This window comes from Criblamydia sequanensis CRIB-18, from assembly GCF_000750955.1.
Taxonomy (GTDB): Bacteria; Chlamydiota; Chlamydiia; order Chlamydiales; family Criblamydiaceae; genus Criblamydia; species Criblamydia sequanensis.
Genome location: NZ_CCEJ010000010.1, coordinates 1 through 57,671 on the forward strand (window position 1 = coordinate 1; position 57,671 = coordinate 57,671).

A 57,671-nucleotide genomic window follows, 5' to 3' on the forward strand; every position below is an offset into this window, starting at 1 on the left:
GCTAATATTTAATTAAGCCTGTCGTACGCTAATTGTGGTTTTCTTAAAGTTCTTTCAAAACTTGCTTAGGCTCTTGTAGCCTTGGAGTTTTCTACTTGTTACGGAAGGTAGACAACATTCAACCTAAAGAAAAAAAAGAAGTGATAGAGGTGCCTTAAGGTGTAGTAGCTACGTCCGCATTTTTTTAAGAAGTCATCTATCTTGGCTAATATTTAATTAAGCCTGTCGTACGCTAATTGTGGTTTTCTTAAAGTTCTTTCAAAACTTGCTTAGGCTCTTGTAGCCTTGGAGTTTTCTACTTGTTACGGAAGTTAGACATCATTCTCTTGGGTGTGTGTGCAAGTTCCGGCCAACATTCCACGGTTTGATTAAATCATTTATTTTAGTTGAGTTTGATATCATTAATAGTATGAACAAGTTCGAAAAATTAATAAAAATAATTCTTGAAGGTAGAGAAACTTCTAAGAGTACTACATCATTAAAGAAATGAATTACCAGTTGTCTGTACTGATGCAGAAAGCTTAGATGAGGACAAAGAAAGCTTTATTCCCGCCTTGAGTTGTGCACTACTGGTGCAGTGAAAGGCATATTCTGCAGTAAATTCCAGTAGCAATTTATACGGAAAGTCTTTAATATCATACCTATAGCAGTTTGAAAGAGCTGGTTAAGTCTGTTTTTCCCCTCACTCATAACCATTTTGGTTCCTGGTTCGAGTTCGGATTACCCCACTTCTTTAAGCTCGTGTAATCACAAGCAATTATTTGACTTAAGATCTACACCATTTTTTTCATTAATATTTTTTTTGAAATCAAAATATGTGCCCGGAAATTAAACCAAAATCTCCCTTTTGATACTTTTTCTTGAGCCTATTCATTATACTATGATCAATAAAGTGTCCCCTCCCATTTTAGTAGAAAATAGCCAAAAACGAGTTCTAGATAATACAATATACTATTTAGAACACTATCTTAAACCGGATAGAAAATGGGGCAAAAACACCACTCCAAAACAGAGAATTGATCTTATAAGGAATGCCGATGTCAATTGGCAAACCGTTTGCTGTCATATCAGATCCATGCCCTACTACGACTTCTTAAATACGCCTTATTGGAAAGCGATAGCGGATCATACTAAATATAAAGCCGGCTATAGATGCCAACTTTGCAACAGCAATCATAAGTTGGCTACCCATCACAGGAATTACAGAATCCACGGATTTGAGCATGCTAACATGCAGGAATTAATAGTAATTTGCGAGCGTTGCCATAACAAATTTCATGACCGATTGCCAAAAGCGAAACCCGATTTGGAACTGCATCGCAGAAATTCCAAAATCCACCATTACGAATTGACTCCTGCCCCAAAATCAACGGCTATTAGGAAAATTAGCCAAAGCAAATTTCATTTTCGACTGCTCAAAAAAAAAATTTTTAAGATTATTATTATTTTAATGATTTCATTTGTCATTTTCGCGAGTTTACTTTCTTCGAATAACTCTGCTTTGGAGAAAATTACACCTGCAAAACCTATAGATTATAAAGAATTTGTTTTTTCAAAATTAAATGAAACCGGAAAAAGCTCATCATTAAATCAAGAGAATAAGGAAAGTAAAGCTGTCGACAATCTTCTGGCAGCACAACAATTCGCTATCAGTATTCGGTCCAAAAAAGACGGCTTTCCTTATCTTGCAGAAGCTTTAAGAAAATTTGGAATCACAAGAAACATTTGGAATCTCCCTTCATGTAAAAATATTTATTTAACCAAATATGGTTCTGTTGTATGTCAGGGAACCCCTATTGATATAACAACGGTTAATATTCCCCCTTTTAATAGAGAGGCTCTTATAAAAGTCATAGGAAATGACCAAGCCATTCAAAGGACTTTTCCGGAATTCTTAAAAGCTTTGTGGGAGGCAGGGGTTGTAAGGTACGAGGTAGATTTTGAAAAGCGCAAAGTCACTTATTATGGACTTTCCGATCAAATCTATTCAGTTACCTATCCGGCTGTAGAGATAAACTCAGACTGAAACTGAACCTTGGTTTACTTTAGAGTTCTCTATTTGATAGATTATTAACTATTTCAGCCACCTAATTTGAACCGAACACGATTCTTCGATACAGCGAGAGCTGTCAGAACCTGATTGAATTGCGGCGCAACCTTCTTGTTAACTCTCCAATTTTTCAATTTTGTTTTAACCCTACATGCCGGGGGCTAATTTTTTTAAAAGAAAGTCCTCCAAGCTTTGGAGGCATTCATTTTTATCGGTTTGCTTTAAGAGAGAAACGTGAATATCAGGCAGTGAAGGAAGAAAATCTTCCTGGATGACTTCTAAGGTGTCCGGAATCATTGTTCTTGGCAAGACTGTGATTCCCATACCCGCATTAACGGCGGCAATAACTCCTGCATAACTTGGGCTTATAAATACTATTTTCCACCTAATTCCATTCTGTTCGAGCGATTGAAGAGCGCTTGCTCTATAAACGCAAGGCTCCGGTGAAAGTACAAGCGGTACCGGATTATTTTTATCTGAAGACAGCCGATAATCGTTTTTGCCTATCCACTCCAAAGGTTCAGACCAAACCTCAACCCCGTTTGGAAAATCTTCAGGACGACTCATTTTAACCAAAACCATATCAAAAGCGCCTTTCTTAAAGCGGTCAAATAGATTTAAAGTTAAGTCGCATTCCACATTAAGTAATATTCGAGGATGGAGTCTTGAAAAATCTGTGAGAACATCGGAGAGGAACATGGCGGCAAAATCTTCAGGAAGCCCAAATCGTATCTCTCCTTCAAGCTCAGGATGCTTAAAGCGATCCAACACTTCCAAATGCAAAGCAAATATCTTATTTGCATACGGTAGAAATATTTCTCCGTCTTTGGTCAGCCTTATTTGCTTTCCTCTATCAAAAAGTCTCTTTCCAAGACTTTTCTCTAAACTGCTCATCTGCTGGGTAATAGCGGACTGCGTTCGGTTTACCATTTGCGCGGCCCTTGTAAAGCTGCCTGTTTCTGCAACGGCTAAAAAACATCTAAGAGTAAACTCATTCATTAGAAAACCTTATCGAATCTAAAAGAATTATGAATTTCTCTTATTTTAACAAAATTGTTATGATCCTTCAATAGAAAAAATCACCTAGGGTGGCCCCATGGTCGTAGCCGAAAATACAACTTACTACTTTCTGATGATCATTTTGACTCCCCTGCTGGGGTTGCTCATCAACCTGTTGTTCTTTAAAAAAAATCCCTCCTTGGGATCACGCATTGCATCTCTTGGGATTTGGATAGGATTTATTAATACCTTGGGCGCCTGGTTTATAGGTTTGCCCTTTTATGAAAAGAATGAATCCGCAGGATTCATAGCGAATGAAATTTCTTGGCTGATGGCTACACTTATTTTATTCATCAGCGGGGTGGTGCATCATTTTTCGCTCCGCTATATGGCAGGTGATAGAAATTATCGCAGATATTTTCTTTTTCTTGGCTTGATCACTATCAGCACACTGCTGCTTGCTGCCTCCGATAATATTGTCATTTTGATCCTGTTTTGGTCACTAAGCAACCTGTTACTTGTCCTTCTTATGATGCATAAATTTGAATGGGAAGCGGCTAAAAATTCCGGTGTTTTAGCAATTAAAACATTTGCACTAGGTCTAGTTTTTTTAAGTATCGGCACAGGTTTATTAGCCTACGAGTCAGGGACCCTGTCTTTACATCTTATTATGGAAAAGAGTGAAAGTCTAACGGCTTCAATAAGAATGACAACTCTTTTTTTTATCATCCTGGCAGCTTTTTCTCAATCCGGCGGCTGGCCCTTTCATAGTTGGCTAATTAGCTCTCTTAATTCACCCACACCGGTTTCAGCCTTTATGCATGCCGGATTAGTTAACGGCGGCGGTCTTTTAATCGCACGTTTTGCCCCTATCTTTTTTCAAGAGAGCCTTCTTGCAAATGTTTTGTTTATATTAGCTTTAATCACCCTTATTTTGGGGGGGATTTGGAAGCTTATCCAAAGCGATATCAAGAGAATGCTTGCTTGTTCTACTATGACTCAAATGGGATTTATGATGATGCAATGCGGCCTTGGACTTTTTCCAGCTGCTTTAGCCCATCTATTTTGGCACGGCCTATTCAAAGCTTTTCTCTTCCTTAGATCCGGATCAACGATTGCAGAAGATCGATTCCAAAATGAAGAAAAAGAGAGCACCGTCCCTGCATTTATCTTATCCTCTCTTTGTGGGCTTTTAGGGGCTTTCGGATTTATTATTGGAAGCGGCCTTTCGTTTACTCTTATCGATACAACAGCAGTTCTTATTTTCTTTTGCTGGATGGCATCCACTCAGTTAGCTCACACCCTCCTTCAAAAGAAACAGTCTCTCTTTTTTGTTTTGATTACAAGTGTCTTCAGCTTATCTACAGGCCTCATTTATGGACTTACCGTTTATCTAATCGAATCTGCTGTAGCGCCGCTCCAAATCTCGCAACCACAGATGCTAAGTTCCATCCACATCACTGCCGTTGCCTTGATATTTTTTATTTGGATAGGGCTCAACTTAAAGCCCTTGACAAATCACGAAGGATCTCTTTGGTGGAGACGTTTTTATGTGAAAATGCTTAATGCCAGCCAACCTGATCCAAAAGCCATTACATCAATTAGAAGCGGATACAAATTTTAGGACTTAAGATCATGAAAGCAATTGATGTGAACATCAAAACCTTTATTGCAAACGCGGCAGAAATCATTGCCCCTCTTTGGCCCATGCAAACCATCATTGCCAGAAATCCGCTTCAATGCTTTGAATCGTTGAACTTTGAAGATGCGATTGCAATGGAGGAAATTTTTTTAGCCGGAAGCTCTGATAAGATGGACAACGCATCTTGTGAAGTCAATCGAGAATTGGTCAAGTGGTGCCAGGTTTTTTTAGATGAAGGACAAGCCGCAATCACAATGCCCGAAAGAGAAAAAGGGTTTTACCGTGCTTTTTCATTGCTTGCCCCTTTTGATAATAAATTAGGATCTTATAAAAAAAATAAGTGGCTTGGGTCTCTTCCTTCCGAAGCTCTGGAGGCTATTTCTTTATGTCTTAATAAGTTAGAAATTCCAACTGACCAAATAGAAGATTATTTTAAAAGGTTACTAAGAGAGCTTCCCGGATGGGCAGGGTACATTAAATGGCGGTGTGAGTGGCAAAATAAAGAGGCTTCTCTAAAAAATCCTATCTCGCTAACCGATTTTTTAGCTGTCAGACTTGTCATCACCTCTGCGATTGGCGGAGATTGTCAAAAAAAGGACTTTAAAAAAGAGGTTTTTCCTTCAAAGGTCTTAAAAAAAGAGTTTTTAAATGAATTAAAGAAAAAAGAAGAAAAATATCTGAAAGATCTTTTGAAATTAATAGTCCCGGAGGTTGTGAAGCTAAATAAGACAAAAGAACCTGTTTCTAAACCGGATGCTCAAATTGTGTTTTGCATTGATGTCCGCTCTGAGCCGTTCCGCATGAGAATCGAGCGAGAAGGCAATTATGAAACCTTTGGCTTTGCCGGTTTTTTTGGATTGCCGGTCTCTGTTCATAACTACAACGGAGATCATTTCAAAGATTGTTGTCCTGTTCTTATAAAACCCCAATATAAAGTTGTTGAAGAGCCGATCCTAGATGAGATAGGGAGAATTTCCCATCACCAAAAAGGACGAAGTTTGATCAATATATTCCGCAGGTTTTATCAAGATTTAAAATATAATTTTGCAACACCTTTTGCTCTTGTGGAAACCCTTGGCCTTTGGTGTGGTTTTTGGATGGCAATGCGTACCCTTATGCCTGCAAGCAGCGTTAAATTTAAAAAAGCCATTCAAGAGATGTTGAAGCCAACCCTTGCCACCCTACCAAAAATTGATATACCGCTGACAAATCAAATTACCTTTGGAGAATCAGCTCTAAGAATGATGGGGTTGACGAATAACTTTAGCCCAATCGTTGTATTATGCGGACATGGAAGTCAAACAGAAAACAACCCTTATGCTTCAGCTCTTGATTGCGGCGCATGCGGCGGCAATCATGGCGGACCAAACGGAAAAATTCTAGCGGCGATTCTTAATTCTAATGAGGTGAGGGCGGCTCTTCAGGAAAAAGGGATTGCAATTCCTGATGATACCTTATTCATCGGAGCCCAGCATAATACCACAACTGACGAGGTTGTTCTCGAGGATCATGTTGCTCTAAACAATACCCATAAAGAAATAGCTCAGAGGCTAAAAGAAGATTTTAGAAAAGCCGGAATCGCAAATAGTCAATACCGGTGCAGAACATTCGGTTTGGACCCATCCCCTATTAATGCCAAAAAGCATGTTTTGAAGCGCAGCTCCGACTGGTCTGAGCTCCGCCCCGAGTGGGGTCTTGCACGTAATGCAGCTTTCATTATTGGGCCGAGAAGTCTTACAAAGAATTTGGATTTAGAGGCGAGATGTTTTTTGCATTCCTATGAATGGGGAGAAGATGAAGATGGAAAGTCATTAGAGACCATACTAACAGCGCCTTTGATCGTCGCAGAATGGATTAATACGCAATACTTCTTTTCTACTTTGAATAATACTGCCTACGGCAGCGGCAGTAAGATTACCCATAACGTCACAGGCAAGTTTGGCATTATGCAAGGAAATAGCAGTGACTTGATGCAAGGGCTTCCCATACAATCTGTCAACATCAACGATGACCAATCTTATCATGAGCCTATGCGTTTGCAAGTCGTTGTTTATGCGCCGCGTTCAAGGTTAGAATCGATTATTGAAAAACATGCAATTTTGCAAACTTTACTATTTAATCATTGGATTATTTTGGCAGCAATAGACCCCAAAGACAGCAAAGCTTATCAATTAATCGGGAAGGCAGAATGGCTAGAGATTAAATCCTGTAATGATAAAAATTCGTCATTTAAAAAAAATCCCCTCAACTTTAGGACTTTAGAAAAAAAAGCAAAAACGCATTTATATAACGATAAAACCTGTGTTATTGCGACGATGCATGAAAAAGAAAAAGTGATTGCACCGGCTTTTTTGGATTTAACAGGTCTAAAAATGATCAAAACAAAAATTGATACCGATCAGCTAGGGACATTCACCGGAGAAGTAGAAAGGAAAGGCACTCCCTTGATGTGTGTTAGTCAAAAGTGTGAACTTGCGATGAAAGAAAGTAAAGTTAATATCGGCATTGCGAGCGAGGGAAGCTTTGGGCCGCATCCTTTCATACCATTTTTGAGCTGTGACCAGGAGATTTTATATTTCATGGATCAAGAAAGAGGTTTTTCACTTCACCAGTCGTTGCTCAGTACAAAAACAAATTATCGCGCCGAAGCATTTTCTGATCCTAAGCAATTAAAGACATTTTGCGATCAAGCGCTTTTTCCATCTCACGGTTTAATCGTCAGACCCAATAAATCTCATAAACAAAATTTCATTATCAAGGGTATACAGGCATATGATGAGCTTGAAGACGCGTTTTTAAAGAGCTGCCGCCTTTCAGACGATGGTAAAGCCTTAATAGAAACAGACATGAGGGCCCACATGAACCCGACCCGGATGGATGTGATTAAAGAATTGGCTAATTCTTTTGCCAAGAGACTTGCCACCCCTTGTCCAATATGCTATAACCCGGGCTTCGGATTAGTGGATACCCATTTGGGTTTAGAGTGCGAGATGTGTGGATCAGAAACTGAAATGGTCAAATCTGAAGTTTTTGGATGTCCAAAATGCCACCACAAAGAAATCCGAGCCAGGGAAGATGGATTAACCGTTGCCGGCCCTGAGTTTTGCGGTTTTTGCAACCCATAAAGTTGCAACACCTATTTTGAACTTAAATAAAGGTATTCACTCGTGAAACTATTAATAGTCCTATTGGTTGGAATTATAATTTTAGCAACACTTCCTGGGAGCATTATGAGTCATGTTGAAGAGCCGGATTACAAGCTTGTGGCAAAACATGGAAATATCGAAATTCGAGACTATGCGCCCATGATCTTAGCTGAAGTTGAAGCATCAGGTGAAAGAAAACAAGCTATTAGCAACGGCTTCAAAATCCTTGCGGATTATATCTTTGGGAATAATACCTCCAAAACAAAAATGGATATGACAAAACCGGTTTCGAATGAACTAAGCGAAAAAATGGCGATGACCGCACCAGTGATTCAGGAAAAGCATTTAGATAAGTGGAAAGTCAGATTTGTGATGCCAAAAAAATATAGCTTTGAAACGCTTCCAAAACCCAATTCTAAAGACGTGGTTTTGATACCATTGCCTGCAAGGCGTTTTGCCGTTATTCGATTTTCAGGTCTTGCGGACAATGAAGCTATTAAACTCAATAAAGACAAACTTGAAGCCTATATTGCAGATCAAAAACTAAAGCCCATTGGAGGGACTGTCTTAGCCTTTTACAATCCGCCTTGGACAATACCTTTTTTACGTCGAAATGAGGTAATGATAGAACTTGACTCGACAGTTGATTCTAACTCATTAGAAACTCATCCATAAGGACATCTTTTTTAACCATCCTCGATGATCTCGATTCGATTCCTCGGATTTTCTTTCACAGCCGACGGAAGTTTTACTTTTAGAATCGCCTCAAATACCAAAAATTTTGCTACTTTTGCAGGTATATGGCAAATTTCAATTCCTTCCCCCCTGCATTAAAAAAAATAATAATAATCATTAAAAAATATATTTAAAGGAAACAAATAGTTTGGAAAAGGGAACTGTTATCGATTATAAGAAATAAAAAAGGATCTTATAGATGACTGCATTAATATCGATTGGGATTGGAGCGACTCTTGGCGCATGGCTTCGTTGGGCTTTCGGAATAACGCTGAATCATATCTTCCCCACAATTCCACTCGGAACATTGACTGCTAACATTGTGGGAGGATTTCTCATAGGCCTATTCATGGCAATCACGAGAAATCATGCTTTTATCCCTGAATCTGCAAGACTTGCCATTACTACCGGCTTTCTTGGCGGACTTACAACGTTTTCGACGTTTTCAGCAGAAACTGTGACCTTGATTACCCACCAAGAATATGCATGGACAGCCGCCATCATGATCGCTCATGTAGGAGGAAGCATCCTTGCAACCCTATTTGGTATTTATGTCTTTAAACTATTAACAGTCTAGGAGAAGGTGTGGAAGGAGTTTGCCTACGATTTTATACCTACGAGCAAAAAAAACATCATTGCGGAATGCTTTTATACGAATGGCTTCTTGAGTTTGCCAAAAAAAATAAAATTCATGGAGGATCCGCCTTCCGAGGAATAGCAGGGTTTGGAAGGCATGGGATTTTGCACGAAGAGCATTTTTTTGAGCTAGCCTCTAACGTACCTATAGAGATTGTCTTTATCATGAGTGCAAAAGAAGCTGAGGAATTTCTCATTCGTTTAAAAGAAACTGAAAAACTCGATCTTTTTTATGTGAAAACACACATCGAGTATGGAACCTTGGATAATAACAACCACTCTTGAACTAAAGTTTTTTATTTACATGGATAACAATGTAAACCGCAGGAAGTATCATGAAAAAAAAAGATCGTTCAAAATCTTTCATCTTGTGGTTTGATGAAATTGGCATTGAAGATATTCCTCTAGTGGGCGGAAAAAATGCTTCTCTTGGTGAGATGAGAAAAAAAACAAAGATCAAGATTCCTCAAGGATTTGCAATTACAGCTTTTGCCTATAGATACATTCTCGAAAAAGCCGGCATTCTTAATAAGCTTAAAGATGTTTTACAGACTTTGGACATCCACGATTCCAAAGCTTTAAATAAAGCGAGTGATAAAGCCCGAAAACTAATCATGGGCTGTGAATTTCCCCTCGAATTCCAGGAGGCCATTTCTCACGCCTATCACAAATTATCCTCAATGTACAAAACCCAAAATTTAGATGTTGCCGTGCGTTCTTCTGCGACGGCCGAAGACTTGCCTAATGCTAGTTTTGCCGGACAGCAGCAGTCCTTTCTCAATGTCTCCGGCTTGCCGCAATTGCTAGCTGCATGTAAAAAATGCTTTGCATCCCTATTCACAAGCCGCGCCATTGTCTACAGACACGAGAACAATTTTGATCATTTCAAAGTTTATCTATCCATTGGAATTCAGAAAATGATCCGCTCAGATTTAGCATCCGCAGGGGTTATTTTTACCCTGGATACGGAAAGCGGCTTTAGAAATGTCGTATTCGTTACGGGAAGTTATGGACTTGGGGAAAGTGTTGTGCAAGGCGCTGTTAATCCCGATGAGTTTTATGTGTTTAAACCTACCTTAAAGCAAGGTTATAAACCTTTGATCGATAAGCGGCTTGGCGATAAAGCAACGAAGATGGTCTATACAAAAAACCCCCGATATCCAATTAAAAAAGTCAGCACATCAAAAGCAGATAGGCAAAAGTTTTGTTTAACAGATAAGGAGGTCTTGAAGCTTTCGAATTGGGCGATCGCAGTTGAAGACCATTATAGTTCTAAATACGGAAAATCGACCCCTATGGATATAGAATGGGCAAAAGATGGTCTAACGCAAGAGCTCTATGTAGTGCAAGCACGCCCCGAAACAGTCCAATCGCAACGATCAAGAAATATCATCGAAGAATACAAGTTACTTCAAAAAGGAAAAATTCTCGTAGAAGGCAAGAGTGTCGGAAATAAGATTGCTCAAGGTGTGACGCATGTTATTAAAGATGTTAAAGACATAGGGAAATTTAAGCCTGGCGAAATATTGGTAACCGAAATTACAGATCCCGACTGGGTACCTATCATGCGTATGGCCAAAGCTATTGTAACAGATCGAGGAGGTCGGACATCGCATGCAGCCATTGTAAGCCGTGAGCTTGGACTGCCATGCATTGTCGGAACCAATCATGCAACAAAAGTCATTAAGACAGGAAAAAACATCACGGTTAACTGTGCTGAAGGGGAAAAAGGATTAGTTTATGAAGGCTTTCTCAAGTATAAAATCGAAAAGATTGATGTTCGAAAAGTTCCAAAACCAAAAACAAAAGTGATGATGAATGTCGGTTATCCGGATGTTGCCTACGAACTCAGCTTTTTACCAAGCGATGGGGTGGGTCTTGCCCGTGAGGAATTTATTGTTACAGAATATATTCGCATCCACCCGATGGCACTCATACGGTTTAAAGAACTTAAAGATAAAAAAACAATACGTAAAATAAATGAACTTACTATCGGATATAAAGATAAGAAACAATATTTTGTCGATAAGCTTTCCATGGGTATTGCAACTATTGCCGCAGCTTTTTACCCCCATGATGTAATTTTACGTTTCAGTGATTTCAAAACAAATGAATATGTAAATCTGATTGGCGGAGAATATTTCGAACCGAAAGAAGAAAATCCTATGATCGGTTGGCGTGGCGCTTCCAGGTACTACAGTCCAGGCTACAAGGAAGGATTTGCGTTGGAGTGTAAAGCCATCAAAAAAGTTAGAGAAGAATTTGGCCTTCTCAATTTAAAAGTCATGATCCCCGTATGCCGCACCATAGAAGAAGGCAAAAAAGTTTTGAAGGTCATGAAAGAAAATGGTCTTACTCAAGGTAAAAATGGGTTGGAAGTTTATGTTATGTGCGAGATCCCGAGCAATGTCGTTTTAATCGACAAATTTTGTGATATTTTTGATGGATTTAGTATCGGAAGCAACGATTTGACCCAAATGACTTTGGGAGTTGATCGCGATAGCCAATTAGTTGCAGATATTTTCGATGAGCGAAATGATGCTGTAACACGAATGATCAAACATGTCATCAGTGTTGCAAAAAAGCGCAAGCGGAAGATTGGCATTTGCGGAGATGCTCCATCGACTTATCCGGAATTTGCTAAATTTTTAGTTGATTGTGGAATTGATAGCATCAGTCTAAGCCCGGATGCGCTTTTAAAGACGCTTGTTATTATTGCCAAACACGAAAAAAAACAAGGAAAATAGGCTGATTCATGTTTTTCGAGAATCGCGAAGATGCTGGAAGTCAGCTCTCACAACTATTGAAGAAATATAAGAATATGCCAGTTGTTGTCTATGCTCTCCCTCGAGGGGGTGTTCCTGTAGCCGCGGAAATCGCCAGATTTTTAGAAGCTCCTATAGACCTCATATTTGCCCATAAAATTGGACACCCATACCAACCGGAATATGCGATTGCGGCTATTTCGGAAAGCGGTCATATGATCGGACCTTCTTTAGAAATATCGGAATCAATCGGAAATGATTGGCTGGAGATGCAAAAAACAGATCAACTCAATGAGATAAAAAGAAAAAGAGAAAAGTATTTGAATGGACGAAAAAATATTTCCGTAGAGAATAAAATTGCCATCCTTGTTGATGATGGAATAGCTACAGGGCTTACAATGATAGTCGGAATTAATGAGTTAAAAGATCGCCATCCTAAAAAAATTGTAGTCGCAGTTCCTGTTGCCCCTAGAAGAACATCAAATCTGATAAAAACAATGGTTGACGATTTTGTGGGAATTGAAGTTGATGATTATGATTTTTTGGGAGCTGTGGGTGCTTACTATAAAGAGTTTAATCAAGTGGAAGACGATGAGGTAATCGAGATTTTAAACTCAGAGTATAAGCGCAACCTAGACAAATAAGATGAATAAAAAAATTATAGAAAAATTAATTCGGATAAAACATCAAGATGTCTTATTAGAAGGAATGCTTAAAATACCACATTCTTCTCAAGGAATTGTGCTTTTTGCTCACGGAAGCGGGAGCAGTAGATTATCCCCTCGCAATAATTACGTTGCCGATGTTTTAAATAACGCAGGACTTGCCACGCTACTGATTGACTTGCTCTCAGAAAAAGAAGATGAAACTTATCAAAAAAGATTTGATATTGATCTTCTCACAGATCGGCTACTTGTTGTGATTCAGTGGCTGGAAAAACAACCCCACACTCAAAATCTTATTTTAGGAATTTTTGGCTCCAGTACGGGAGCTGCAGCCGCACTTCAAGCAGCTTCAGAGAAAGGTAACGAAATTCAGGCTGTTGTTTCGCGAGGAGGCCGCCCTGATCTCGCCATGAATACACTAGACAGAGTGACCTCTCCAACTCTATTTATTGTTGGAGAAAATGATTTTGGGGTCATCGAATTAAATCAAGAAGCTTTTGCACGATTAACTTGCCAAAAAAAATTCGAAATCATTTCTAATGCGACACACCTTTTTGAAGAGCCTGGCTGTTTAGAAGAAGTCGCAAGGCTTGCTACAGAATGGTTCTCTAGATATCTTAATCTGAATGACAGAAAATAATAGATGCTGGCGCCGATCTTATTTTAGGTACTTCACTTATTTTTTTAGAGTACCGAAGTTTATAAGAACCACACCAGCATTAGCTACTTCATTGAATAATCCAGGACACAGCAGGTAAAAGATTAAGCAATAGATGCTCTAAACTATTCTGTCGTCTCTCCATCAAAATGTTCCTCATCTTTTTCAGCCTCAGCTTTTGTTTTATGAATTGTGCCATCAAGATGGTTTGGCGGCGCATACAAAGTGTAGATTTTGAGAGGTTCATGAGAAGAGGTGTTAATGAGGTTGTGCCTTGTACCAGCCGGTACGATAATGCTAAACCCATCCCCTATCTTATGAGAAGTTCCATTCAATATAGCTTTGCCTTCGCCGGATTCGATACGGAAAAATTGATCCAATTGATGTATTTCTTCTCCTATGTCTTCTCCCGGTTTTAAACTCATTAAAACAAGCTGTATGTTTTCTGCTGTATAGAGAACTTTTCTAAAATAATTGTTTTCGATCGTAGCTTTTTCTATATTTACGACATGACCTTTCTTAGACTTTTTTTCTTTAGATAACATTTGAACACCTAGAGTTGTAAGTTAAAAATAGGCTCTAACTATTGAAACGTGTTGCTTCTTCAGAGCCTCTTGTTGTATCTCCTGCTATATACGAATGCGCACCAATACCCGCCAATTTACCTCCATCGACAATTAGGTACTCATCACGAATCGGTCTTCTTTCAAACCAACATTCAAGTATTTCACGAACACCTGCGGCATAACGAGTTTGGGCCGGCAAGCTTGTGCCTGCAATATGCGGGGTCATCCCATGATGCGGCATCGTTCTCCAAGGGTGGTCTTTTGGAGGAGGCTGCGGAAACCAAACATCACCCGCATAACCCGCAAGCTGCCCGCTCTCAAGCGCACGGACAATAGCCTCTCGATCGCATATTTTTCCTCGCGCTGTATTGATGATGTATGAACCGCGCTTCATTTTACTTATGAGGGCATCATTGAACATATGTTCGGTTTCTGCATGAAGCGGACAGTTGATTGTAATCACATCGCATACACGAACCATGGATTCAACATCAGGATGGTAAGTTAGGTTTAGGTCTTTTTCAATATTTTCCGGAAGACGATGACGTTCTGTATAGTGTAACTTGACATCAAAAGGCTTCAGTCTCCTAAGAACTGCCAATCCAATGTGTCCGGCTGCGACGGTTCCGACATGCATCCCCTCAAGATCATAGGATCTTTCAGCACAATCGGCGATGTTCCATCCCTGATCAATAACCCACTGATAAGAGGGGATATAATTTCGGATAAGCGCTAATATCATCATCACAATATGCTCAGCTACGCCTATGCTGTTGCAATAGGTAATTTCAGTGACCGTAATACCCCGATCTATCGCAGCTTGAAGATCGACATGGTCCGAGCCTATGCCAGCTGTTATCGCTAACTTAAGCTTGCGTGCTTTAGCGATTCTTTCTTTTGTGAGATAGGCAGGCCAAAATGGCTGAGAAATAACGATATCAGCATCAGGCAGCTCTCTTTCAAACACTGAATTTGCTCCATCTTTGTCAGAGGTGACAATGAGCGTATGGCCAAGGTCTTCAAGAAATTTACGCAAACCCAATTCACCCGATACACAACCTAATAGCTGTCCCGGCTTAAAATCTATTTTTTTTGGAGTCGGTACAGTTTGCCCATCGGGATATCGTTCAATCTTCGGAATGCCATCCCGTGCATAGGTTTTTGGATACCCGTTCACCGGATCATCGTAAAGAACTGCAATAATTTTCATAACTGCACACCCCTAGTACAAATTTTCGAGGTGATAATGTGAAAACTAGCCTCTCAAATTACTTGCCTCTACTATTCATGAAGTAACAAAAATTTCATTTATGATGAATAATTTTTTTGCCTCAGAAACTTGTAAATAAATTTCGTATCTTTTAATAAGGAGAAATAAAGGGGCTTAAATGTTCTCACTAAAAAATGTCTTGATTTTTTTGGCAGGTGCCTCATTTTTTCACACTCTGTCTCATATTTTTTTGCCTTATTTTGTAGCATTGCCTCTTGAAACCAAGGTAATTTATCTCACTCCCGCTCTCAACTTTTGGGCAATCATCATCAATGCAATTATTACAGTATTTTTATTGTGGTGGGCTAAAAAGCTGAAACCTTAAAAATTAACTTCAAATATAGCGTGTTTCTTATTTCCAAATTCGAAATTATAGCGTGCCAAAATAACGATCACCAAAATCGCCAAGACCCGGGACGATCCATTTTTGGTCATTTAGTCCTTCATCGACTTGCGCAACGACAAGTCCAAGGTCCGGGCATTCCTTTTGCAAGCGGGCAATACCCTCTCTGGAACCGATAAATGAAATCAAAGTGATTTGTTTTTCTATTGCGCCGGCTGATTTCAAAATTTTAATAGCCAATGCCGCACTTCCGCCTGTTGCAATCATAGGGTCTAACAAGAGGATGGGATTATCATGATTAAAGGGTGGCAATTTTGAATAATATAGTTCAGGGATTGCAGTTTTTTCATCCCGCCGAGTGCCGATGAAGCCGATGGCCGCCGCTGGATGGAATCGCATAAAGGGCGGTAAAAGAACAAGACCTGACCTTAAAATAGGCACTAAGACGGGCTTTTGTTTATAACCTACCCCTTGAGTACGTGTTATCGGGGTATCAACATCAAATGTAGTTTTTTGAAAAAGAGCGTCGCACTCGATAGCCAATACTGTGGCAAGCTGATCTGCCGCTATCCTATATTGCTCAACAGATGTGTTTCGATTACGCAAGACCGTGATAAGCGTTTTTTTCATATCTCTCCCGAAAAAAGGAGCCTAATGGCTACTTGACTTTTCTATACCTTACTTTAGACAGTCAATTCTACTTTTTTTGATTCATCGTTTGCTTTTTTGAAAGCCCGATTAATCAAATTACATATAAACCACACTATCATTGTTATAGCCAAGATTATTCCCCATTCCCTTGAGTTTAATGGCACAGTTTTAAACACGCTCTGCAGAAAAGGAGTATAAACAATGAATAACTGCAAGAGAAAGGATAATGCCATTGCCGAAATGATGAAAGGATTTGAAAAAATGCCTAGGTTGTAGGGCGATCTTATGATTTGCACTGCTACAAGCTCTAATACAACAAGGGTTGTAAACGCCATCGTTTGAGCAAGTTCTCCGCTTTCCTGCATGCCTAAATAACAAGCTAATAAAGTCCCGAAGGCTATGACTAGGCTGATCAAAAACAAATGACATCCTTGTTTGAAAGAAATGATAGGGTCTGAAGGTTTTCGAGGAGTGCGTTTCATGGCGATTGGATCGATAGGATCAGCCACAAGCGCCATGGCAGGTAATCCATCCGAAGCTAAATTTATCCATAGAATTTGCAAAGCTGAAAGAGGAACAAATGGATTGCCGGCAAAATCTGTAAAACCGATTAGCATCCCTAGAAAAACTACAATGATCTCTGCAATATTTGATGAAGCCAGGTAGCAGACAAATTTAGTAATATTATCATAAATTCCACGTCCTTCTTCGACAGCATTCACAATAGAGGCAAAATTATCGTCGGTAATGACCATATCTGCTGCTTCTTTTGTTACGTCGGTTCCTGTCATGCCCATGGCAATACCAATATCAGCTTCTTTAAGGGCCGGAGCGTCATTGACACCATCACCTGTCATCGCTACAATCTCTCCAAGAGACTTCCAAGCTCGAACAATTCTTAACTTATGCAACGCTGATATTCTTGCATAAATAGCCACCTTTTTTAAGGATTTTTTCAGGTGATGATCATCCATTTGATCCAACTCAGCCCCTGTCAAAATAATGGAATCTCTATCCAATAAGTTAAGCTCTTTTCCTACTGCAGTAGCGGTTGCTTTATGATCCCCTGTAATCATTACTGCCGTAATGCCTGCATTTTCACAAGTTTCGATGGATTTCTTAACCTCAGGTCTTGGCGGATCCATCATCGCTATAAGTCCTACCAAAATCAGTTTATCCTCTAGTAAATGATTAATTTTAGCCTCTTTTGGAATAGGACGATACCCAAGAGCTAGCACTCTAAGGGCCTGACTTGAAAGATAAGTATTTGCATCGACAATATTTTTTTTACGTTCTTTATTAAGAGATTCGATTTTACCATTAATGAGGATAGCGTCTGCATGTTCTAATATAGTTTCGACCGCGCCTTTAATAAAGAGAACTAATCCCTCACTTGTTTGCCGAACCATGCTCATTCTTTTTCTTTCAGAGTCAAAAGGAACTTCTGATATGAGAGGGTTTTCAGATTCCAAATCCTTTTTAAATAAATTTGCCTTTCCTGCCACTACAAGAAGTGCCCCTTCCGTGGGGTCCCCTGTAATATTCCAACTTTTTATAGGATCCTGCGTTTCATGCAAGCCGGCACTATTGCATAAAGCTCCAATTTTAAGTGCTAAAAGGAGCTCAGGACTATTTTTAGGATCGGCTATGATATGATTAATTTCAAAATGCCCATCAGGATTGTAACCAATTCCGGTTACATCAATAAAAGTATTATTTACCCAAATCGAGCGGACAGTCATCTCATTTTGGGTAAGTGTTCCTGTTTTATCCGTGCAAATAACTGTCGCACATCCCAAAGTTTCGACAGAAGGGAGATGACGCACTAGCGCACCGCGCTTTGCCATATTATGAACACCGATGGATAAAGCAATCGTTACTATAGCCGGAAGACCTTCAGGAATAGCAGCAACAGCGAGGCTTATAGAAATAAGAAAATTTTCTATTAAGGGAGTTCCTCTCAAATATCCGAGAGCGAAAACAAGAGAAACAATACCAAGGCAAAGCCAAACAAGGCGAAGCCCTAATTCATGCAAGCGCTTTTGAAGAGGGGTCTTGTCATCATTGCCCTGTTGCAAAAGAGAGGCTATTTTGCCAAGTTCTGTCTGAATACCGGTTTCTGTGACGATCATATAACCCTTTCCGCTCAAAGCAACCGTACCTAAGAACCCCATGTTCTTCTTATCGCCTAAAGATAAACTCTGTCCTTTCAAAGCCTCTGCTGTTTTATGTATGGGTATGGATTCACCTGTTAGAGCAGCTTCCTGAGTTGACAGTCCAAAAGTTTGGATGAATCTTCCATCAGCCGGGATATGATCGCCAGCTTCTACTAAAATGAGATCACCGGGAACTATTTCTCTTGCCGAAATTTTTCTTAATTTTCCATCCCGAATAACCTTAGAAGAAGAAACTATCATTTTGCGTAAAGCTGTCAGGGACTTCTCAGCCCTATACTCCTGATAGAATCCAAGCAGGCCATTAAGAACAACAATTGTAAAAATCGCAAAAGCATCTATCCACTCTTTTAAAGCTCCGGCAATAAGGGCTGCAACTATCAAAATCCATACGATAAGACTGGAAAACTGAAGAAAAAATAAATGCAATAACGACTTTTTTTGTGTTGCAAGCAGTTGATTATGACCAAATTCTTGCAATCGTTTTTTAGCTTCACTTTGAGTTAATCCATGATTTAAATCGGTTGCAAGATCGAGACTTACCTCCTGCTGAGGTTTAAGCCACCAATTTTTGAGTATGCGCTTTTTTTTGTATGTCATTAATTGTGAAGCCCTAACCGTTACCACCTACCCGTATGCGGAGAGAAAATAATTTTAAGTAAGCCACTTTTTTCGCATTTAGAGGCTACTTTTTTTTAGCACAATCAAATGGATTTGAAAATAAATTTAGCAAGGTTTGTTCCCCTTGCGAAATGCTTATTTTTTTTAAAAGGATGCTTAAAACACCCTCTCCTCCTATTGCTTTTAAATGAATATTTTCTTAACAAGGAAGTTAAAAGCTAGGTGCGCATGAAAAATTGCAAATTTACCATTATGTTATTTATAATTAGCAGCTTACTGTTTATTAGCGCTGCTCAGGCTCCCCAACTTGCCGAGCCTGAAATTTCTCAATTTGTGGATTTGTTTGTAAAAAAATGGAATCAGCATGATCCAAGAGAATTGATAGAATTATGGGCCGAAAATGGTGATCTAATGAATCCGGCGGGAGAATGGGAAAAAGGAAGAGCTAATGTTTTAAAAAATCTTATTAAAGAACATCGTGGCCTACTCTACGAAAGTCAGATGAAGCAAGAAATAACAAATATTCTTGTTCTTAGTCCGACCATGGCTTGGGTGGATGCAAAAGTAAGCTTGAATGTTCCCGGCATTGCGTCCGGTTTAGACCATCATATCGTGTATTTATTAGTTAAACAAAATAATCAGTGGAAAATCTTAGCGGTGCGCCCCTATCAATTTCTTGATCTTAATCTAGGCCGCTTTGAATGACTCCATTCTTTAACCGCTGATTTGCTTCCAAATCTTGCTTCCTCACTTATTTGAAGGGCGAAAGCTAAGATTTACAAATTCAACGATATCCAAGTGGTTTAAATTTCTAAAACAGCAGACCCTTCAAGTGTACCCGTTTTGATAGCTATAAGCGCTTGATTAGCATTCTCCAGGGCAAAAGGAGTGACTGTTATTTTTAATTCAAGTCTGTCAATTAGATGCATAAAATCGGTTCCATCCAGACGAGTCAAATTAGCCACAGAAGACATAGAACGTTCTCCCCAAAGAAGAGCATATGGAAATGATGGAATATCGCTCATGTGAATGCCGGCACTAATGACTTTCCCTCCTTTTTTTATTGCCTTAAGCGCCTCTGGATAGAGGGCTCCAACAGGCGCAAAAATTAAAGCGGCATCAAGGGCAATTGGCGGCAGTTGATCTGAACCCCCGGTCCATTTGGCCCCGAGTGATCGAGCAAAGGCTTGTGTTTTTTCATCCCCGGGACGTGTAAAAACATACACGTCACGATTTAAGGCATTTGCAACTTGAATCAAAAGGTGAGCCGCCGACCCAAATCCGTAAAACCCGATTGTTTTAACCGGCCCGGCTAACCGAAAAGCTCGATAGCCGATAAGGCCTGCGCAAAGAAGGGGAGCTGTATGAAGATCATCATAAACATGAGGCAATGCTAAAACAAAATCTTCATGTGCAGTACAATAATCTGCAAATCCTCCATCTTGCAAGTATCCGGTATATATCGCTTTATCGCAAAGATTCTCTCTATCTGAAAGACAGAATTCGCAAAGGTGGCAAGATCCCCCTAACCAAGGAATTCCGACTCTCTCGCCAATTTTATGCTTTGAGACATTTTCTCCAAGCTTATCGATAATTCCAACGACTTGATGGCCCGGGATGAGAGGCAATTTAGGATGGGGAAGTTCACCATCAACAATATGCAGATCCGTGCGGCAAACCCCGCAAGCTTTTACTTTAATTAAAACTTCATAAGGCTTTGGAATTGGGCAAGGAAGGTCTTTTAATAGTAACGGTTGACCAACTTCCTCTAATACCATGGCTCTCATGCATTACCTATCGTTTATTTATTTCTCGGGTGAATGGGGTGAAGCCCATAAAAAGTTAGATAGTCCCATGAGTTCCTTCCCACATACCTTGTTAATGAAGCATTAATACAATTAATGTAAATATTAAGACAATTGTTCTAGAAATAAGAACCTTATTTATCATGAACCTAGGCGTATTTACCGAACAACTTTTCCAATTTATGTTTGCGATACTCAAAAATTGCTTCAATCTCCTTTCTCACCTTAAAGGCAATCAAAATTCTTCCCAAGAGACTCAACAATAGACTTCTTTTAAAACTCGCTTTGCTTCAAAGAATAGGCTGGTTTTGTGTAAATTTTTTTATAAATTTTGAAAGTATAGGATAACTTAGGAATGAAAAATTCAGGAAAAAGGTTGCCAAAAACAGCTATTTTAACAATCGAAAGGAGTTTCGAAAGAAGTTTAATAGTTGATAGTGAACAGTATTAAGAATTACTACCTCATTTGTTATTCTATAACCGATGCAATTCGTATTTCTAATCTGACTCTATCGTTATAAAATATTTACTTTCATGTGCCTTTATGCTTATATCACTTATTCAGCTTATAAGGATATGCGGAGTCATTCATGACCTTTTTGAAACTTTACTGCGTCTCTCTCATAGTTTTTTTTATAATCGACCTTGTTTGGTTAGGCATTATTGCCAAAAATCTTTATAGGGATCAGATAGGTTTCCTGATGTCAGACAAAGTCAAGTGGCTTCCGGCTTTGATATTCTATTTCCTATATATCGCAGGTCTTGTCTTTTTTGCCATACTACCGGCGGTAAAGGAAGAGAACTGGGTTGCAGCATTAACATACGGTGGATTTTTTGGTCTTGTGTGCTATGCGACGTATGATTTAACCAATCTTGCGACACTAAAAGGTTGGCCTATAAAAATTGCCATCTATGATCTTCTATGGGGAGCTTTCATTTCGGGAGTTACAAGCCTCATTACTTTTTGGATAGGCTCTCATTGGAAAAATTACTTCAGTTAAACCTAAAATTTAGCCTAGAGTATTATCCTGCGATCGTGAAAGAAGCCTTTAAAGAACCGAATAAAATTTCGAAAGAAGTCTAATGAAGAAAATTATCTGACCGTATTTGCTTCCAATTATTTAGATCCGCCTTTAGATCCAACCTATTCAGGCTCCAATGTAGGCATATATCTATTATTGAGAAGAATTACAGGCAATTCCGGGTTAAAATACGAGGACCATAGGCTCAAGTTCGAGCTTGTCCTGATGAGCAGATCGCATCTGGAAAGTAAGCAAGCGTCTATTAAAGCTTCTTCTCCAACCGTATAATTATTTTTATTTGCAAAATGAACGCCAGCGCTGCCGCTATGTGATCGGACGGCATCGAGGGCAACGACATTAGAATATCTGCTCTTTGCATGTTCTAAAAATTCGATCTCATCGGTTGCAATAAAAAGAAGGCATGGTTTTTCTAAGGGTATGTGCTTCTCAACTTCTTTAAAAACTTTCTCATAGGCTATTCTTGGCGCTTCTTTTACTTTATCGGTTCCCCTGTAGTGAATGCCGATTGTGTAGTAATCAAGAAAATAGCGGCAAATAAACGTATCAATTTTTTCTTGGATCTCGGGCTTTATATGAATGTATTTATTAATTAATTGAGAGGCGATGTCTCTTGGAATCAATCTTCTTTGCTCCCAGGCTTTGTAATACTGCTCTTGGGTTGGATAAGCTAGGTGTGAATCTCTTTTTTCTCCCGCATAAACAGGCTCAAAATAATAAGTCCACCAATTTAAGCCTCGAGCCGGGTCATAGTAAAGGCCATATTTATCAAAATCGACAGTAAGCCCGGAAACTTTTGGAAGCTGCCCTGTTTCAAACATGTATAGCTGTCCGAGCACTTGATTTGCAGCTGCAAACATTCCTAACCCTGGATTTTTGTCCAATCTAATTACACGAAATTCATTAGCGTATAAACAAGAGCTAAAGAGAAAAATATATAATAGAATTCTACATAGCATCGTAATTATACCTTTTTAAGATATCTGAAAGCTCTATTTTAATCCTGTCTAAGGATCCATCGTCATAACAGCCATTATGCTTTAAAGGCTTTCCTTGAGGGGGATATTTGGCAAGGGCTCGATCTATATCTTCTTGATCAAAAGAGAACCCGGCAATTTGTAAAATATGATTGAGATAGATTTCAGGGTTCGCCAAGAGATCTTCATAGCGTATGATTTGAACCCCCGGCTGGAGCTCCCAGAATTCATAAAATTTTCTCCAGCCGTGGATGAATTCATTCAGACTTTTTTTGTCTATCTTGTCTTCTTTTCCCCCTCTATAAACATAAAAAGAATAAAAGGAATCAATGGGGTGTCTTATTAAGCAAATTGCAGACTTTGGGGTTGGATTAATTTTTGTTTTTGGTTTTAAAAAAGGATAATGTGTTTTTATAAGGACCGGATCATCCAGGGTTGGGTATCTGCAATGGCCTTCGTAGCCATGATCTGTACAGTAAGCCCCCCATGGGAAAACATTTTGAAGATGCGGAAAATTTCTGTCTCGATAAACTGAACTTGTCGCAATATGGGTCGCTTCTTCAACCAAAAATCGCACCCAATGATTACCGGATCTTGGAAAAGATGCCAGATAGACGGTATTCCATTCCTCTGCAAAAATTAGAGATTGAGCTAAGCAAAAAATAAAAATTAATCGATACATGAAGTTCCTTAAGTTTGTGTTGATTCCCAACTGAAACGCGACTATCCAAATTTGGAATAATCTACGCTTTGAAATGTTTGTAAAGAGGGTAATCAGAATTTAAAGTAAATTTTGCATATATTTAACAAAAAAATTTTTACCACAGGACATTAATTTTTCCCCATTAAAACTTCTGTAATTTCCAAAAGCTCTTCTATTTCTTAAATGATCAGCTTTACCAACTGTTTGATTAGACTTCTTTCGAAAGTCGCTTTGATTGGAAGAATGGGCTGGTTTTATGCAAATTTTTTGATAAATTTTGAATGCATAGGATAACCTATGCATGAAAAATTTAGGAAAAAAGATGCCAAAAACAGCTATTTAAACATTGAATGGAGTTTGAAAGAAGTCTATTAATCCCTAAAGTGATTTTAGGGGCTATTCAATTATTTAAAACGCTTATAAAAATCCGTTGCAGCCAAAGGTATAGATAAGACCAAGTCCTATCGAGTTGTTATAGAAATGAGAGCCGCCTTGGTGGTATTTGTATTCCAAAGTAAGCTTCGTATTGCAGAAGAGAGGGTAGACAATCCCTGTCATCACTTGCCAAGAAAATTGGTGCCACTTTTGGTTAAAAATGACAAGAGAATTTGAGGAATGCATTTCTGAAAAATCATAGCCTATCCCTGCTCCAATAAAGGAATGGATATTCCAGCATACAAAGTTCCAGCAAGGCAAATTGCATATAAGATTGGCCATATACGAGGAAGTCTGAAAATGCCCATGATGAGAAGAACCTTGTCCTACAAACTCTATTTTAGATAGGCTATTTCTCCTAAATGCATATTCACCTTCCAAGATCAAGCCGTTGCAGAAACGATAGCCCAAAGAACCCGCAAGAATATGTCCCGCATTATATTTAGCTCTAGTGTCACTGATCTCAGTACTTTGCAGAAAGTTAACACCCCCGAAAAGCTTTGCATATACATTCGTTTTATCAAAACAAAAATTTCCTAGAAAAAAGCAAGAGGGCAACTCGCAACATTCTTGAGCTTGTAACCTAGCCGTCAATACAACTAGGAGCGATATTACAAGTAGCTGAATTTTTTTTATCATATCGATAACTCATTCATATTATTAATGTTTTAAGGCGCGTTTTATAATTTCGCTACTACGTAATCCGATCATCATAGCCGCAGCTGCCGTATTGATATCTGGTATCACAGGACAGATGGAATTATCGGCTACAAAAACGTTCCTTGTGCCATAGACACGAGTCTCTCCATCTACCACCCCACCTTCACTTAGAGGAGCCATTTTACAGTGGGATGTAAAATGGTGGACATCTAATGAAAGGTTAGTGTTATTTCTCACATACTGCTCAACTACAGCGTCATTATAACCCGAAAGGATAACGAGGTTTATCGGGTCTGTTGGAATGGGTTGGTAGTAAGGGGGATCAATAGGCGCTAATTGCGTTAACATATCGCGGATATAGACCTTGACCGCGTTCTTCATATCTTCGAGATCAGGGGGACTTTGATAAAAACCATCGTCGGCTGCAGCTATTTGAAAGGAGTTGTCACTTTGAATATTGACGCTGCCCTCGCTCACCGGATTTAATAACTCAAATCCCATGGCGATGACTGCAGGCGTCTGTCCTGTCGCAGGTATGTATTCAAACAAAATTTGCAGCATGCGCGGGTCGCTTGCGCTTCCTCCTACTACCGGCAAGTAAACATTATGAATGGTAAAAGCATAAGGGGCTCCCGGAGGCACCCCATTGGTATTTGGATTTGCAAGCAACGTAACAAACATGAGAGGATGGTTTTGGAGATGCTTTCCTACGTTTTCGTTAATAAAAACAGGTTTTATCCCTGCATTGTCTAAAACAGCTGCCGGCCCGATTCCGGAAAGCTGCAGCAACTTGCTGCTATTGATGCCGCTTGCCAAGACCACCGCTTTTTTCGCGCGTGCTTCAAAGCACTGTCCATCTTTTACATAAATTACTTTTTTGGCCACTCCATGCCTGTTAAATACTATTTTTACTGCCACAGCGTCGAAGAGAAGAAACAGTTTGTGACCGTTAACTCCTTGACCTCCCGGAGTCATGACCGTGCCATTTAAATAAGCGGTTGCGCTGCTAGCTCGCTCGGTGCCTGAGGGGTCAATAAACCACTGGGCGCGAGGGTCTATGCAATTCTCTACGCTTGGGTCATTATAATCTTGAACAGTTGGAATCCCGGGAAAGGCTGCTTGAGATGCAGGCAAAAGTACATTAGCAGTTATTTGCGACACAGTAGGGGTCTGCAACACACTAAGAGCGCCGTTTGTCCCCCTTGCGTCGGGAGTGGTGGTTAATCCTTGGTAATTCTCAAGAGCTTTAAAAGTTGCCAAAATATTATCAAGGCTCCAGTTGCTGCTGCCTGAAACTGATTCCCATCGCGAATAGACGGCATCCGAGCCGCGGCCATAGTATAAACCGTTAATCGAAGCGCCGCCGCCTAATCCCAATCCTGTCGTCCAGTCACTTGTTCGGCCATTGATTCCAGGCATTGGCAGGGTTTGATTCCAACCGGGCCAGAAATACTGGGGCTTTCCGGTTCCGGCTAACAAGAATGCCGGAAGACCTACAGCTTTAATGGCCGGATCATTTGTTATATTGGGTCCCCCTTCAATTCCCAAAACCGAATACTGGCCGTTTTTTGATAACTGGTGCATCAAAACACAACCTGACGCTCCCCCGCCAATAACTATGATATCCGCTTCTAGTTTGTCCGCCGACATTTGGCATCTATAAGGAGGATTGTGATTGCCAAAAAGGTTGGCACAAGCTGTTGCTAAAGTGAGGATAAAAAATTTAAGTTTCATAGCTCATTCCTTCGAAGGCATGTTGTCACAAGTCAAAGTAAAATTTAGTCATCACCATATTTGAAAGAGTTAAATATTTGCCAATTAAAAAGTTTTAGAAAATAATGCAGCTTCCAAATTTTGAAAAGATTTAGACAGGAGCTTTAAACTTGATTGCCGAATGGATTTTAAAAAAACGTTAATGATAAAAAATAAATCCTTTTAACATTTTAAAATCTTCTTTAGAACTGCTTATTACAGTAAAGTCATGCGTAAATGGGGATGGATTCATGGCAAAAATTTTAGTTACCGGAGCGAATGGGTTTGTGGCAAAAAGGCTAATCGTTGATCTTTTGAATCAAGGTCATCAGATTTTCGCTATGTGCCGCATTAAAGGCACTCAAGCTTTTGCTGAAGACAGGCCTAATCTTCAATATATTTGGGGGGACTTAAGGAATCCTGAAACTCTAAAAATGATTCCTGAAGATATCGAAGCCGCCTATTACCTTGTCCATTCCATGTCCGATATTGTCAACAATCTAGTCGATACAGAAATGGAGGTTGTGGAGCAGTTTCTAAACGGAGTTAAACGCACTAGAATCAAGCAAATTATTTATTTGGGAGGGATTATTAATGATGAAAAGAAATTATCCCCTCACCTTAAGTCGCGATTATTGGTAGAAAATTCTCTTAAAGAAAGCGGCATTCCTTGCACGGTTTTAAGAGCAAGTATCATTATCGGGGCAGGCAGCGCCTCTTTTGAAATCATAAGGGACTTATGTGAAAAGCTGCCGTTAATGGTCGCCCCGAAGTGGGTAAATTCGCGCTGTCAGCCAATCGCCATCGGGGATGTTTTATTTTACCTTTCTTATGTACTGCTAAATGAAAAATGCTTTAATAAAACTTTTGACATTGGAGGCCCGGAAGTTTTGACTTTTGAAGAGGTATTGCTTAGATACGCAAAATTTAGAAATCTTAAAAGATGGATAATAAAAGTCCCGGTCCTCACTCCCCGCCTGTCCAGTTATTGGCTCGTTTTCATTACCTCTGTTCGCTATTCTCTTTGTTCCTACTTGGTAGAAAGCATGAAAACGAACTCTGTCGTCCAAAGGGATGAAATTAAAAAAATTGCTCCACATGATTGCTTGACTTATAAAGAAGCCCTTGAATTAGCCTTTCAAAAGATTTCACAAAATGAGGTGGTTTCCAGTTGGATGGACTCATGGGATATTCGAGGAACGGATCCAAACATTGAGAATTATATCCAAGTTCCAAGCGAAGGGTGCTTAAAAGATGAGAGAAGAGTCTTAATTCAGGATTCAAAAGCCTCTGCTATAGATAGAATATGGAGGATTGGCGGAAGCTCCGGCTATTATGCTTTGAATTGGGCTTGGCATTTAAGAGGTTTATTTGATCAAATGATTGGAGGAATTGGTTTAAATAGAGGAAGAAGACATGCTTCTGAAATTCAAGTTGGGGATTCTATCGATTTTTGGCGAGTGATTCACTCTGATAAAGACAAAGGAGATCTCATACTTTATGCTGAAATGAAACTTCCGGGAGAAGCTTGGCTTCAGTTTAAAATTGAACCAAAAAATCATGAGTGGTTCCTTGTTCAAACAGCGACTTTTCGGCCTAAAGGAATTCTAGGCAGGCTCTATTGGTATGCCCTAACTCCTTTTCATTTCGTTATTTTTCGGAAAATGGCGGAGGCTTTAGCCGGTAAAAAAATTAAACTTAAACTACTGTGATAAATTTAAGCTTTTTATAATTTTTTTAAGATTAATGCCTTTTCCAAGGACTGGTTTAAAGATATCGCCATTACTTTTAATTCTCTCCATGGCATTTTTTATAGTATATTTCTCCGGTTTTAGTCCTTTTTTAACCTCATCCCAATGCAACGGCATAGATACGGGGGCAAAAGGTCTAGGCCTTATAGAATAGGGGGCCGCCAAAGTGGCTTTCGGTCTATTTTGCAAGAAATCCACATAAATTTTTCCTTGCCTTTTGATACTATATCTCTCAATGCTTGTGATTTTTGGAACTTCTTGATGAACAAGTGCGGCTATCGCCCTCCCAAAACCTTGGCATTCTTCGTAAGTATATTTAGCTCCCATAGGGATATAAATATGAACCCCGGTTGCGCCTGAAGTTTTAAAGTAGCCTTCAATCTTTAAACTATCAAGCACTTGTTTGACCATCAAAGCCACCTCTATAACCTCTTTAAAAGAATTTTTTTCAGAAGGGTCTATGTCAATAATGCACCAAGTGGGGTAATCCGGATGCTTAACAGTGCTATTCCAAGGGTTCATTTCGATAGATCCCAAATTTGCCATCCATAACAAATCCGCCTCATCCTTAACCACTAAAAAGTTTTTGTCTTCCCCTAAGCTTGTGCGATAGGGAAATTGTTGTATCCAAAAAGGAGCTGATTTTGTCACATCTTTTTGATAAAAGCTTAACCCATTGATGCCATTTGGAAAACGATTTAGAGATTGAGGCCGGTCTTTCAAATAAGGTAAAATGGTGGACGCTATTTGATAATAATAATTGAGAAGATCTCGTTTTGTATAACCATTATCCGGCCAAAAGATCTTTTTTAAATGATTAAATTTTAATTCATGACCCTGAATTATTTTCACCTGCGTGTCTTCAAAAGGATTCAATAAAGTTTTTCTTTCTCTATTTTTTTCCGCTTTAATTTTAATCACCGGTTTTTTTGACGCTTTTGGACTAGTTATTGACAGCTCCTCATGGACTTCATGAGCGTTCTTATCGAGTCGAATTCCTTTGAAAGAAGGATGTCTCATAATACCCTCTCGACTTAATCCAATATAGCTTACTTCGCAAACAAGCTTTGGCTTAAGCCAAATAGCTTCAGAGGGTTTGGGATTCGGGTTAAAGCGAGTGGGTTTGCTAATTTCAGGCTCAAATGAAAATGGGCATTTTTTGATTTTCAACTTGTTAAATTTTTCTAAGAGGTCCTTTTGAACTTTCTTGTTAAAGCCGGTTCCTATCTTTCCCATAAATTGGAGAGCGCCATTTTTGTACACGCCAACCAATAAGGCGCTAAAAAGCTTAGGGGTATTTTGATTTTTTGTATAACCTCCAATAACCACTTCGTGTCTTTTTTGCACTTTTAATTTAAGCCATAGCGGACTTCTAACTCCGGAAAGGTAAACGCTGTCCGCATTTTTTGCGATCGCTCCTTCTAATTGCATATTTTTAGCGGCGTCTAAAAAATCTTCCGGATCAGCATCAAAGCTTTGACTTATTCTAAGAGCTGGATTATTGAACTTAAGCTGATTTAATATCTCTTTTCTTTGACTTAAAGGAAGTTCTGCAAGTTCGTTTCCTTTTAACCATAGGACATCAAAAACATAGTAAATAATTTCTCCATCGGCTTCGCTTCGCCAATTTTGCAAACTCTCGAAATCGGCTATTCCATTTTCGTTTACGACAACAATTTCTCCATCTAAAACTGCATCTAAGTTTGAATTCTGCAAGGCTTCAACGATTGGATAAAATTTTTCATTAAAGGATTTATTATTTCGGGAGATAAGGTCTACTTTATTTTTATCGCAAAAAGCTAAAGCCCTATAGCCATCCCATTTTATTTCATAAAGCCATTTTCCTTGAGTTGGCGGGGAATCAGCAAGAGTTGCCAACATGGGACGCAAACTTTTAAAGAATTTGTTTTTTTTAATTTTCAACTCTATTTCCAATTTCAATGTTCTAAAAGTGGCTTGTCATCACGATATATCGATTAAAACATGAATTCCAAGGTAATGTATGCAGAATACCTAATACCTAAAATATTTTTTGAGTAAAATTAAAATAAATTGTACTTTGCAAACAAAAATCAGGAACCTTTTAATGCTATTTGGGCAAAAAAATGAGAAAGAAATTTCTTCGCTTGGCGTTGAAAGCTATATTGCCCTCTTGGCAATTATCTGTATAACTTTGCATTTAGCTTTCCAATATGCTCTTCCAAAATTCCAAGCCTATGCGCTTTATCCCCTGTACATTACTCTTGCCTTAGGAGGAAGTCTTCTCGTTCTGGAGCTAATACGTAATTTGATAAATTTTCAGTTTGGTTCAGATTTACTCGCCGGAATCTCTATCATTGCTTCCATTTTGTTAGGAGAGTATTTAGCCGGATCATTAGTTGTCTTAATGCTATCCGGTGGTCAAACAATAGAAAGCTACGCCATTAGGTCAGCTTCGAAAATGCTTGAGGTTCTTGCAAAAAGATCGCCGACTATCGCCCACCGAAAAAAAAATGAGGCTATAGAAGACATTCCCGTTGAAAAAATTGCTATCGGGGATACCCTTTTAATATTTCCGCATGAGATATGCCCTGTAGATGGAGAAGTGACCTCCGGAAATGGCGTGATGGATGAATCGTATTTAACCGGCGAGCCTTTCCTTATCTCCAAAGCTCCCGGCTCTGAAGTTCTTTCCGGCTCTATCAACGGAGAAGCTTCTTTAACCATTAAATCAACTAAACTTGCGCAAGATTCCCGCTACGCTAAAATCATGCAAGTCATGTCTGAAACAGAACAAAAACGCCCTCAAATGCGTCGGCTCGCCGACCAATTAGGGGCTTGGTATACTCCCCTAGCTATCATCATTGCAATTTTAGCATGGGTGATTAGCGGCGATGCCGTGCGCTTTCTAGCCGTTCTAGTTATTGCGACGCCTTGTCCCTTATTGATTGCCATACCTGTCGCCATTATTGGCTCGATTTCTTTATGCGCCAAACGCGGTATCTTGATTAAAAATCCCATCGTCTTAGAGCAAATAGATCAGTGTAAGACCATGATTTTCGATAAAACAGGGACGCTTACTTACGGAAAACCTTCATTAACAGATCAGACAGTTTATAATAATTTTGACCCTAAAGAAATTCTCAAACTAGTCGCAAGCATTGAAAGATATTCAAAACATCCTTTGGCAAGCGCCATTCTTGATAAAGCCGGGGAAGAAAACATTAAACTGCTTGATGTCCAGCAAATCAGCGAACCAAAAGGCTCAGGGCTTCTAGCAACTGTAGATAAGCATGAAGTTTTAATCACGAGCCGGAAACTTCTTACTAAAATGGGTTTAGAAAGGGATGTTTCACTCTTGCCTCAGGGAGCCGGACTAGAGTGTGTGATTCTTATCGACGGCAAACTTGCAGCTCACTATCGTTTCCGAGATTCTCCAAGATCGGAAAGTAAATCTTTTATTCACCATTTATTTCCTAAGCATGGGATCAAAAAAGTCATGATCATTTCTGGCGACCGTGAAGAAGAAGTTAAATATTTGGCAAATTATGTTGGAATTACCGAAGTTTATGCAGGCAAAAGCCCTGAGGAAAAAGTTGAACTCGTTGTAGAAGAAACTGAAAAAGCAAAAACGGCTTATCTTGGAGATGGCATAAATGATGCTCCAGCCCTACTTGCGGCAACAGTTGGAATTGCTTTTGGCAGAAGCAGCGACATCACAGCTGATGCTGCTGGAGCGGTTGTTATGGATAACAGCTTGAAAACAGTCGATGAGTTTATGCATATCAGCAAGAGAATGAGAGCGATTGCTCTAGAAAGTGCTCTTGGGGGTATGGCGCTTTCCGTATTGGGAATGATTATAGCAGCTTTTGGATTCCTTCCTCCAGTAGCTGGAGCTATTAGCCAAGAAGTAATTGATGTTTTTGCGATTTTGAATTCGTTAAGAACTATCTGGATGCCAACTAAAATTAGTGATATGTAATATTTTAAGTTTTTGGGATAAAATTATGAAGCAATTACCTTCTCTTTCAAGGTTTTTAACATGGTCGGCTAAGATGGCTGGCAATCCTATTACCTTTGTTATTGCCCTTTCTGTGGTAGCTATTTGGCTAATAATAGGATTTTTCTATGGTTTTAACGCAAAATGGATACTGATTCTTAATACCGTTGCAACACTCAATGCAGCCTTAATGGTTTTTATTATTCAAAATACACAAAATCGAGAAAACAAAGCTCTTCACTTAAAAATTGATGAACTCATAAGGGTAACTAAAGAAGCTACTGATGAATTTATTGCCATTGAAGAATTGGAAGAAGCTGAATTGGAGAAAATTAGAAAAAAAATCTTCAAAAATAAATCATAACAAAACAACCTAAAAAGGCATTCTTTTCAATTTTTTGCTTTTAAAATAATTTTTAAGGAATGTTTTTCGGATGAATTTTTAAATATCTCATAAGCTTGAAGTATTTCATCTAAATCAAAGTGATGGGTAATTAATTCATTGGGATTTAGTTTCCCATTTCTGTAAACCTTGAGAAGGTCGGGAATGCTGAAAGTATCGACTAATGCTGTTGTTAAAGTAATATTTTTGTTCCAAAGCTGTTCTAGATGCAGACTCACCTCTTTCCCATGCACACCAATATTTGCAATATGGCCGCCGGCGCCAACGATCGCTTGACAGGTATCAAAAGCCTCCGGTGTTCCGACAGCTTCTATAGCGACATCCACACCTTTGTTTTGGGTCATTTCCAAAATAGTGTTGACAGCGTTCTTAGTTACATCATTTATTATATAAGTTGCGCCTAGCTTTTTTGCGACTTCTAGTCGATAATTATCCCGATCAACAACAAAAATGGTCTCAGGTGTATAAAATTGAGCAGTTAGTAGCGTTGCTAAACCAATCGGCCCAGCGCCAATAATAGCTACCTTATCTCCTAATTTGATTCTTCCTTTGAGAACTCCTGTTTCAAATCCGGTGGGTAGAATGTCGCTAAACATTACAAAAGGCTCTTCATCAACACTATCCGGGATAGGGTAAAGGCTAGTATCGGCAAAAGGTATGCGAACGTATTCTGCTTGAGTACCATCTATCTTATGGCCAAGCAACCAACCTCCTCTCACACATTGCGAGTACATTTTATCTTTACAAAAGCTGCAAGTGCCGCAGGAGGTAATGCAAGATATTAATACCTTGTCGTTGACACGAAAATTCGAAACGGCATCGCCGACAGCCTCAATGATTCCTATTCCCTCATGACCGAGCGTTCGTCCTTTCTCTACCGTAGGGACATCGCCTTTCCAAATATGAAGATCTGTTCCGCAAATAGTGGTTGCCGTGATTTTCACTATGCAATCGGTCGGATTTATTATCTCGGGTTTAGGCTTATTTTCTACCTGAATTTTATTATTTCCTTGATAGACAAGGGCTTTCATTGATCTGCCTTTTGCTCTTAAATGTCTTATTGAGTTATTTGAGTAATATAGGAAATTATAATTATTTCCAAAGAGCCTTCTCTTATAGATTGAGAATAAGTACTTTCAATCGAAATGAAGTAAATCGCCGATAAAAACACACAACCTCTATCACCAATAGCCAGATTCCCTATTCGCTAACCACATACCTTAGAAAGCTTGCTTCATGCCACTCACGATAAGTACAGGAACCATCGGTTTTATTTCCGTATCTTGTGTCGCTTGTTAATGTTGATTTGGAATAGATAGGCGATCCATAGGGCATAAAAAAAACAGCTAGATTTTAACGCTCGATGGCACCTAATGCTTTATGCACACGATGTTCCGTTGCTCGAATGCCATCATCTTTGACAAGTTGACCAAATTCCCCTACTTGAAACATCATGACATCTAAATCATCGGAAACAACTTTTTTAAAAGGGGCTTCTTCGGAGGTTCTAACAAAAAGACCTGCTTCCATCGGTTCTTGAATTTGCTCTCCCTTAGCAAAATAAACCCCAGGAAGATTTGGAAAATCAGCATTAATTTTAATGAAGGCAGAAGGGAATTGTCTTTCCAAATTTTGCAAGCATTCAAGGCCTCGGCCTGTACCGAAAACAGTCTAATCCGACCTAAGGAAGTTTTCTGCTAAGGCAAATCCAATCCCATGGGAAGCTCCCGTCACTAAAGCTGCTTTTCTAGAATTACCTTGATTATTTACCCGCGAACTAAAGGAAAAGTTTTAACTCAATAAACCACTCGTTAGCTCTAAAGCGCATCTTCCAAGCTTCGCTGCCTACGTCAACCGCAGACCCTGTAGCCACTCTTTGAAATCGAGGCCCTTTAAATTTACCTGCATCAAACCAACGATAGCCTGTTGAAATAGCCCAGCAGTCATTGTAATTGTATTCCAAGCCAAAAAGAACGGTATAAGTAAAATTTTTGCGATGGGTGTATTGATTTTCGGCAGAAAAACTTAAAAATGGGAAAGAATCACCTGTAGGGAGAAGTCCTGTCGTTCTATAATTTGTGATAAAAAGATGGCTAACCCCGACGCCTGCCCCAATGACCGGGTAGATCTGACCGCAAGCAAAATCCCAATTTAAGCAAGAAATGTTTCTTCCAAGGAGATTTACCGAAAATAGAATGGGAACAACATCAAGATCAAATTCCCTTGTGTAAGAGTCCCCGCCCCCAACCGGCGTTTGAAATTTTCTATATTTAAAAGTTGATCTAGTAGAAACACTAAGTTCCAAATCAATTTGCTTCATGAGCTCAAGGCCAATGCCAAAATCAGCAATCGCTCGATTTCCAAGTTTTGAATTGTAACCTTGGATGGCCGGATTCCAAGTGGGAGGCTCTGCTACAACATTTGCGGATTCAGAAAATGAAACACCTGAGCCGACTTTAAGATAAAAAGAGGTGTCCATAGGCTGCTTGCAGCACCAATTAGCATTAATATTGTTTGTTGTGATTGCCATTAAGAAAATTGAGGCCAAAATACGTTTCATAAAAGTTCCTTTTAGCTAAGAATTAAGCCAAGATAGCATTCAAATGCAAATTTATCGAATGAAAAAAGTTATCCCTAATTGATTTAAGAAGTAGTTTTTTACAAAAAAAAACCACTTTTAAAAAATCGCTCCCGTCCTCGTAAATTGGAAGTAGATTTTTTGGTCGTCGGATGAAACCACTAAATCAAAGGTTTGCCCATAAAATGGATTAAATCCAACTTTTGTCGTTGCCGTAACAATGCATTCGGTGACCATGGATCTAACGATGCTATCCAATTCTAAATTTATTAAGGTCGTAGGAGTAAACCAAGTGACTATCAAACCGTTATCAACAGAGATATAATTTGAGATATCGGTAAAAATTCCATCCGCATTTTGCATGCATAGAAAAGAAGCGGAGCATACTCCAACTTTTTGATTCGTCTGATCATAAAGGCTCGCCCTTCCGGCAAGATATTTTGAACTTATTGTAGGGCTATCCACTGATACATTGGAGGTTGGAATTTCAATAAAGCTCTCAGCAAAATCCGAAATAAAAAGATAATAGGTTTGATTATCAGAAGGAAGGGTTCCATTAAGCTCGCCCAAATGATGGATAAAACCTAAACATAACAATAGAACAACTCTTGTAAAATATTGCTTAACCCACATAAGAAACCTCTAAATTAAAGGAAATTGTTAACACTCTAAGAATTTTTTTCTCTTAAAACTTGCAAGGCCTCCAAATTAGGGGGAAAGGGCAAATTTTTCCACTCAAATTTTAAAATTTTTTCTACGCTTCCCTTTAGCGGCTTTATTGCTTTTCAAGAAAAAAAAGGTTATAATTACTTTCTTTTAAGGAGATTTTATGAAAAATTATTTTTTAAAATCATTAATACTTCTTTTACTAATTGGGACAACATTTTTTCCCTTTACTGCGAAAGCAGAAATATTAGATGACAAATTTGACCTGAAGTGTTTGCAAGGCTCAAAGTTAGGATACTATATCGGCTCATTTGACCCGATTCATCTCGGCCATCAAAATGTGATTGATCAAGCGTTAAAATCAGGGTCGGTAGATTATGTTCTCATTTATCCTGTGCCAGGCGGCGATGCCTTTAAAAATAGAAGCGATTTTGCCGAGCGCTTAAAAATGATAGCAAGCGTATATCAACAACACCCCAAAGTTTTAATAACTTCTTGGTCGCCGAAAGAACTACAAGATAATTTTTCCTCTACGATCGATTTGGAGATAATAGGGATTATCGGTTCTGATGTCATAACTGACACGTTAATGGGGCCTGACAAAGAATTAAGTGAAAAATACCGCAGTGTTTTTATGAGAGGGATTCCTCTAAAAGAGAAACATTACCAACATACTATAGGCGCTTTAATGGCCTTAAAAGCGGATTCTTTTCTTGTAGCTTTACGTGGGGATGTGGATTTATCTTACTTGGAAAATCGTATTTATGACCGTCCTATTAGAGCTTTTATACCCTCAAAAACCACATCTTCAACAGAGGTGAGAAAGGCAATCGCCAATAGACAACCCTTTGAACCCTTCTTGTCCTATCAAGTTCAGGCCATTATAAAGCAAGAAGGCCTATATGGCTTTCCCTCTCAATTCAATAAAGCGTTGCAGGACGAGCTTTTAGAAATGCAAGAACAGGATCAAAAAGCTAGATTTAGTTTGATGAGCCATAAAGAGCCTTCTAAAGAACTCTATGAAAATATTAAAAAAATTGATGTCCGGAATGGAAAAAGGCTGAAAACTATTATCAATCAATATGGATGGCCGGGAGTCTCTCTTGTCGGTCTTGAGGGCGCTTCTGCCTTTTGGATTTTAGTACAGCATCAAGATCAGGATGTGGATTTTCAAAAAGAATGTCTTGAGCTTTTAAAAGAAGCTGTAAACCAGTATGAAGCTTCTTTACAATCGCAAGCTTATCTTACAGATCGTGTTAAAGTTAATGAGGGAAAACCTCAAATTTATGGCACCCAATGGGTGCAGAAAGAAGGAAACTTTTGCTTGTATCCGGTAGAAGATATTGAACATCTCGACAAACGTCGTTTACAAATGGGTTTAAATACGATTGCTGAATACAAAAAGCAAATGCAAATGATTTATCAACTTAGTGAGGAGCCTTTTAGAATAGATTAAATGAGTGATTCAAAAAAAATTAACATTAGACAAGCAACCTTAAACGATGCCAATACTATTCTTAAGGAAGAACGCGCCATAGCTGAAATTCCGGGCTATTTTTGTTCTTCGCCTTCAGAATTGTCCCTTGATAGTATCATCAATGCAATTTCGGTCTTAAAAGATAAAAGCGGGGTATTTCTTGTTGCTGAATGCAATGAAGTGCTCGTAGGCCACGCTTTTTTAGAGATTCCACATGTTAAGTCATTACAACATGTGGCTGAATTAAATATGGCTGTACATCTAGGTTGGCAAAATCAAGGTATAGGGACAATGCTACTCCATCGCATCATTGATTGGGCCCAAGAGTCAAAATTTATACGAAAGATTCAACTAAATGTTCGTGCAACGAACTTGCCTGCCATCTCATTGTATAAAAAAATGGGTTTTGAAGAAGAAGGACGATTAAAAAATCGAGTCAGAGTCAATGACAGCTACGTTGACGATATCATCATGGGTTTAAGTTTAGTTGCATAGTAGACTTCTTTTGATTTAAGAGAGACTTTGAGGAAAATATGATTCAAATAAGACAAGCCCTTCAATCGGAAATTGATTGGGTCAATGCCTGCTATGAAGAGGTGGATTTTCGACCCTCGTCCTTTGACAAAGAAATCATAGCTATTGCCGAGTACAAAGGTCAAAAGGCAGGTTTAGGGAGGCTAGTCTCTGTTGACTCTAAAACTCTAGAACTTGGTGGAATGTATGTTTTTGAAGCTTTTAGAAAAAAAGGGATAGCCGGAAAAATAGTTGAATTTCTTATGAAGTTGTCCTCTAAGCAAAATATCTATTGCATCCCTTTCGAGCCACTTATCCCTTTTTACTCTAAATTCGGGTTTATCAAAGGGTTTAATCATGAAGAGGTTCCCTACTCAATTTTACAAAAATATTTATGGTGCAAAGAAAAGTATCCGACTGAGGTAAGCCTCTTATTTAAAAAAGCAACCTAAATGATATAACTCTAAATAATACAATATTAAAGAAGTTAGGAGACATAAATGAGTCAAGCTACCCAAAATCTGCAAGAAGCGTTTGCATACGCTATGAGCATTCGTCCGGAAATTGGAGGCTTCCCCACTCTTGCCGAGGCATTAAGAAAAGCTGGAATCACTAAAAATATTTGGAATCTTCCCTCTTGCCAAAGCATTTACATCACTAAATTTGGCCCTGTTGTAACCCAAGGCATTTCTCTTGTTAATGCTACAGTTGACATTCCGCCTTTTAATAAAGAAGCGCTCATAAAAGCTTTAAGGGTAGATCAAGCGGGTCAAAGCTCTTTTCCGGAATTTTTAAAAGCTTCTTGGGAAGCGGGAGTTGTAAGTTACGTGGTAGATTTTGAAAAACGCCAAGTAACCTACTATGGAGTTTTGGATGAATTCTATTCTGAAGAATACCCTGCAGTAGAGATAGCACTTAAATCTCGATGACTTGATTAAGTTCCGGAAGCATAGGCTTTAAGCCGTAATCTTTCACTATTTGAGAGGCCAAAGCTTCCCTTTCTAGATTTTCTCCATGGGTCAATAGAACTTTGGGTTTAGCTGCAGCAAGCGTGCTAAACCATTTCAATAAATCGTTTTGCCCCGCATGAGCGCTAAAGCCATTTAAGGTATGCACCTTGGCTCTAACTTGTATCTTTTCGCCGTGGATTTTAACTTCTCTAGCTCCATCTACAAGCAGCCTTCCAAGCGATCCGTAGCCCTGATACCCGACGATAAGCACCTGAGTTGAGGTGTTAGGCAAGTTGAATTTTAAATGATGTTGAATGCGGCCGCCATTGCACATTCCAGCTCCCGCTAGAATGGCGCAAGGCCCTTTAAGATCGTTAAGTTGCTTTGATTCCTCAACAGAAGTTGTGAATTTAAACCAGGTGCGATCCAAAGGAAAAACCCCTTGCTTTCTCAAGCTAACCGTCTCCTCATCAAAAAGATCAGGGTGGTGGACAAAAACTTTTCCGGCTTCGATGGCCATTGGGCTATCCACAATTACAGGAAAAGGAGGCACCTTATTTTGGAAAAAGAGAATAGCTAATTGATAAAGGATGTGTTGAGTTCGACCGATTGCGAAAGCCGGAATAAGTATTTTCCCTTTTTTTTCAAAAGCTTGATATATGATCTCCTCAAACTCTTTTATTGTCTCGGAATAAGAGCGATGGTTTCTATTGCCGTAAGTAGATTCTAAAAAAACAACGTCTGCATCTTTTAGCAATTCAAAAGGGCGAACAATGGGTTGTTCATAAGGCCCAAGATCACCGGAAAAAACAATAACAGCAGTTCTTCCTTTCTCCTCGACTGTCAATTCAATACTCGCCGATCCTAGCATATGTCCAGCCTCATAAAATTTTGCTGAAATACCCTCTGCTACGTCAAACCGCTCATGGAGATCAACGATTTTACTCTGCGATCGGAAATTCTTAAGATCTTCCGGGACATAAAGCGCTTCAAAATGTTGCTCAGGATGATAGCGGTTTTTACGCTCTGTATCTTGCAACTGAATTCTAGCGGAATCTTGAAGAACAATTTCTGCTAAATCAAGCGTTGCCGATGTGGCATAAATGCTGTTTTTAAAGCCATATTTTAATAAAAGAGGAACTCTTCCTGTATGGTCAAGATGAGCATGAGTTAATAGCAAAGCATCCAAGCTTCTTGGATCAACCCCCTCCGGCAACTTATTTTTTTCCTCGGTACGTTTGCCGCCTTGAAACATGCCGGCATCGATCATTACTTTGGCATTTGCCGTTTCGATTAAGTAAGCTGAGCCTGTGACCTCTCCCCCGGCAGCTCCAAAAACTTTGATTTTCATTTAAACAAAAACCTTCTTCAAGCCATTTTTATAATTTGAATAATGCTAAACGTCTAAAATATATCATGGCTTCTCCATGTTAAAAAGCCCATCAAAATCCTTATCCGATAATACCATGCTTTAGGCTATGGGAAATAGGGTCTAGTTTTAAGCCATAATTTTAAGATCAAGCGGGCGCTTTTTGATTTTCCTTAAAACTTCTTTCCAACATTTTCTTAGCTAACATTTCTAAAGGGTCTATCACCTTCTTGGTACTTGAAGCAAGCTCTCCTGAAAAAAGTGAAAGCTCAGTACAGCCTAAGATAACCGCTTCTGCTTTCCCTCTCTCTATAACCCATAATAAATCTCTTGCTATTGAACGTGATTCACCTTGCAGGATACGATCAATAATCCCATCCACTTTTTCTTGAAGAGAGAGCTCGGGATAACGGCACTCGAAGAACTTCTTATGCAACTTGTTTTCTCTTGAAGTTCTTGTGCAAAGAACTAAGGGTACTTCGTCTAATCGAAGCTCTTCGCCAAGCAAGTTGGGAAGGTGGATCAGATCTTCTTGCTCCTGATCTTCTTCTAAAAAGTTATGCAACGTATTACAAGCAATCGCTAAAACTTCAGCACCTTGCGCACGCAGCTGATTTAAACTTAAAGTAAGTTCAGTTTTCAAAAGCTTTGGGTTTTTCTTATCAGTCAACATGTCTGAAAAAGGAAAGCTATTTAACAAAACTTGCGGGTAATCCCCATCTTTATAGCATCCATATTGTCTGCTTGATAGAAATAATAGGCGCTCAAAAAGCCGTAACCCCGCAAAAGGGCCTGCACCGCCGACGATGCCAATAATTTTTGGTTTCATAAAAATTTTCCATAGTTATTTATATAAAGTAATTCTGAAAAACAAATAGAAACCAAAAACAATTAGGCCAAGCTAATGCTTAAAGACATCTATAAACTTTCAGATCAAAAAAAAGTAAAAATTGAGAAATTATTGAGCGGAATGCTCGTGATGAGGACGATGGGAGGAAAAATTGATTAGACAGTTTGTTGGCATGAGCCTTGATCTTTCAATTAAAGTAAAAAAAAATTTTATATTCATACTAACCTCTTTATTTGCTTAATTTATTAAGCTATCTAATTATAAGGAAAATCAAATTCTAGAACAATAACTTAAATAATCTAAATCTATTGCTTACGAATAATAGTAATCGATTTCCTCATTTTTCTTAGGACCGATAACCCTCCAGCTTAGACGCAGACTATGATTATCAAAGTGAATTTGACCAAAATAAATATCTCCTCCGCAGAGATGAGAATCGACAGACGATAGAGAGTTCCGCCCAATTGGGGCTAGATGAAAAAGAAATACAGGATGGTCAGGCCCCCTTCTTAAATGCTCTAAGGAAATCACGTTGGCTTGGCGATCTAAGGTCCATCTAAACACGTTGCTAAAACTGACTTCTCCTCCGAGCTTCCCTTGCCAAATCCCCTTTTCATTAAAAATGAGTGCATTCGTACCCTCCTTTGAAACCAATACTTCTCCTTCCCCTTTGCCGTTCCATCCTTTTTCTTCCTTTGAGTTTGTCTTTGCATGAAACCTTAGCTGATTAATCTCAATAAGTCTCTGCCAAAAAGCTTGTAAGGTTTGAGCTTTAGTTTTGAAAGAGGTGGTTTCTTTGGGGTCTTCTTTTACGACATAGTAATCTTTTTTTATATGATTAGGAAGCAAGGTATATGCTTTTTTAAGAAGCTGCTCTAATTCATTTAATAAGGGATAAGCAGGATTAAACTGGTACAGCCTCGTTTTTCCTTCATAATAGCTTGTGATAAGGCCTCCTTTTTCCAAGCGATTTAAAGCTTTTTGAAGGGGTGTGAGCGAGGTATCAAGAGATCGATGCAATTGAGTTCCATAGCATTTGCCATTGACAAACAAGAAGATAAGAATTTTCTGCACATTTTTATTTCCGCATAGAGCTTCTAGCATAAAAAAAATCAAACCTCGATCTAAATCTTTTAAACTATTTTTTGGGTTCAAACACACTACGTATTCCCTATTTTTTAAACTTTTTTATATTTTTTATAAACTACTTTTTAGTTTCAAACGACCTTAAATGAAGGATGTTTTCATTGAAATATCAAAAAAATCGTCCTAAAATTCCTTTATCAGTAATAAAAATGGTGATTTTATGTCGATCAGACATGATTGGACACTTGAAGAGCTTCAAGTTTTGTATGATTTACCTTTCATTGAACTTGTTTCAAAAGCCAATCAAATTCATAGCCGATTTCATGAGCTTTCAGAAATTCAGGTCTGCAGTTTGATTTCCATTAAAACAGGAGGTTGCCAAGAAGACTGCAAATACTGCGCCCAATCCTCACGTTATCAAACCTCTATTAAAGCTCAGCCGATGATGACTTTTGAAGCAGTGCTAAGAGATGCCAAAAGTGCCATAAAACAAGGAGCTACGAGGGTTTGTTTGGGGGCCGCTTGGCGAGAAGTGCGTGAGGGCAAGCCTTTTGAAGAAATACTTAAAATAATTGAAGCCATTACAAGCTTAGGTGTAGAAGTTTGCTGTACTTTAGGCATGCTCAACGCATCTCAAGCAAAGAGGCTAAAAGAAGCTGGTCTCTATGCTTACAACCACAATTTAGATACTTCGGAAAAATTCTACAAAACCATCATAACGACAAGAACCTATCAAGACCGTTTGGACACACTTAGTCATTTAGAAAATTCGAAACTAAGTATTTGCTGCGGAGGTATCTTAGGGATGGGAGAAGACTATATGGACCGGCTAGAACTTCTGCTTCTCTTGGGAACAAGAAACCCGCATCCTGAATCAGTCCCCATCAATAGACTAAGCCAAATTCCAGGTACCCCTCTAGAAGGTCAATCAAAAGTTTCAGTATGGGAACTGATACGAATCGTTGCCATAGCTCGGATAGTCCTGCCTAAAAGTATGATCCGGTTAGCTTGCGGAAGAATCGGGATGTCTTATGAAGAACAAGCCTTATGTTTCCTATCGGGAGCAAATTCTATATTTGCCGGCGAGAAACTTTTAACCGTTGCAAATACTCCTATCGACAAAGATGAAGAGATGTTTCAACTTCTTGGTCTTAAGAAAAAAACAGCGTTTAAAAAGGCTTCAAAATCATGATCTCTCACTTAGAAAATAAATTATTGATACGAAGAAAGTTTGGTCATTTAAGACAATTGAAGATTAACGAAAACTTAATTGATTTTTCATCCAATGATTATTTAGGTCTTGCAAGATCTGCAGACCTCGCAAAAGCATTTCTTCAAGAATGGGAAAATCACTTGAACCCTTTTATTGGATCAACAGGGTCCCGCTTACTTACGGGTAATTCAAATTACGCTCAAGATTTAGAGGAGAGAATTTCAAAATTCCATGGCTTTGACGCGGGCCTTCTTTTCAATACCGGCTACATGGCAAATCTAGGCTTACTTTCTGCTATTGGAAACGAGGAAAGTGTGTTTTTTTACGACTTAGGTGTGCACGCTTCCACCCATGATGGCATTCTCTTAAGTAAAGCTAAAGCTGTTCCCTTCAAACATAACGATCTTCAACATCTAGAAGAGAGGCTTAAAAAAAGTTATCTTTCCAAAAATCGCTTTATTTGCATCGAATCCATTTACTCAACAGACGGTTCCATGGCGCCAGTGCTTGAAATTTGCAAGCTTTCTCAAAAATATAATGCTCATATGATTGTTGATGAAGCTCATTCGGCGGGCATCTATGGACCTCAAGGAAGAGGCTTAATTTCAGAATACGGTCTTACCGATAAAGTCTTTGCTATAATAGTCACTTTTGGTAAAGCGCTAGGAACTTTTGGCGCCATTGTGCTTGGCAGTTCCCTTTTAAAAGAAACTCTTATAAATTTTGCTAAATCTTTTATCTTTACAACAGCCCTCCCTTTTCAAGCGCTGGCTTCTATCAAATGCTGCTACGACTTATTTCCGAAATTAGAAAAAGAAAGACAAAACCTTAAAAATTTAATCAACCGTTTTAGAAATAGTTTACCTAGTTCTTCAATCACCCCTATTCAACCAATACTTATTTCCGGAAATGAACAAGCTAACTTAGCAGCTCAACATTTACAGGATTTAGGCTTTGATGTAAGAGCGCTTTTGAGTCCTACAGTGAAACGTGGGAATGAAGTTCTTCGTATTTGCTTGCATAGTTTCAATACTGAGCATGAGTTGTCTCTTTTACTGAACCGCATTCCAGTTATAAGGGAGCCTCTTTATGCATAATATTATGGTGTCAGGAATAGGAACAGGGGTTGGTAAAACGATTGTAAGCACTATTCTTACAATTCTTTTTGATGGAGATTATTGGAAACCGATTCAATGCGGAAATAAAGAAAATTCAGATACAGTACAGGTAAAAAAGTGGCTAAACCCCTCTAGACATGTTATTCATCCTCCCGCTTATTCTTTTAAGGCTCCCTTATCCCCTCATCATGCCGCACGTTTAGAGAAAATCTCTATCAATCTAAAAAAGGTTTTTCCTCCCACAACAGATCGTTCCTTGATCATTGAAGGTGTCGGCGGGATTTTGGTTCCAGTAACTACTCAATGTGTAAGCTTGGAATTATTCAAATCATGGAATTGCAAGTGGATTCTTGTTTCAAATCATTACTTGGGGAGTATAAATCATACCTTGCTCACCCTTGAAGTTTTAAAACAACACCAAATTCCACTTCTTGGAATCATTTTTAATGGACCCCCTAATCCTGATAGTGAAAGTGCCGTCTTAGCCATCTCAAAAGTTCCTTTTTTAGGAAGATTGCTAAAAGAACCTTATGTAACAAAAACAACCCTTCAAAAGTATGTAAAACAATGGCAACCACATTTTTCGAAAATACTTCTTTAGTTGATAAAGATAGAGCTTGCATTTGGCACCCTTTTACCCAAATGCAAACCGCAAAACCTCCTATTCCGATTGTCCGTGCAAAAGGAGTCTATCTCTATGACGCTTCCGGGAATTGCTATTTGGATGCCATTTCCTCTTGGTGGGTGAACCTCCATGGGCATACTCATCCCTATATTGCTCAAAAAATCAAATCTCAATCGGAAATATTAGAGCATGTTATTTTTGCTGACTTCACCCATGCGCCAGCAATTGATTTAGCATCCAGGCTGATTTCTCTTCTACCGGGTAAAATGTCTAAAGTTTTCTACTCCGATAATGGTTCCACTTCAGTTGAAGCGGCTTTAAAAATAGCGATACAGTTTTGGCATAACCAAAATGTCAATAAAAAAAAGATTATCTGTTTTAAAAATAGTTATCATGGCGACACTTTTGGGGCTATGTCAGCATCCGGAAAAAATCCGTTTAATAGACCCTTCTGGACGCACCTTTTTGAAGTAACAGCCATTGATCCACCCTTAAAAGGTCAAGAAAAAACTTCCCTGCAGCAACTTGAATCTCTTTTGGAGTTAGAGGACACGGCTTGCTTTATTTTTGAACCACTTGTTTTAGGTTCTGGGGGGATGATTATTTATCCCCCAAATGGTTTGGACCTTTTAATTCAAAGCTGCAAGAAGCATCAAGTTTTAACCATAGCAGATGAAGTCATGACAGGATTTGGCCGAACAGGAACCCTCTTTGCATGCGATCAACTTCAGGAAGAACCCGATATTATCTGCTTATCCAAAGGTCTAACAGGCGGATTTTTACCTCTTGGGGCAACGATTTGTACGGAAAATATTTTTAACGCATTTTTAGGAAATCATTTGCATCAAGCGTTCCTACATGGCCATTCGTATACCGCAAATCCCCTTGCTTGCAGCAGCGCTCTTGCAAGCCTTGATCTTTTATTAGAAGATAAATGCACGCATCAAAGAAAACTGATTGAAAATTCGCATCATTCTTTTTGTCAAAAATGGAAATTCCACCCTAAACTAAAAAGATGTGAAGTACAAGGCACGATTTTAGTTTTAGAATATCATACAAATACACCTTCTTATTTTGATTCTCTTCGCGATCAACTGTACGGCTTTTTTTTAGAAAAAAAAATTTTACTTCGTCCTTTAGGGAACGTTCTCTATCTTTTGCCTCCCTACTGTATTCAAGAGGAAGAACTTCAATTTATCTACGATCAAATTATTCTTACTTTGGAAGGCGGCTTATGACTTCATTTATTTCTTTTTCAAAACAAATCAAAGAAATTCTAAGCACTATCGTTTTGTCTGAAAAATTACATGCCAGATGGCTTAATACTCTTTCATTTCTTGAAAATTGCGGCGCAAGACAAATTGCTGCTTGTGAGCATCCCACCTTAGTTAAAGAAGAAATGCTAAAACACGCTGCTGAAGAATTTCGACATGCCCACTATCTAAAACGTCAAATTGGAAGAGTATCTTCTGAATCAATAGAAACCTATTCCCGCTCTAATATACTTGGGGAAACATCCACTCTTCATTATTTAGGGGCCTTGAATATAAAAACTTCTCGCTACCTTAAATCTTTAGGGTTATCGCATAACTTAATCAAAGAAGGTGCCTATTTACTTGTCACCTATGCCATAGAGTTGCGAGCCGAAGAATTATACCCTCTCTACGAAGAAATACTACGGAAAGCAAGCTCAAGGGTCACTGTTAAATCTATTTTATTGGAGGAAAAAGAACATCTTCTAGAGATGAAAGAAGGGCTTGAAAAATTCCCTTCAGGGCTTCACTATGCGGAGAAAATCCTTTCTATAGAAAGCAAGCTTTGTAAATCTTGGTTAGATGGCTTATCAAAGAGTATAGAATGACATAAAGGTTATAAACTCTTTTTACATCAAATTACTATTTACATTTTGTTTATTTAACGGATAAAGATGACTTTGACTAATTTTTCAAAAAAAAGCTCACTGTTGTAGATATTGAAGAATTTCAATACTTAAAAGTTTTGAGAGTAACTTAAGAAATTGAAGAAAAGACGCACTCTGCTATTTGTAAATCTTGAATGGCGATGCCTGTCAAGTCGCAAACAGTTATTTGCTCCTCTGACGTCCTGCCAAGAGAAGGATCGACTAAGACATCACCTAATTCCACTAATTTTTCGAAGTTAATTGAGCCTTTTTTGATCGCATGGGAAGCATCGCCAAATAAAGCACACTGGCTTTTGCTATCTACTACGACTCTATCCGCTTTTACAAAGATATTTTCATCCAGTTCTTGTTTGTGGGTATCGTCTGCCCCAACAGCGGTAATGTGTGTGCCTGGCATGATAAAGTCAGCGAAGATAATAGGCTGAGTGGAAGCGGTTGTTGTGATAATCAAATTACTTTTAGAAGCAAGCTCTACAAGATCTTTTATCGGCTGTATCTCCCATTCCTTTAAATCATGGTGCATAGATAGTTTTTTTGCTTTCTCAATATCTCTTCCCCAAACCATCACTTTACGGCACTTTGTGGCCTCCCTTAGAAATTTCAATTGGTAATAGGCTTGAGCGCCCGTTCCGACGATTCCAATGTTTGTAATATTTTTTGGAGCTAGGAGCTTTGCTGCCACATAACCTGCTGCGGCGGTTCGAATATCTGTGAGATACCCTTCATCCAACAAGATTGAGACGCACCTTCCCGTTTGTTTATCAAATAATAGCATAAGGCCATTATTGGAGGATAAACCTAACTTTGGGTTCTCATAGAAGCCGGAAGCCACTTTTACGACATAATATTTTCCTTTCTTTAAGTACCCATATTTAATGTGGCAGTCTCCTGGAGGATCCTTAAAAGATAGCGAGGCTACAGGAGGAATTACCGTTTGACCTTGGCTATAAGCGATAAAACCATCCTCAATGGCTTTCAAAACCTTAGGAATTGAAAGAGCCTTTTTGATCACTTCGAGGCTTAGAATTTTCATGATATCAACTTCTGAAGGGTGGAAAAGCTCACATTACGGCCTGTTAATACAAGGACGGTGGGCTCTTTTGGTTTGATGTGTCCGAAAAGGCAACTTGCGAGAGAAACTGCAGCTGAAGGTTCAATAAGGTATTGATGATTTTTTAAAAGCCAAAGAAGAGCCTCTTTTAGCTCATTTTCTTTAATTAAAGCGATCTCATCCACTCTTGTTTTTAAAATATCATAACACTTCGCCCCAAGCCCTCCTTCCAGTCCACCGGCCAATGTATCGATAGGAGGCAGGTAAGTGATGGGCTTACCTTGACTCAAAGATAATTTAAGAGCAGGAGACTCAAAAAGCTGACAAATAGTAATTTTGGCATGAGGACTTTTTTCTTTTATGTGCCAAGCAAACCCGGAAGACAACCCGCCTCCCCCCATGGGTAAAATAAAATGCTTAGCTTCGGGCATTTGTTCAAGAACTTCAGAGGCAAGAGTGCCTCCATTGGCAGCCATAATTTTTTCATCATCAAAAGCTGAGATAAGAGTCATGTCTAATTTCTTAGCCTCATTCGCAGCCCACTCTAAGGTTTCATCATAACCAACAAATTCTGATTTTTTTACTTCGGCTCCAAGCTCTAATAATTTATTATATTTAGCTTGATCGACATTTTTGGGAACGAACACGATTGCGGGCACCCCTAATTGCTTGCAAGCATAAGCAATCCCTAGGCCATGGTTGCCCGCAGAACAAGCTGCAACCCCTTTTTCTTTTTTCTTTTCATCTAAAGTCGATAGGTAGAAAAAACCTCCACGAACTTTGAAGGAACCGGTAATCTGCAAATTTTCAAGCTTTAAATAGATTGGTTGTCCAAAAAGATTCGAAAGCTTTGGTGAAAACTCAATCGGTGTCTTTCGAATTTTCCCTTTAAGGACATGCCGTGCTTGTTCAATAATGGAATTCATAGCTTCTCTTTATGAAAGTTTATTTACTTAGGTAGTTATAAACTGTGGCTCTTGAAAGATCGAGAACGTCAGCTAAGTAAGCAGCCGCATTCTTAGCTTTGAATCCCCCTTCCCGATAAAGAGCTTGAATCAGATCGCGTTTATTTTCTTTGCTTAAAGCCTTTAGCGTTAACCCCTCTCTTTTTAGATAATCAGAAACATAGAGATTTATCTTTTCACGCCAGTCATCCTTGAAAAGGACCTCAGGCTTATTTTCGGTATCGACAACATTCGACCATTTATCTAAAAGATGCCGAAACTCCTCCCACTTTGAAACATCCAAGTTGATGCACAAAAGACCGATAGGAACTTTATTTTTATCTCTAAGTGTCGCTGTGGTTGATTTTAGTTTAATGCCGTCCCAGTTTATCTTGGTGTAAACCGGAAAAACATCGGGAAGGTTGGTATAATCCGGAAGATCCTCTATTAATGAGTCATCTCCAATTTTTCTTTTTGAAAAATTGTTGAAAATAGCCGCAATTTTTCCTGTCTTTAGATCGTGAATCACAACTTCTGCATGGGGATGTAATAAAACGGTAATAGCTTCGGCTACAGAATAATATTCGTTCAATTCAGACACCTTTCCTCTTTTTATATACATTTTAGTCTAAATTAGACTTTTATGTCTACAACAGATTGTTTTTGCAAAATAAATGTTAAAGAATTATTTATCTTTTTAAACAACTTGTGTTCAGCAAAGGAGTCTTACCATGTCAAAAATTCAAGCATGGGTGGCTTCCGCCCCAAAAAGTAAATTTACAAAGCAAGAAATTGATCTAGGACCTTTAGGAGAGGATGAGGTGGAAGTCGCAGTCGAGCATTGCGGAATTTGCCATTCCGATCTCTCATTCCTTAATAATGAGTGGGGCAATTCAAAATTTCCTGCTGTTCTAGGCCACGAAATTTCGGGTCGGGTGGCAGCCCTAGGTTCTGCTGTCAAAGGGCTTAAGGTGGGTCAGAAAGTTGGCATTGGCTGGACTTGCGGAAGTTGTATGCATTGCCATCAATGTCTATCCGGAAACCAAAATTTTTGCCCGGAAGCTGTATCCACTATTATTGGCCATAAAGGCGGCTTTGCAAGCCGCGTAAGAGCCCATTGGGCTTGGACTATCCCTATTCCGGAAAATCTTCCTTTGGCAGATGCAGGCCCTTTACTTTGCGGCGGCATCACGGTTTTTAATCCGTTATCAACTTATGGTAAACCGACGGATCATGTCGGGATTGTCGGGATTGGCGGACTTGGCCACATGGCAGTTAAATTCGCAGCAGCTATGGGCTTTGAAATCACAGCTTTTACTTCAAGCGAAAGCAAATTTAAAGAAGCAAAGGATTTTGGAGCCCAGAATGTGATTTCAAGTAAAGATTCTGCTGCGATTAAAAAACTTGCCGGAAAATTAGATCTCTTACTTGTCACTTTAAACGTTCCCTTGGATTGGCAAGCCTTGATCGCGACCCTAGCCCCAAAAGGACGGATTCATTTTCTTGGAGTTGTAACACAACCTATCCCCGTCTCTATTTTTTCTCTCCTTTTAGCTCAAAGGAGCCTTTCAAGCTCTCCTGTCGGTCCTCCGGTGGCCATAGCTGACATGCTGGATTTTTCAGCTTTGCATAATATCACGCCAACTACCGAACATTTTCCCATGAGTCAAATTAATGAGGCTTTTGAGCATCTTGAATCCGGAAAAGCGCGTTATCGAATTGTTCTTGACGCTGATTTCTAAACGTTGGACAATATAGCTTGAATTGAAAAAATCATTACTGTAAAAGTTATCAAACAGTAATTTCTTTAATTCCTTTTTCGCATTGCATTATGACTGCATTAAAAGATAGAAATAAAACAAAGACAATCCTTATTACAGGCGGCTGTCAAGGGATTGGACAAGCTATTGCCTATCGTTTCGGGGCTGAGGGATTTAATATTGTTCTAGCCTCTAAAGATACACCGGATAAAGTTAAAGAGACAGTTGATGGGGTTATTAAAGCAGGCGGCTATGCTTTACCCTGTGATTCCGACGTTCGCGACTATCAAGAATTGGAGAATCTTGTTTTAAAAGCAGTAGAACAATTTGGCAGCCTAGATATATTGGTTAATAATACAAGCGCTCCTTGCTTTAACGACACGCTTCATACATCACCCGAAGAATATGATCTTGCTCAATCAACAAGTGTGCGTGCAGCTTTTTTTCTTTCAAAACTTTGCTATCCCTATTTAAAAGAAGGAACAAACTCGCACATAATTAATATCTCTCCTCCCCTTAATCTTGAAGAAGAGTGGTTGAGAGACTACTTGCCATTTGCGCTCGGAAAGTATGGAATGAGCCTATGCACAAAAGGCATGGCTGCAGAGTTTCGTGTTTCTGGCATCGCAGTCAACTCACTTTGGCCGCAAACTAATATTGCGACTCCAAGACTTAAAGAACACCTATCGCGAGATGTCTATGCAGGAAGCCGGTTGCCTTCGATCATGGCAGACGCAGCTTATGCCCTGTCTCAACGAACCTTTAAAGAAGCTTCAGGTCAATTTTTTATAGATGAAACTTTACTTCGGGAAACAGGCGTTACTGATTTCTCTCATTATGCTGTAGATCCCAATCGCCCCTTAGTCCAAACGCTTTTTTTACCCCTTAAAGACGGGATGATGCCTATTTCACGCGAATTATTTCAGTGCAAAAAAATAAGCAGCACTTAGAAAGTCCTACCTTCTTAGACTACATGATATTTTTTACCAAGTTCAAACTGGAAAATCAGGCACCTCAGCTTGACCGAATCAATACCGAAAATTGAGGGGCAAGCTCAAAATTATTGGAGGCTGCAGTAAAGCTTAAAGTGGCAGACTGCTCTAATTTGCTCCCAAACACTTATTTTTATATAATTTTTCAAAAAAAACTTGTATAGAAATAGGCATAGGGTAAGATGAAGTCTAATATTTAGAATAGTCCCTTCTAAATTAACTTCATAAATGCATTGGCCTTGGATTGTAACGATTGTTGAGATTGCCTGGGGAAGTTGCTTAGCCGGAACGGTAAGTGTGATTTCAACTTATTTGGTTCGGTATTTTTGGTAGCGAGCGAACTAAAACTATTCCAAAGAAAGACATCCTGTTTTCTCTTGGAATTAAAAAATTAAGACCAAATATTAGCATTGAAAATAAATAAGATATGAACGTTTAAGAGAAATATATCATGCATTACATCCTCATCTTACTTCAATTAATTGTAGCCTTTGGCTTGCTAAATGTTTGGTTAATACGAAGCGATAAAAAAACCGATTATCGGGGATGTAACAGTAGTTCTTTAAAAAATGAATTCGCAGCCTACGGTTTGCCTTTATGGTCTTTCTATGTTGTCGGATTTCTCAAAATCACCTCGGCTATCTTGCTTCTTTTAGGAATATGGAAACCCTTCCTAGTTTTCCCGGCAGCGCTTGTCGTTTCTGTTTTGATGGCTGGAGCTTTAGTCTTGCACATAAAAGTTGAAGATCCATTTAAGAAGTGGGTTCCGGCGTTGATCATGCTAATTTTTAGCCTAATCATTTGCCTTGGGTCCTTTTATCAATTCTAAATAAATTTTATTTTACCGATAGGGCAGCCATATTCCGGCATTAAGCGATGCCGCATACATGACCCAAATTAAATAAGGAATCAATAAAAGACTTGCCATAGGTCGAACCGACCAAGCCTTAACGATTGTCAAACTGATCAATAAGCATAGCAAAACGATATCGATTTGGTCCATGATCAATACCTTGAAAAAACTTCAATTCTCTTTCAGAAATAACTTCTAAAGGCCAATTTTCTCAAATTCAATAAGCCAGCTTCAATAATAGCCTCCTGCGATAAATGCCGAAGCCCCCTCTCCGGTCTTGACACGTGAAAAGATCTTTATTTGCGGGCAAAATGTGAAATTTTTGCCTGAAGATTAATTCTTAAATTTACTGTTAGGAGAGAGTCCTAACAGTTTTTAATTTTTAAATCCTTAGGCAGTTTCAATCTAGAAAATTTAATGAAAGAGATTAAGGATTTTGTTAAACTTGTTTAGTGTAAGATAACCTTTAAGGGCATAAAATTGAAAAAAGCAATTGTTATAGGCGCATCTTCAGGAATAGGCAGAGAGCTTGCGATCACCCTTGCTAAAAAAGGCTATGAAGTCGGCTTAGTGGCAAGGCGGACCGATCTTCTTGAGTCTTTAAAAAATGAAATTCAAACTAATAGTTTTACTGAACACCTAGACTTAAGAAGAGTTCCAGACGCTATTGAAAAAATACGAGCTTTGATCCAAAGGATGAAGGGTGTAGATCTTATCGTTTTTAATGCCGGAATCGGTTTTTTAAACCCGGAATTGGATTGGTCAAAGGAGGAACAAACCATCGATGTCAATGTTTCCGGTTTTTCCGCGGTTATGGGAGAAGTCTATAAATTTTTCTCTAAGCAAGGGCATGGGCAAATAGTTGGAATCTCCTCCATAGGCGCTCTTAGAGGCAATGCCATAGCGCCGGCTTATAATGCTTCCAAAGCTTTTATGTCTAATTATCTAGAAGGCTTAAGAAAAAAAGCATTTCAAGAAAATCTACCTATTGTCGTTACAGATATCAAACCCGGCTTTGTGGATACTGAAATGGCAAAGGGCGAAGGTAAATTTTGGGTAGCCACAACTCAAGAAGCCGCTCATCAAATCTATTCTGCAATTAAAAAAAAGAAAAAACAAGCCTATATTACACATAGATGGCGGTTAATAGGCTGGGCACTTAAATGCATGCCTAATTGGCTTTATCAACGGATGGCTTTATGAAATTCTTTTACACATTCCTATTTTCCATTCTAACGATAGTTTCCCATGCCACCCAAATCAAAGAAGGTCTCTCAAAAAAACATGAATTAACCCAAGAAGATCTTGACTCATTTTTCGATACGCTCATTCCTTCTCAAATTGAAGAAGCCCATATCGCGGGAGCTGTCATTGCGGTGGTTAAGGACGGGGCTTTACTTTTTACAAAAGGGTATGGGTTTGCAGATGTTGCTAAAAAAGCCCCCATATCGCCTGAACAAACCTTATTTCGAACCGGTTCCATCTCAAAATTATTCGTTTGGACAGCCGTAATGCAGCTAGTTGAACAAGGCAAGTTAGAGTTAGATCGAAATATTAATGACTATTTAGATTTTAAAGTTCCTAATACTTTTGATAAGCCTATCACTCTCTCAGACATCATGACCCATAGAAGCGGTTTTGAAGAATCCTTTAAAGACTTGATGGTAAAATCGCCAGAAGACTTATATCCCTTATCGCAGTACTTGCCTTCTCACTTGCCAAATCGGATTTTTCCTCCGGGTTTAGTACCGGCCTACTCTAACTATGCGACAACTTTAGCCGCCTACATTGTAGAACGAATTTCCAAACAGAATTTTTATGACTATATAGAGGAACATATTTTTAAACCTCTTACTATGAGTGACTCAACCTTTCTTCAGCCGCTTCCAGAAGCTTTTAAAGCCTCTAATGGATACCTTCTAGCATCTGATGACTCCAAGCCATTTGAACTTCTTCAAGTAGGGCCTGCAGGGGCTCTTTCCACCTCTGCGATTGACATGTCCCGTTTTATGATCATGCATTTGCAAAAAGGACGATTTGGAAATGCAGAAATCTTAAAACCTGAAACGATCCAGCAAATGCATAAACGACAAGCAGGCTGGCCTTCATCCATGAATGCGATGTGTCTTGGATTTTACGAGCAGTCTCGAAACGGGCATCGGATTATTGGACATGAGGGAAACACTAGTTTATTTCGGAGCAATATCTTCTTGATTATAGGGGCTAATACCGGCCTTTTTATCTCTTATAATAGTGCCGGTAAATTCACACTTGATCCAAGAGAGGTTCTCTTCGATAAATTTATGAATCGCTATTTTCCTGATAAATCAATGATTTTAGAGCCTTTTGAAGAAACTTCAAATATACAAGATGTGGTGGGAAGTTATGAGCCTAGCCGACGCTCTGAAACTACTTTTTTAAGGCTATTCAAACTTTTTCAAGAGCTTAAGGTAGCTGCCAATTTACAAGACAATATTCTTTCAGTTTCAGGACTTACAGGATTGAAAGGGTCGCCTCTTCACTTTCGTGAAATTGCTCCAATGGTTTTTCAAGAAATTGATGGCAAAGCCAAGATTGCTTTTAGTACGGATTACAATGGAAAAAAAACAGCCCATATCACTTATGATACTTTTTATCCTACAGTTGTTTTTCAACAAATCCCTAACCTTCTTGATAAACAAATTTTTAATTATTCAGTTCTTGGATTTAGTTTGATCATCGTTCTACTGACACTCCTAACATGGCCGATTGTGGTATGGGTTAGAAAACATTACAACATCACCTCGCAGCCAAAAGAGAAGGGATTAAGAAAAATTTCCTATCTTGTCTGTCTTTGCATAGCAGGGTATGTTATCGGAATGTTTGTTTTTGCAAGCCAGCTCACTGATTTTTCAATGCTATCTAAAAGAAGTGATCTAGCCTTAAGGGTACTGCAAGGAATTGCTTTGACTGCTATTTTAGGCTCTCTTACGTTTAGTTATAACTGCTTTATAAGCTGGAATAATCAAAAGAAAGAATTTTTTGGAAAAATTTGGAATACCTTATTAGCTTGCGCTTTTATGGGATTTTCCTGGTTTCTTTTCCATTGGAATTTAATCGATTTTTGGTTGAGGTATTAAAACATTTTTTAAGTCATCCATGTCTAGACGCATTTTGTAATGCGGCACCGGATGCCAGCTAGCAATAAACTCGCCGACGATCTTAAAACCTGCTTTTTTATACACGTGAATGGCACGTAAATTAGTGGCTTCAGGATCGATTAATACTTCAGAAATGTCTGCAAAATGAGTTAGCAGGAAGGTTTGGATCATTGGCACTGCAAGTCCTTTGCCCATATATTTAGGCTCGCAAATAAAGAGATCCAGCGTAATGGCACGGCCCTCTTTTTGACACCAGTTAATTAAATCATCTTCCTCATCCTTTCTTACCTCGGAGGTGATCATATAGCCAAAAGGTTTATTATTTATATAAGCTATCCAATGTTCACATAAAGAAGGATGACCTTTATAAAAAAGATCCAAGTCATTAAGGGTATTTTGCAAGCCTTGGCCGTGAAACCATTCTTTGATGTGCTCTTGTTTTAACCATTTTTCCAGGAAATCTTTTTGAGATTCCTTAACCCATGCAAAAGAAAAATCAGTTTTGCTAACCATGTCCATTTACCTATTTTAAGGAAGCTTAATTATACTTCGAATTTAAGGAAAAGTCATCTGTTAAAGATAGAGTTTCTCTTAAAGCTGTTATTTCATTCATCGCTTAAGCATTGACTTTAAGACTTACGACAGTAACGAAGATCTTTTCAACTGAGGAAAGTTAAGATAAAGATTATTTTAAAGATTTATATTCCAAAAGGGAGCTTCAAAAATTATTTATTTACCTATAGAAGGCCGATCTTCTTCGGGTCTTTACGGCTTGTAAAATAATTTGAAAATGGAGAGGGAATTCTTTCCATTGAAAATTATAAGGGCCTTGGCATTAATTTAATGAGCCGCCCTAATTGCCCCTCGTAAAACATATCCCCATTATAATAAGGCTGTATCATAGTCCCTTGCGTCATTGCAGGAAGCAAGGGAGAGCGCGCTAACTCAACGCCTGTGGCCGCGTTTCTCCAAACAGCATAATCATTTAAGTTAGTGCCAGGAATTTCAGGACCCGGAATGTCTGTTCCGACAAGAACGCGATTATTAGATGGGCCAATAAGGGTGGTAAACTCAGTTGTCGTTTGGCTTGCTTTCCAAACGGTTTCAAGACCTTTGTTTGTAATCGTTATGGCAGCAATCTTGCCGGGCAATGCATCGCTTGCATAAATCAAATTGTTATCCGAGTCTGATGAAACGGCCATGGGAGCCCAGCTGATAGCTTGGGAGGCATCAGGTCCGGCTGTTGCAAAAGCGGCTTCCACTAAGGGAGGAATCGGATCCCCTAAAAAGGGCTGAAGGCTATAATGAATGGAAGCATCCCCTTGATGGATTGCAATCACACTCAAAGCCGTAGAAGCAGGAAGTGTGTTTGTTTGAGCCACAACCCAATCATTCATTACAGAAAATGAGGTACAAAGCGTCTGTCCGTTTACTGTAATCATACCTGGATTCCAAGAATTATCTGGAATAAATTTACCCTCTTTAACTTCGTAGCGAAAAGCTGTCGTTGGCGCAAGCAAGTAAACGTAATTTTTTCCCTGATAGGTCGTGATCGTTGGACGTGCACCGACAGCCGCCGGCAAAGTAATGTTGTCGACCACCTCCATCGTTTTTGGATCGACAGAAATTAAAATGGAAGGAGGCACATCTGTTGGGTCAGGGCAATTTAATAGGGCATCGGGACCTTGATAAGTACACCCGGCTTGCCTATAAACAGATTTCATTACGATATAGCCATCTGAGGTAGCATTAAAGCCATTAAAGGAGGTGTTTTCAGGAAGGGCAATTCCTCCTGTCGGGAGAATTTTTATTTTGACTATTTCTCCATCAGGTGTGATTTTAGCAAGTCTATAGCCATAACTAACGTAAATAAACCCGTCCTCTAATATTCCCATGGAGCCGGGATAGTCCCATTCTCCGTTTTCAGCTGTAATTATTAACTGTCTATGCCAAATGCGCTCAAGGGTGTTTGGATCCACCCTGTCAACATAGGCGCCAATCGAACCTGCGATATCGCCATAACCGCCCCCATAAATATAAGCATGATCGGCATCAAGATAACTCATGTTATACCCGGAAGGGTATAAAAGCGGCAAAGAATTCAAAGTGTCAACGACGTTTCCGAGAGTTAAAGAACCG

The 57,671-nt window shown here is 39.0% G+C and carries 53 protein-coding genes (1 of these 53 running past the window's edge); 29 read left to right on the forward strand and 24 right to left on the reverse strand.

The genetic code is table 11. The features are described from left to right. Positions 1-880: 880 nt before the first annotated feature. Complete coding sequence (locus tag CSEC_RS13385) at positions 881-2,026, forward strand: DUF1398 family protein (RefSeq protein WP_202593703.1); 1,146 nt, start codon at positions 881-883, stop codon at positions 2,024-2,026. 171 nt (positions 2,027-2,197) lie between these two features. Here the strand turns inward: CSEC_RS13385 and CSEC_RS10200 are convergent, their stop codons facing one another. Beyond that, positions 2,198-3,049 (reverse strand): LysR substrate-binding domain-containing protein, encoded by an 852-nt coding sequence (locus CSEC_RS10200; protein WP_041018379.1) that lies wholly within the window; start codon positions 3,047-3,049, stop codon positions 2,198-2,200. 97 nt (positions 3,050-3,146) lie between these two features. Between CSEC_RS10200 and CSEC_RS10205 the strand changes: the two genes are divergently transcribed. The 8 genes from CSEC_RS10205 (at position 3,147) to CSEC_RS10240 (ending at position 13,278) form a co-directional block, all read left to right on the forward strand. Then, positions 3,147-4,673 carry a proton-conducting transporter transmembrane domain-containing protein gene (locus tag CSEC_RS10205; protein ID WP_041018380.1) on the forward strand — a complete coding sequence of 509 codons (1,527 nt, stop codon included), beginning with the start codon at positions 3,147-3,149 and terminating at the stop codon, positions 4,671-4,673. 11 nt (positions 4,674-4,684) lie between these two features. Beyond that, complete coding sequence (locus tag CSEC_RS10210) at positions 4,685-7,816, forward strand: DUF2309 domain-containing protein (RefSeq protein ID WP_079978043.1); 3,132 nt, start codon at positions 4,685-4,687, stop codon at positions 7,814-7,816. A 105-nt stretch (positions 7,817-7,921) separates the two neighbouring features. Beyond that, positions 7,922-8,512: an SOUL family heme-binding protein gene (locus tag CSEC_RS10215; protein ID WP_202593704.1), complete on the forward strand. Its 591-nt coding sequence runs from the start codon at positions 7,922-7,924 to the stop codon at positions 8,510-8,512. 259 nt (positions 8,513-8,771) lie between these two features. Continuing rightward, positions 8,772-9,149 (forward strand): fluoride efflux transporter CrcB, encoded by a 378-nt coding sequence (gene crcB, locus CSEC_RS10220; protein ID WP_041018382.1) that lies wholly within the window; start codon positions 8,772-8,774, stop codon positions 9,147-9,149. A gap of 8 nt (positions 9,150-9,157) precedes the next feature. Beyond that, on the forward strand, positions 9,158-9,493 hold the full coding sequence (locus tag CSEC_RS10225) for a DUF190 domain-containing protein (protein ID WP_041018383.1): 336 nt from the start codon (positions 9,158-9,160) through the stop codon (positions 9,491-9,493). 50 nt (positions 9,494-9,543) lie between these two features. After that, positions 9,544-11,955, forward strand: coding sequence for a phosphoenolpyruvate synthase (ppsA, locus tag CSEC_RS10230; protein ID WP_041018384.1), 2,412 nt, complete (start codon positions 9,544-9,546; stop codon positions 11,953-11,955). Positions 11,956-11,963: 8 nt separating this feature from the next. Next, positions 11,964-12,617 (forward strand): phosphoribosyltransferase, encoded by a 654-nt coding sequence (locus CSEC_RS10235; RefSeq protein ID WP_041018385.1) that lies wholly within the window; start codon positions 11,964-11,966, stop codon positions 12,615-12,617. Between the two features lies 1 nt (position 12,618). After that, positions 12,619-13,278, forward strand: coding sequence for a dienelactone hydrolase family protein (locus tag CSEC_RS10240; RefSeq protein ID WP_053332001.1), 660 nt, complete (start codon positions 12,619-12,621; stop codon positions 13,276-13,278). Between the two features lie 143 nt (positions 13,279-13,421). Here CSEC_RS10240 and CSEC_RS10245 read toward each other — a convergent pair whose 3' ends face one another. Together CSEC_RS10245 and CSEC_RS10250 are read right to left on the reverse strand one after the other, a co-directional pair. After that, a complete protein-coding gene (locus CSEC_RS10245) occupies positions 13,422-13,841 on the reverse strand; it encodes a cupin domain-containing protein (protein ID WP_041018386.1) in 420 nt (139 codons plus the stop codon). 34 nt (positions 13,842-13,875) lie between these two features. Next, entirely contained in the window at positions 13,876-15,072 is a 1,197-nt protein-coding gene (locus CSEC_RS10250; RefSeq protein WP_041018387.1) for an NAD-dependent formate dehydrogenase, read from the reverse strand. Positions 15,073-15,250: 178 nt separating this feature from the next. Here CSEC_RS10250 and CSEC_RS10255 point away from each other — a divergent pair, with 178 nt between their 5' ends. Further along, entirely contained in the window at positions 15,251-15,457 is a 207-nt protein-coding gene (locus CSEC_RS10255; RefSeq protein ID WP_041018388.1) for a hypothetical protein, read from the forward strand. A 45-nt stretch (positions 15,458-15,502) separates the two neighbouring features. On the opposite strand, the gene upp is transcribed toward CSEC_RS10255, so the two are convergent. Beyond that, entirely contained in the window at positions 15,503-16,105 is a 603-nt protein-coding gene (gene upp / locus CSEC_RS10260) for a uracil phosphoribosyltransferase (protein WP_041018389.1), read from the reverse strand. 53 nt (positions 16,106-16,158) lie between these two features. Then, positions 16,159-18,900, reverse strand: coding sequence for a cation-translocating P-type ATPase (locus CSEC_RS10265; protein ID WP_041018390.1), 2,742 nt, complete (start codon positions 18,898-18,900; stop codon positions 16,159-16,161). A gap of 249 nt (positions 18,901-19,149) precedes the next feature. On the opposite strand from CSEC_RS10265, the gene CSEC_RS10270 reads away from it, so the two are divergent. After that, entirely contained in the window at positions 19,150-19,626 is a 477-nt protein-coding gene (locus tag CSEC_RS10270) for a YybH family protein (protein ID WP_041018391.1), read from the forward strand. Between the two features lie 98 nt (positions 19,627-19,724). Here the strand turns inward: CSEC_RS10270 and CSEC_RS10275 are convergent, their stop codons facing one another. Continuing rightward, the gene (locus CSEC_RS10275) at positions 19,725-20,708 is read right to left on the reverse strand and encodes a zinc-dependent alcohol dehydrogenase family protein (protein WP_041018392.1); all 984 of its coding nucleotides are present in this window, start codon (positions 20,706-20,708) and stop codon (positions 19,725-19,727) included. A 608-nt stretch (positions 20,709-21,316) separates the two neighbouring features. Here CSEC_RS10275 and CSEC_RS10280 point away from each other — a divergent pair. Then, entirely contained in the window at positions 21,317-21,727 is a 411-nt protein-coding gene (locus CSEC_RS10280) for a DUF2177 family protein (protein ID WP_041018393.1), read from the forward strand. 143 nt (positions 21,728-21,870) lie between these two features. Here CSEC_RS10280 and CSEC_RS10285 read toward each other — a convergent pair whose 3' ends face one another. From CSEC_RS10285 to CSEC_RS10305, 4 genes are all read right to left on the reverse strand, one after another. Then, the gene (locus tag CSEC_RS10285) at positions 21,871-22,626 is read right to left on the reverse strand and encodes a nodulation protein NodZ (RefSeq protein ID WP_041018394.1); all 756 of its coding nucleotides are present in this window, start codon (positions 22,624-22,626) and stop codon (positions 21,871-21,873) included. 88 nt (positions 22,627-22,714) lie between these two features. Further along, on the reverse strand, positions 22,715-23,425 hold the full coding sequence (locus CSEC_RS10290) for a sulfotransferase domain-containing protein (RefSeq protein ID WP_041018395.1): 711 nt from the start codon (positions 23,423-23,425) through the stop codon (positions 22,715-22,717). 438 nt (positions 23,426-23,863) lie between these two features. Next, a complete protein-coding gene (locus tag CSEC_RS10300; protein ID WP_041018397.1) occupies positions 23,864-24,520 on the reverse strand; it encodes an outer membrane protein in 657 nt (218 codons plus the stop codon). Between the two features lie 21 nt (positions 24,521-24,541). Then, positions 24,542-26,275 (reverse strand): GMC family oxidoreductase, encoded by a 1,734-nt coding sequence (locus CSEC_RS10305; protein WP_041018398.1) that lies wholly within the window; start codon positions 26,273-26,275, stop codon positions 24,542-24,544. 269 nt (positions 26,276-26,544) lie between these two features. On the opposite strand from CSEC_RS10305, the gene CSEC_RS10310 reads away from it, so the two are divergent. Beyond that, a complete protein-coding gene (locus CSEC_RS10310) occupies positions 26,545-28,005 on the forward strand; it encodes an SDR family oxidoreductase (protein WP_041018399.1) in 1,461 nt (486 codons plus the stop codon). Here CSEC_RS10310 and ligD read toward each other — a convergent pair. Further along, on the reverse strand, positions 27,997-29,925 hold the full coding sequence (gene ligD, locus CSEC_RS10315) for a DNA ligase D (protein WP_041018400.1): 1,929 nt from the start codon (positions 29,923-29,925) through the stop codon (positions 27,997-27,999). The two genes, CSEC_RS10310 and ligD, sit on opposite strands and share 9 nt — an antisense overlap. A gap of 205 nt (positions 29,926-30,130) precedes the next feature. Here ligD and CSEC_RS10320 point away from each other — a divergent pair, with 205 nt between their 5' ends. Further along, entirely contained in the window at positions 30,131-32,005 is a 1,875-nt protein-coding gene (locus CSEC_RS10320; protein WP_041018401.1) for a heavy metal translocating P-type ATPase, read from the forward strand. A 25-nt stretch (positions 32,006-32,030) separates the two neighbouring features. Beyond that, entirely contained in the window at positions 32,031-32,387 is a 357-nt protein-coding gene (locus tag CSEC_RS10325) for a low affinity iron permease family protein (RefSeq protein WP_041018402.1), read from the forward strand. A 26-nt stretch (positions 32,388-32,413) separates the two neighbouring features. Here the strand turns inward: CSEC_RS10325 and CSEC_RS10330 are convergent, their stop codons facing one another. The 4 genes from CSEC_RS10330 to CSEC_RS10345 all read right to left on the reverse strand — a co-directional run bounded on the left by CSEC_RS10330 (position 32,414) and on the right by CSEC_RS10345 (position 35,637). Continuing rightward, positions 32,414-33,457 carry a zinc-dependent alcohol dehydrogenase family protein gene (locus CSEC_RS10330; protein ID WP_041018403.1) on the reverse strand — a complete coding sequence of 348 codons (1,044 nt, stop codon included), beginning with the start codon at positions 33,455-33,457 and terminating at the stop codon, positions 32,414-32,416. 322 nt (positions 33,458-33,779) lie between these two features. Then, a complete protein-coding gene (locus tag CSEC_RS13250) occupies positions 33,780-34,064 on the reverse strand; it encodes a hypothetical protein (protein ID WP_041018404.1) in 285 nt (94 codons plus the stop codon). A 139-nt stretch (positions 34,065-34,203) separates the two neighbouring features. After that, complete coding sequence (locus CSEC_RS10340) at positions 34,204-34,986, reverse strand: outer membrane protein (RefSeq protein WP_041018405.1); 783 nt, start codon at positions 34,984-34,986, stop codon at positions 34,204-34,206. Positions 34,987-35,103: 117 nt separating this feature from the next. Further along, on the reverse strand, positions 35,104-35,637 hold the full coding sequence (locus tag CSEC_RS10345; protein WP_041018406.1) for a hypothetical protein: 534 nt from the start codon (positions 35,635-35,637) through the stop codon (positions 35,104-35,106). Between the two features lie 196 nt (positions 35,638-35,833). Between CSEC_RS10345 and CSEC_RS12820 the strand changes: the two genes are divergently transcribed. The 4 genes from CSEC_RS12820 to CSEC_RS10365 are packed head-to-tail and all read left to right on the forward strand — an operon-like array spanning position 35,834 to position 38,589. After that, positions 35,834-37,126, forward strand: coding sequence for a DUF6624 domain-containing protein (locus CSEC_RS12820; protein WP_053332002.1), 1,293 nt, complete (start codon positions 35,834-35,836; stop codon positions 37,124-37,126). Next, positions 37,127-37,642, forward strand: a complete 516-nt coding sequence (locus tag CSEC_RS10355) for a GNAT family N-acetyltransferase (RefSeq protein WP_041018407.1) — start codon at positions 37,127-37,129, stop codon at positions 37,640-37,642. Positions 37,643-37,680: 38 nt separating this feature from the next. Further along, complete coding sequence (locus CSEC_RS10360) at positions 37,681-38,112, forward strand: GNAT family N-acetyltransferase (RefSeq protein WP_053332003.1); 432 nt, start codon at positions 37,681-37,683, stop codon at positions 38,110-38,112. 48 nt (positions 38,113-38,160) lie between these two features. Next, positions 38,161-38,589 carry a DUF1398 domain-containing protein gene (locus CSEC_RS10365; protein WP_041018408.1) on the forward strand — a complete coding sequence of 143 codons (429 nt, stop codon included), beginning with the start codon at positions 38,161-38,163 and terminating at the stop codon, positions 38,587-38,589. Here CSEC_RS10365 and CSEC_RS10370 read toward each other — a convergent pair. The 3 genes from CSEC_RS10370 to CSEC_RS10380 all read right to left on the reverse strand — a co-directional run bounded on the left by CSEC_RS10370 (position 38,576) and on the right by CSEC_RS10380 (position 41,933). Beyond that, positions 38,576-39,961 carry an MBL fold metallo-hydrolase gene (locus tag CSEC_RS10370; RefSeq protein ID WP_041018409.1) on the reverse strand — a complete coding sequence of 462 codons (1,386 nt, stop codon included), beginning with the start codon at positions 39,959-39,961 and terminating at the stop codon, positions 38,576-38,578. The genes CSEC_RS10365 and CSEC_RS10370 overlap by 14 nt on opposite strands. Positions 39,962-40,127: 166 nt before the next feature. After that, on the reverse strand, positions 40,128-40,808 hold the full coding sequence (locus CSEC_RS10375) for an aspartate/glutamate racemase family protein (RefSeq protein WP_041018410.1): 681 nt from the start codon (positions 40,806-40,808) through the stop codon (positions 40,128-40,130). A gap of 333 nt (positions 40,809-41,141) precedes the next feature. Next, positions 41,142-41,933 (reverse strand): DUF6314 family protein, encoded by a 792-nt coding sequence (locus CSEC_RS10380; protein ID WP_154017687.1) that lies wholly within the window; start codon positions 41,931-41,933, stop codon positions 41,142-41,144. 202 nt (positions 41,934-42,135) lie between these two features. Between CSEC_RS10380 and bioB the strand changes: the two genes are divergently transcribed. Genes bioB through CSEC_RS10405 form a run of 5 tightly spaced genes read left to right on the forward strand, consistent with a single transcriptional unit; the run spans position 42,136 to position 46,732 of the window. Further along, entirely contained in the window at positions 42,136-43,107 is a 972-nt protein-coding gene (bioB, locus tag CSEC_RS10385) for a biotin synthase BioB (protein ID WP_041018412.1), read from the forward strand. Further along, complete coding sequence (locus CSEC_RS10390; RefSeq protein ID WP_041018413.1) at positions 43,104-44,225, forward strand: aminotransferase class I/II-fold pyridoxal phosphate-dependent enzyme; 1,122 nt, start codon at positions 43,104-43,106, stop codon at positions 44,223-44,225. Before bioB ends, CSEC_RS10390 begins: the two co-directional genes overlap by 4 nt. Then, entirely contained in the window at positions 44,218-44,847 is a 630-nt protein-coding gene (gene bioD / locus CSEC_RS10395; protein WP_041018414.1) for a dethiobiotin synthase, read from the forward strand. The genes CSEC_RS10390 and bioD overlap by 8 nt, the downstream gene beginning before the upstream one ends. Further along, positions 44,814-46,109, forward strand: a complete 1,296-nt coding sequence (gene bioA, locus CSEC_RS10400; protein ID WP_041018415.1) for an adenosylmethionine--8-amino-7-oxononanoate transaminase — start codon at positions 44,814-44,816, stop codon at positions 46,107-46,109. Before bioD ends, bioA begins: the two co-directional genes overlap by 34 nt. After that, positions 46,106-46,732, forward strand: coding sequence for a hypothetical protein (locus CSEC_RS10405; RefSeq protein ID WP_041018416.1), 627 nt, complete (start codon positions 46,106-46,108; stop codon positions 46,730-46,732). Before bioA ends, CSEC_RS10405 begins: the two co-directional genes overlap by 4 nt. A gap of 148 nt (positions 46,733-46,880) precedes the next feature. On the opposite strand, the gene CSEC_RS10410 is transcribed toward CSEC_RS10405, so the two are convergent. Genes CSEC_RS10410 through CSEC_RS10420 form a run of 3 tightly spaced genes read right to left on the reverse strand, consistent with a single transcriptional unit; the run spans position 46,881 to position 49,388 of the window. Further along, positions 46,881-47,825: a Rossmann-fold NAD(P)-binding domain-containing protein gene (locus CSEC_RS10410; RefSeq protein WP_041018417.1), complete on the reverse strand. Its 945-nt coding sequence runs from the start codon at positions 47,823-47,825 to the stop codon at positions 46,881-46,883. Further along, on the reverse strand, positions 47,822-48,769 hold the full coding sequence (locus tag CSEC_RS10415) for a threonine ammonia-lyase (RefSeq protein WP_041018418.1): 948 nt from the start codon (positions 48,767-48,769) through the stop codon (positions 47,822-47,824). The genes CSEC_RS10410 and CSEC_RS10415 overlap by 4 nt, the downstream gene beginning before the upstream one ends. Positions 48,770-48,788: 19 nt before the next feature. Then, the gene (locus CSEC_RS10420) at positions 48,789-49,388 is read right to left on the reverse strand and encodes a helix-turn-helix transcriptional regulator (protein WP_237559239.1); all 600 of its coding nucleotides are present in this window, start codon (positions 49,386-49,388) and stop codon (positions 48,789-48,791) included. A gap of 130 nt (positions 49,389-49,518) precedes the next feature. Between CSEC_RS10420 and ahr the strand changes: the two genes are divergently transcribed. The 3 genes from ahr to CSEC_RS10435 all read left to right on the forward strand — a co-directional run bounded on the left by ahr (position 49,519) and on the right by CSEC_RS10435 (position 52,368). Next, positions 49,519-50,529, forward strand: a complete 1,011-nt coding sequence (gene ahr / locus CSEC_RS10425) for an NADPH-dependent aldehyde reductase Ahr (RefSeq protein WP_041018420.1) — start codon at positions 49,519-49,521, stop codon at positions 50,527-50,529. Between the two features lie 89 nt (positions 50,530-50,618). Then, entirely contained in the window at positions 50,619-51,497 is an 879-nt protein-coding gene (locus tag CSEC_RS10430) for an SDR family oxidoreductase (protein WP_053332004.1), read from the forward strand. 493 nt (positions 51,498-51,990) lie between these two features. Then, the gene (locus tag CSEC_RS10435) at positions 51,991-52,368 is read left to right on the forward strand and encodes a DoxX family protein (RefSeq protein ID WP_041018421.1); all 378 of its coding nucleotides are present in this window, start codon (positions 51,991-51,993) and stop codon (positions 52,366-52,368) included. A 12-nt stretch (positions 52,369-52,380) separates the two neighbouring features. Here the strand turns inward: CSEC_RS10435 and CSEC_RS13055 are convergent, their stop codons facing one another. After that, positions 52,381-52,542 (reverse strand): TspO/MBR family protein, encoded by a 162-nt coding sequence (locus CSEC_RS13055; protein WP_079978045.1) that lies wholly within the window; start codon positions 52,540-52,542, stop codon positions 52,381-52,383. A gap of 330 nt (positions 52,543-52,872) precedes the next feature. On the opposite strand from CSEC_RS13055, the gene CSEC_RS10440 reads away from it, so the two are divergent. Further along, positions 52,873-53,595 (forward strand): SDR family NAD(P)-dependent oxidoreductase, encoded by a 723-nt coding sequence (locus tag CSEC_RS10440; protein ID WP_041018422.1) that lies wholly within the window; start codon positions 52,873-52,875, stop codon positions 53,593-53,595. Further along, positions 53,592-55,511 (forward strand): serine hydrolase domain-containing protein, encoded by a 1,920-nt coding sequence (locus CSEC_RS10445; RefSeq protein WP_053332005.1) that lies wholly within the window; start codon positions 53,592-53,594, stop codon positions 55,509-55,511. Before CSEC_RS10440 ends, CSEC_RS10445 begins: the two co-directional genes overlap by 4 nt. Here the strand turns inward: CSEC_RS10445 and CSEC_RS10450 are convergent. Both CSEC_RS10450 and CSEC_RS10455 read right to left on the reverse strand, forming a co-directional pair. Continuing rightward, positions 55,485-56,045 carry a GNAT family N-acetyltransferase gene (locus CSEC_RS10450; RefSeq protein ID WP_041018423.1) on the reverse strand — a complete coding sequence of 187 codons (561 nt, stop codon included), beginning with the start codon at positions 56,043-56,045 and terminating at the stop codon, positions 55,485-55,487. The two genes, CSEC_RS10445 and CSEC_RS10450, sit on opposite strands and share 27 nt — an antisense overlap. Positions 56,046-56,350: 305 nt before the next feature. Next, positions 56,351-57,671 carry the 3' portion of a hypothetical protein gene (locus CSEC_RS10455; RefSeq protein WP_041018424.1) on the reverse strand. The gene runs 458 nt beyond the window's last position, so the window shows 1,321 of its 1,779 coding nt (coding positions 459-1,779); its start codon lies beyond the right edge, outside the window; it ends in the stop codon at positions 56,351-56,353.

Excerpts from the sequence above, each read along its gene's own strand:
- CSEC_RS13385 (WP_202593703.1), top strand. The coding sequence starts at position 881 with ATGATCAATAAAGTGTCCCCTCCCATTTTAGTAGAAAATAGCCAAAAA.
- CSEC_RS10200 (WP_041018379.1), bottom strand. The coding sequence starts at position 3,049 with ATGAATGAGTTTACTCTTAGATGTTTTTTAGCCGTTGCAGAAACAGGC.
- CSEC_RS10205 (WP_041018380.1), top strand. The coding sequence starts at position 3,147 with ATGGTCGTAGCCGAAAATACAACTTACTACTTTCTGATGATCATTTTG.
- CSEC_RS10210 (WP_079978043.1), top strand. The coding sequence starts at position 4,685 with ATGAAAGCAATTGATGTGAACATCAAAACCTTTATTGCAAACGCGGCA.
- CSEC_RS10215 (WP_202593704.1), top strand. The coding sequence starts at position 7,922 with ATGAGTCATGTTGAAGAGCCGGATTACAAGCTTGTGGCAAAACATGGA.
- crcB (WP_041018382.1), top strand. The coding sequence starts at position 8,772 with ATGACTGCATTAATATCGATTGGGATTGGAGCGACTCTTGGCGCATGG.
- ppsA (WP_041018384.1), top strand. The coding sequence starts at position 9,544 with ATGAAAAAAAAAGATCGTTCAAAATCTTTCATCTTGTGGTTTGATGAA.
- CSEC_RS10235 (WP_041018385.1), top strand. The coding sequence starts at position 11,964 with ATGTTTTTCGAGAATCGCGAAGATGCTGGAAGTCAGCTCTCACAACTA.
- CSEC_RS10240 (WP_053332001.1), top strand. The coding sequence starts at position 12,619 with ATGAATAAAAAAATTATAGAAAAATTAATTCGGATAAAACATCAAGAT.
- CSEC_RS10245 (WP_041018386.1), bottom strand. The coding sequence starts at position 13,841 with ATGTTATCTAAAGAAAAAAAGTCTAAGAAAGGTCATGTCGTAAATATA.
- CSEC_RS10250 (WP_041018387.1), bottom strand. The coding sequence starts at position 15,072 with ATGAAAATTATTGCAGTTCTTTACGATGATCCGGTGAACGGGTATCCA.
- CSEC_RS10255 (WP_041018388.1), top strand. The coding sequence starts at position 15,251 with ATGTTCTCACTAAAAAATGTCTTGATTTTTTTGGCAGGTGCCTCATTT.
- upp (WP_041018389.1), bottom strand. The coding sequence starts at position 16,105 with ATGAAAAAAACGCTTATCACGGTCTTGCGTAATCGAAACACATCTGTT.
- CSEC_RS10265 (WP_041018390.1), bottom strand. The coding sequence starts at position 18,900 with ATGACATACAAAAAAAAGCGCATACTCAAAAATTGGTGGCTTAAACCT.
- CSEC_RS10270 (WP_041018391.1), top strand. The coding sequence starts at position 19,150 with ATGAAAAATTGCAAATTTACCATTATGTTATTTATAATTAGCAGCTTA.
- CSEC_RS10275 (WP_041018392.1), bottom strand. The coding sequence starts at position 20,708 with ATGAGAGCCATGGTATTAGAGGAAGTTGGTCAACCGTTACTATTAAAA.
- CSEC_RS10280 (WP_041018393.1), top strand. The coding sequence starts at position 21,317 with ATGACCTTTTTGAAACTTTACTGCGTCTCTCTCATAGTTTTTTTTATA.
- CSEC_RS10285 (WP_041018394.1), bottom strand. The coding sequence starts at position 22,626 with ATGTTTGCAGCTGCAAATCAAGTGCTCGGACAGCTATACATGTTTGAA.
- CSEC_RS10290 (WP_041018395.1), bottom strand. The coding sequence starts at position 23,425 with ATGTATCGATTAATTTTTATTTTTTGCTTAGCTCAATCTCTAATTTTT.
- CSEC_RS10300 (WP_041018397.1), bottom strand. The coding sequence starts at position 24,520 with ATGATAAAAAAAATTCAGCTACTTGTAATATCGCTCCTAGTTGTATTG.
- CSEC_RS10305 (WP_041018398.1), bottom strand. The coding sequence starts at position 26,275 with ATGAAACTTAAATTTTTTATCCTCACTTTAGCAACAGCTTGTGCCAAC.
- CSEC_RS10310 (WP_041018399.1), top strand. The coding sequence starts at position 26,545 with ATGGCAAAAATTTTAGTTACCGGAGCGAATGGGTTTGTGGCAAAAAGG.
- ligD (WP_041018400.1), bottom strand. The coding sequence starts at position 29,925 with ATGTTGGCAACTCTTGCTGATTCCCCGCCAACTCAAGGAAAATGGCTT.
- CSEC_RS10320 (WP_041018401.1), top strand. The coding sequence starts at position 30,131 with ATGCTATTTGGGCAAAAAAATGAGAAAGAAATTTCTTCGCTTGGCGTT.
- CSEC_RS10325 (WP_041018402.1), top strand. The coding sequence starts at position 32,031 with ATGAAGCAATTACCTTCTCTTTCAAGGTTTTTAACATGGTCGGCTAAG.
- CSEC_RS10330 (WP_041018403.1), bottom strand. The coding sequence starts at position 33,457 with ATGAAAGCCCTTGTCTATCAAGGAAATAATAAAATTCAGGTAGAAAAT.
- CSEC_RS10340 (WP_041018405.1), bottom strand. The coding sequence starts at position 34,986 with ATGAAACGTATTTTGGCCTCAATTTTCTTAATGGCAATCACAACAAAC.
- CSEC_RS10345 (WP_041018406.1), bottom strand. The coding sequence starts at position 35,637 with ATGTGGGTTAAGCAATATTTTACAAGAGTTGTTCTATTGTTATGTTTA.
- CSEC_RS12820 (WP_053332002.1), top strand. The coding sequence starts at position 35,834 with ATGAAAAATTATTTTTTAAAATCATTAATACTTCTTTTACTAATTGGG.
- CSEC_RS10355 (WP_041018407.1), top strand. The coding sequence starts at position 37,127 with ATGAGTGATTCAAAAAAAATTAACATTAGACAAGCAACCTTAAACGAT.
- CSEC_RS10360 (WP_053332003.1), top strand. The coding sequence starts at position 37,681 with ATGATTCAAATAAGACAAGCCCTTCAATCGGAAATTGATTGGGTCAAT.
- CSEC_RS10365 (WP_041018408.1), top strand. The coding sequence starts at position 38,161 with ATGAGTCAAGCTACCCAAAATCTGCAAGAAGCGTTTGCATACGCTATG.
- CSEC_RS10370 (WP_041018409.1), bottom strand. The coding sequence starts at position 39,961 with ATGAAAATCAAAGTTTTTGGAGCTGCCGGGGGAGAGGTCACAGGCTCA.
- CSEC_RS10375 (WP_041018410.1), bottom strand. The coding sequence starts at position 40,808 with ATGAAACCAAAAATTATTGGCATCGTCGGCGGTGCAGGCCCTTTTGCG.
- CSEC_RS10380 (WP_154017687.1), bottom strand. The coding sequence starts at position 41,933 with ATGCTAGAAGCTCTATGCGGAAATAAAAATGTGCAGAAAATTCTTATC.
- bioB (WP_041018412.1), top strand. The coding sequence starts at position 42,136 with ATGTCGATCAGACATGATTGGACACTTGAAGAGCTTCAAGTTTTGTAT.
- CSEC_RS10390 (WP_041018413.1), top strand. The coding sequence starts at position 43,104 with ATGATCTCTCACTTAGAAAATAAATTATTGATACGAAGAAAGTTTGGT.
- bioD (WP_041018414.1), top strand. The coding sequence starts at position 44,218 with ATGCATAATATTATGGTGTCAGGAATAGGAACAGGGGTTGGTAAAACG.
- bioA (WP_041018415.1), top strand. The coding sequence starts at position 44,814 with ATGGCAACCACATTTTTCGAAAATACTTCTTTAGTTGATAAAGATAGA.
- CSEC_RS10405 (WP_041018416.1), top strand. The coding sequence starts at position 46,106 with ATGACTTCATTTATTTCTTTTTCAAAACAAATCAAAGAAATTCTAAGC.
- CSEC_RS10410 (WP_041018417.1), bottom strand. The coding sequence starts at position 47,825 with ATGAAAATTCTAAGCCTCGAAGTGATCAAAAAGGCTCTTTCAATTCCT.
- CSEC_RS10415 (WP_041018418.1), bottom strand. The coding sequence starts at position 48,769 with ATGAATTCCATTATTGAACAAGCACGGCATGTCCTTAAAGGGAAAATT.
- ahr (WP_041018420.1), top strand. The coding sequence starts at position 49,519 with ATGTCAAAAATTCAAGCATGGGTGGCTTCCGCCCCAAAAAGTAAATTT.
- CSEC_RS10430 (WP_053332004.1), top strand. The coding sequence starts at position 50,619 with ATGACTGCATTAAAAGATAGAAATAAAACAAAGACAATCCTTATTACA.
- CSEC_RS10435 (WP_041018421.1), top strand. The coding sequence starts at position 51,991 with ATGCATTACATCCTCATCTTACTTCAATTAATTGTAGCCTTTGGCTTG.
- CSEC_RS13055 (WP_079978045.1), bottom strand. The coding sequence starts at position 52,542 with ATGGACCAAATCGATATCGTTTTGCTATGCTTATTGATCAGTTTGACA.
- CSEC_RS10445 (WP_053332005.1), top strand. The coding sequence starts at position 53,592 with ATGAAATTCTTTTACACATTCCTATTTTCCATTCTAACGATAGTTTCC.
- CSEC_RS10450 (WP_041018423.1), bottom strand. The coding sequence starts at position 56,045 with ATGGTTAGCAAAACTGATTTTTCTTTTGCATGGGTTAAGGAATCTCAA.